The sequence below is a fragment of the Marinomonas sp. FW-1 genome (assembly GCF_005222245.1).
Taxonomy (GTDB): Bacteria; Pseudomonadota; Gammaproteobacteria; order Pseudomonadales; family Marinomonadaceae; genus Marinomonas; species Marinomonas alcarazii.
In genome coordinates this window covers 1,730,148-1,787,818 of record NZ_CP025987.1, presented here as the reverse complement: position 1 = coordinate 1,787,818, position 57,671 = coordinate 1,730,148, and the positions used below count along the sequence as shown (strand labels likewise).

Sequence of the window (57,671 nt, the reverse complement as noted above, 5' to 3'; positions counted from 1 at the left end):
ACGAATGCATAGTGCTAGCAAAATCTATGTACTGAAAATCCATCCCCAAACCTGCCCAGTAACGTTTCGCTTCTTGAGCTTCAGATTCATTAACTAGAGGATCTTCATAACCATTCAGCACCATGATTTTCGTTTTGGTGTTGGCCTTTTCTTCCGATTGAGCACGGAAAAAACTCATCAAGCCATGAAAACTCGCCGCGCCAGCACTGTCCGCCAGATGCAAACCGGCCTCCAACGCCAAACGACCACCTAAACAAAAACCAACATGCACAATGGTTTTGCCGTGAATAGCATCACAAGCGGATTCAGTTAGCTCCTTTTGCAAACCATGCAAAGGGTCCGCTTCAGCCAACAAGGCCCCCATTTTCGCCTTTTTCTCATCCATTTCGACTGGATTCTGCCCCATGCCGTACAAATCCAATGCGGTTGCAGAAAATCCCATTGACGCAATACGATCTGCCACACCTTTTTCAAAGTCCGTCAAACCAGAAAATGTAGGCCAAATAATCACCTGAATGTGACTTTTATCTGAACTCAGCCCATCGACTTGGTAATGCATACGCTTAACATTGTCTTTAAATATCGACTCAAATGTCTGGCTCATAAGCAACCCCTTTAAAAATCTATAAATGATGTTTATCCAGTGTAACCAGCCAAACCCAATGAAATCAATGCAATTACTCGATATCTCGCCAACATTGAATCGACAGAACAACAATCCTTTTACACTCACGAACTTGATGTGCAATTTATTGTCTTACTCTACAACGATAAGGCATGACATAATTTATGCTAACAACGCCCATAGCGACAGGAGAACAAGTCTTATGAGTAAACCATACAACAAGCTTACGCCTGTAGAAGCCAGTGTCATCCTTGATAAAGGCACAGAACGCCCATTTACTGGCGAATATACCGACACAATGACAAACGGATTATATGTCTGCCGCCAATGCGACGCGCCTCTATACACGTCAGAACATAAGTTCCTATCACACTGCGGCTGGCCGAGCTTTGACGATGAAATACCAAACGCCGTAAAACGCGTACCCGATGCCGACGGCCGTCGTATCGAAATCGTCTGCGCCAACTGCGACGGACACCTAGGCCATGTATTTGAAGGCGAAAGGCTCACCGAAAAGAACATTCGCCACTGCGTCAACTCCATCTCCATGAAGTTTGTCAGCAAAGACTAATTAACCAGTTTAAGCTCTAAAGCAATAAAACCGCCTCCTTGGCGGTTTTATTGCATATATCTTTACTACTCACCAAACCTTGGGCAGTTCATCCCATTTAGTCGTATACCTTGGTGACAGGTGCTCTCGTTTCATCGCCCACTGAGGCGACACACCTTGCGAGGCGAAAAAAACATTGCCGAGGCCGCTGTGGTTAATTTTATCTACCACATTCATGAGTGCTTTTGAGTTGCTTTTCGTGCTGTCCGCTCGGAATAAATCTTGCTGAAAAGCATCGTGCTCGTAAAAGTCGGTAAGCATTACGCCTGCTTTCATATAGCGAAAACCATCACGCCAGAGTCGCGAAAACAGCACGCCAGCGACTTCTAATAAATCTCGCGTGTCATCGGTTGGATTAGGAAGTTCAGCAGAAAGCGTTTTCGAATACTGAGGTTCGTTTGGAATAAACGGGCTGGTGCGAATAAACACACTGACTAAACGACAAAGGCGTTTTTCCCCACGCAATTTCTCGGCAGCACGCGTTGTGTACTTGGATATGGCTTCCCGAAGCTCTTGCTTATCCGTCACCTTATGACCAAAAGAGCGACTGCAAATAATCTGCTGCTTTGTCGGCCTAACCAGCTCTAAATCCAAGCACGACACGCCATTCAATTCTCGAATGGTTCGCTCCAACACCACAGAAAATTCGCTACGAATGGATTTCGGATCAGCATTAGCAAGATCCAACGCGGTATGAATTCCTCTCGCCTTTAGCTTCGCCGTGGTGCGACGACCAACACCCCAAACGTCACCCACATCCAACAACGCCAACAAACGCTTTTGTCTGTTGGCGTCCATCAGATCCACCACCGACCCCGTTGCTGGGTATTTCTTCGCAGCATGGTTTGCCAACTTCGCTAACGTCTTAGTTGGCGCGATACCAATACCAACAGTAATGCCCGTCCATTGATCGACCTTGGCTTTTACATGCTTGCCAAATGCCAGCAAATCCGTCACGTGATCAACACCTGTTAAATCCATGAAAGCTTCATCGATGGAATACACTTCCAGGCGTGGTGCCTCTTCCTCCAAGATCGTCATCACCCGATTCGACATATCCGCATACAAAGCATAGTTGGATGAAAAGCACACAATGCCGTGTTTTCTTATCTCATCCTGCACCTGAAACATCGGCACGCCCATCTTGATACCCAGCGCCTTTACCTCTTTGGAACGCGCGACAATACAGCCATCGTTATTCGACAACACCGCAACAGGCGCATGCTTTAAATCAGGGCGAAACAACTTTTCACAGCTGGCGTAAAAGTTGTTGCAATCAACCAAGGCAAAGACAGTTCGCATTTAATGACGCTCGTACTTACGAACCACGCCCGTGACCACACCAAAAATCTCTAATTCAGATTCCTCTGTGATATGAATGGCTTTATAGGCTTTATTCTTCGGGCGAAGTAACACATTGGGCTTAAGCTCCAACGTCTTCACCGTCATTTCCCCATGAATACAGGCAATCACAATATCCCCATGACGCGCCGTCAATGAACGATCCACCACCAAGACATCGCCAGAATGAATCCCCGCCTCTATCATCGAATCCCCCTGAGCACGAACAAAAAACGTCGCGTGCGGATGGCTCACGCACAACTCATTTAAATCCAACGATTTTTCAACAAAATCCTGAGCAGGCGAAGGAAACCCCGCCGACACAGAGTCCACATACAAAGGAATCCGCACGCTATTGGCCGCGATAAACGCCGCCGACTCAGACACACCAAGATAAGTCACACGCATAATAAAACACCAAAATACTGTATGGATATACAGTATAGTTTTAAGTAGCATCAATCGCCAAGTGAAATTTTGTAAGAGGCTGGCTTTCCGGCTTTTGCGACCAGAAATGAGGCGGGATCTAATACAGCTCTGTTTCGTCAACATGGAATTCATAACTGTTCAAAGGTATATTACTCGGCTTTACTCTTGAAAAATTGGGACGAGGAATGCGGAGCAAGATAGACGAGGTAGCTAAGTGGAGACCGTTTACCGATGCAAACGGCCAAGTATACGATCTTAGCCACCTAGACGCCCATGAAGCGACTTACTCCGATATCATAAACGGGAAAAAAGAAACCTACACTTTTATGGTTTCCTACTCGTTCCACTGCTTCGCAAAAGACTATCCTCATCAAACAGAAGCGGAAAAAGCAGATCTGATGTACCACACCCTAAAAGAAAGCAGGCCGTTTTGCTTTGTTCGATATGAATTATCAAAAAAGTATTTGAGACAAATTGTTGATGCATTTGGAGACAAGAAAACCCGCATAGGACACGCAGGTTATGGAAGCTACGCCTCTGTCACCATCAACACAGAGGAAAAAGGGCAAATCATCTATTTCGTGCCCTTTAAGATGTACCGAGAGAAAAAGTTAATGAGGATACATATTACCAGTGCTTACCCTGAAGACGTGATGCCCAAGCTGGATAAGGTGAATTTTTTCAACATTGCGAAGAATCTTAAATTAGGAAAGCCGCTTCCCAAACCCCATAAATAACAAAACCCGCCTAAAAGCGGGTTCCGTCGAGCATTGATTCAAACTTTGAGCCTATGCTCGATATTCAGAAAGCCTTTACCGGGTTGCCCTCGACCTTTTACGGTAGCCGGATGTGTGATGTGACTCACTCTGCTGCATCCATATGACATCTCTGTCAATATCTGTAGTTTATACATGTAAACTTGATTTATCAACCACCCTCTCCGAAGTGTCGGCCTGTGGCGTTTTTGATGCGTTCGATGGTTTGATCGAACCATGCGGAGTTGGTTTGGATTTTGGCGAGTTGTTGTTGATAGTTTCGGATGGTTTGGCTCATGGCCGTGATGTCGGTGGCGGGTACGACAGCGATGCTTTCTGCTATGAAAAAGGGCTTGTCTGCATAGTTCATAATCAATTTTTCATCTGCCCCCAAATTCAAAAAAACCACCCGAAGGTGTATTTTTAAAGCTATACAGGATTGTGAAGTCAGGACACTCTTACTAAGTGTGTAAAACTTGGTACTGAACGATCAAGCTTTATTAGCAAATCTTCAACTGTAAGCTCTGGGTCTTTATGTACACGTGCAAAATTATCTAACGCTTTCATGACACTACCTTTTTCTTTAGTGAACAAGAAACACATCAACTCGTCTCTTGTCATCGCTCTGATACCATACTCAGCCAATAATTTTGCCGGAAAGTCTTTAATGTTATCTGTCGCAATAATATTACAACCCGTTTTTACTGCAGCAGCAAGAACATGACGATCATCTGGATCAGGAAGGTCAAGCTAATTTATTAATGGCTCGTAACCTAAAACATAGCGATCGAAAAAGGATGCCTTAATCGAATTTACCTGCTTAATAATGACGTCTTTGCTTTCGGGATGCCTACGAATTAAAGCATTAGACCATTCTGCATCTATCTTATCAGTCCAAAAAAACTGAGTAGTACACCCATCTAACTGCATCAAATTAAGAAGCATCATCCTCAATGGTTGTGAATATAGGGTATTTGCATCCAGCAAAATTTTATCATCCATAACAACCCCTTACATAGAATCTGACTCTTGCTCAAAGTTGGCAATTAAACTAAGAGTCTCTTCTCTTGACCCCTTAGCACTAGAAAGCTTCTCCTTAAATAACAAGACATCTGCCATTTTTACACGATGATGAGTGCCTACCTTCATAGATGGAATTTGCCCAGCCAAAATATAACCTGTTACTTTTGGTCGTGACATTCCAAGAAACTTAGCCGCCACAGCAGGACTCACCATTTTCTCCAAGTCAACCTGCTGTTCAAAAAACTGATCATCGCCATCCTTAGCCAATTGACCTAATACTTGAACAAGCGCATCAAGCGTCAATTTGGGCAATTCAAATTCAGCTTTTTGACCATTTTTAAGTAACACATCAATTTTTAACTTATCAAGATCCGCTTGATGCTGCTTCAGGTATTGCTGCGCTTTGATAATTGCACTGGTATCCGGCTCAACATTTAAATTGGTTTTCATCATTCGAGTAACCTCTCACCCTTAACACTATCAAGGCAAACTAAAAGCTAGCCTCAGTAACCCCAAACATAAATGAAATATCTGAAAATATCCATGTTTTTTCAGTTATTTCACTTAAGTGCTTTTGATCTAGACTTTATACATTCGAAAAAACAACAAAGACGGGCATAGCGCTTTTAACGCATTCGATGGTTTGATCGACCCATGCGGAGTTGGTTTGGATTCTGGCGAGTTGTTGGTAGTTCAGATGGTTTGGATCATGGCTATGATGTCGGTGGCGGGTACGACAGCGATGCTTTCCGCTATAAAAAAGGGTTTAGCTGCGTCGTTTACAATCAATTTTTCATCTGCCCCCTAATTCTACGAAAAAACACATAAATTTAGTGGCTGACAAATCATGACAACTCACATATCATCACTTAAAAAGTAAATATGTATAAAACAGTCTTTTTACAAGAAGCCATATTTAAGAGGAAATATTAAAATGGAATTGAATTTAATGGAAAAACTAGAAGTCGAAAACTTTCTAGTAATTAAAACTGCCAAACTAGATATAAAAAAAATAAACATATTAATTGGCCCTCAAGCAAATGGAAAAAGCATCTTAGCAAAACTAACATACTTCTTTCAAAATCTTTCAAAGATTTTTTTAGAAGGTATATCTTCGAATAAATCAAAGACAGATCTAAATAAATCGATTGTCGCAAAATTTGAGACAAATTTCCCACGCTATTCATGGGAAGGAACTAATTTTAAAATTGACTATCAAATTAATGAATTAAATTTTCGTATAGAAGGAATAAAAGGAAGTCGAGGAAAAACAAATATAAAAATAACCTACTCAGATGCTCTTTCAAAGCTTTTTAGCTCAAAAAAGCAAATCCTTTCAAGAAAATTAGATGCATACAAAACAAGCGAAAACCCTAAAAAAGCAACTATAGATAAAAGATTTGTCTTCTTTGATGTAGTACTTGATCCATTAAGATCAGAAAACTTTTCATATTTTTTTGATGATCCAATTTTCATCCCTGCTAGCCGATCTTTTTTTGCAAATCTCCAAAAGAACATTTTTACATTTCTTGCATCAAATCTTGACATAGATCCTTTCCTTAAAGAATTTGGCGGTCTTTATGAAACATCAAAAAGATTTTATAACAACAAAAGACTATTTGAAGAGCACAAAAACACTAGACTTAATTTAATTAAATCTTTTGAAGAAATAATAAACGGAAAATATGAGTATGACGATGAACAAGATTGGATAAGATTAAAAAATAATAGAATAAATTTAGCAAATGCATCATCAGGACAACAAGAGTCACTTCCAATGCTCTTGGTACTATGCATGCAGCCTCTCCTATTGAGAAATAGAGAGAGTATGATTTTCATTGAAGAGCCAGAGGCGCATTTATTTCCTACATCCCAAGGAAAAATAGTTTCAATTTTGTCAATTTTATATAATGAAATTGGATCTAGATTTTTTATAACTTCTCATAGCCCCTATATTTTATCCGCTCTAAATAACTTCATACTTGCTGGTGATGCGGTGAAGTCAGGAACTTTAAAAAACGAAGAATTTACAGAAATCAATAAATCAGGTATACCTATAAGATTCGAAGACATTTCTGCTTATACTATTAAAAACGGAACTCTTGAATCAATATTAGATAATGAATATAGGTTGATAGGTAGTGAAATGCTTGATGAAATTTCGGATCATTTTGAGGATGTTACAAACACCATCCTTTCAAAAGGACATTAAAATGGAATTTAATAAATGCACATCATCTTCCAAAAACAAAATTACAAAAATACACGAAAATAAATCTGAGTTAATAATAAAAAACAACAACAACAAAACTATAAACAAAATAAAGGTTGATGGATGTTTAATAGGAGATAAATTCGAAAAATGCGATTACATTGTAACTACAATAGAGAATAATAAACCTCAAAAAGCTTTTTTCATAGAACTTAAAGGTTGCAAGATTGAAAAAGCCATAAACCAACTTGATTCAACATTAAACCTGACTAAGACCTATTTTGAAGACTATGTTAAAGAATGTTATATAATTTGCACCAGAGTCCCAAAATCAAGTTCCAAAATACAAAAAATGCGTATTATTTTTTCAAACAATCACAAATCTACATTATCAATAAAAACTACTCGACACACTATCGAGTGCTAATTTAATAAACTAAATTAAGCTTATAAAATAATATATTAACTGGCGACTCAGCAATCTGATAGCCAGTCCCCCCCCTCTTCCATATGGCCAACTTTTATCCACCAAGCTCTTATCGACTCTTCTGGCCACGTCCATATTCCTCATCATTCCTAGTGCAAATTCAGTATTGAGTCTTTCTATCACTTGGTCGCTGATTTGTTGGTCGTAACTTGGCTTGCCTGTAGGCATTAGGTGGATAGTTGGCACGAAGATCATGTTTTTATTGTTGTTGTGTAACTGTTGGGCTTGCTTTGCGATGCCAAATCTTTTGAGATCAGATGAAAAATGCTTTGGCCCCACAAAAGAAAGCTGCGCTTTCACGGCAGATTGCGCTTCGCTTATCGTGCCCTACGAGTGATGTTGTTTAGGTTCAGCAGTGAGGAGTAAGGTAGCTTCAAGTCGGTGTGGCAGCACCAAAAGGCGTAATAATGCATCAAAAGAGTTTTGTAGAAACGCTAAGGAATGAAGTAAGTATTGAAGTAAAAAAGGAAAATGTAGAACGTTGGGGAGATTAAGGTGGCATCTCTACCAGCCGCACCTCGGCACACAAGTCCACCGCTGTGGCTGCTTCCTTCCGGACCTGACCAGATTAACGGTTTATCGTTGCGAGGGGACCAGCAGAGACACCATAAAGGAGGCCTGTTGACCTTGGGGCGCAATTATACGCAGCCAATACGAAATATCAACCGCCTTTCTTATGTATTTTCAAATACTTAAATCTTTTTGCTTATCAAGCGCCCTTTCCTACACTTGCTCCTGTGCTTGCGCTTTTTAGTCTCAGCCTATAACGCGGGTTACATTTACGGTAAGATACGCGCCATTAAGAATCATAGGAGTAGCGAGTTGAAGCTATTTGTAAAAAACCTAACCCACGTGGATTTTTCCTACTTTGACGCCAAGCGTGGCTTGTTGGGTGAAAGCTGGCAAACCGACATTGTACTGACCGGCAAGTTAAACGATGAAAGCATGATTTGTGATTTCAGTATCGTGAAAAAACAAATCAAGAAATGGCTGGATGACAATATAGATCACATGCTGGCGATTCCTGCCGAGCACAACGGATCTACTCTTACGTCACTGGCTGGTGATCGTGTTTCTTTTCATTTTGATCACAGTAAAGAAGCCGCTGGCGACAAACGCGCATTTCAATGCGATGCGCCAGCTCAGGCCATTTGCGTTTTACCCATGACAGAAGTCACACCAGACGCCGTTGCCAAGTGGGTTGAAGCACAAATATTGAACCTACTTCCTGCTGAGTTAGAAGCGGTAAGCGTGCGTTTTTCACCAGAACACATTTCTGGCGCGCAATATCAATACAGCCATGGCTTGAAAAAACACGCTGGCAACTGCCAACGTATTGCTCACGGTCATCGCTCTACGGTTGAAATTTACGCCAATGGCGAACGTAATGCGGCAATGGAACACGATTGGGCAACACGTTGGGAAGACATCTATTTAGGCACCCAAGAAGACTTAATAAACCAAGTCACCGAAAACGACGTGAGCTATCACTGTTTCAGTTATACCAGCCAGCAAGGTTTGTTTGAGCTAAAAATAGACAGTAATCAGGTTTACATGTTGGATTGCGATACCACAGTTGAATCGCTTTCCGCACACATTGCTGATGTCTTGGCAGAAGAAAACCCAGGCACACACATCGAAGCCCACGGCTTTGAAGGTATTGGCAAGGGCGCGATTTCAGAAAAAGTAAAGGCAAGAGTATGAGCTTAAAAGAGTACGAGAACCTCGCTCAAGGCGAAAAGTTATCGCTAGACACGGTATTAGCCAATTTAAAAACAGACGAACATGGTTTGATCGCAGCCATTGCGCAGCAGCACGATACTGGCGAAGTATTAATGCTTGCCTACATGAATGATAAATCCATTCGTGAAACATTAGAAACGGGGCAAGTGTGTTACTGGTCTCGTTCACGCCAAACTTACTGGCGCAAAGGCGAAAGCTCGGGGCACCGCCAAACATTAGTGTCTATGTCATTTGATTGCGATGGCGATGCGATACTTATTCAAGTAGATCAAAAAGGCCCAGCCTGCCACACAAATCGTCGCGACTGCTTCTTCTTTACTGTCGAAGGGAATGAAGTGGTTATAAAGTCCGCTCCACAATAGACCAACCTCCATGGCAATTTATGCACTGAAGCGGTGCATAAATTGCAATTTTCTCTGTACCTTTACTCCCCTTTCACGCTATCTTAAGAGCAGGCCGCTTTTCTTGCACATTTCAGACAAGAAAAACGGGCTAAGACATGACACAGAACTAACCCTATCTGCACCACGATGCTCCACTTTCAAAAATAGTACTTAAAACTGAAAAATAAGTACCAATACATAGAAAGCTATAAGCAGACGTTATTTCTGTAAGTTAATGTAATTTTATTGGCACAACTATTGCTGACTAAATGTCATTCTCTTCCACTCTTAATATTGGATACGCTATGTTAAAACTGTCTGTACGCACCAAGATATTATCGCTTATTGCGTTGTTTTCACTGGTTATTGTAGGAATTAGTATCAGCTCGGCTTTAACCAGTAAATCTGTCTCTTCTGAATTACAAAGCCTTTCCTCTCAAAGCCTCCAACTCGTTAAAAACTTAGAAAAAAGCCGTCAGCTTTTATTGCAGCAATCGGTTGAGTTCGAACGAGGCTTTTTCCAGGTATCTATCGCCAAATCGATTGGCGGTTATGGCGTAGAACAAGTTACCGAATCCGCAAATAAATTTAAGACCTATACTGGCGAGTTGCTCACCAGTATTGAAAACGTAAAAAGCATCCTTGCCACTCTGCCTGTGCACGATGGGCTAGAGGGATTGTTTGAACAAATCAAAGCACTCGAAGAACAACAAGAAGTTTTCCTAGCCTCTAGTACAGAAACCTACAATTGGTGGGAAAAACTTAACACCCTAAAAGCCAATAAATTCCGTAAAGAAGCCGAAGAAAGTCTAATTACCGTTAATGCGCAAATGGAAGAAATCATTACCGCGATTAACAATTACAGCGATAACGTTGCGCAAGCCCAAAGCAGTAAACTTGATCAAACCATTTATACCAGTGGCGCACTTGCCGCTATCCTTATTGCTGTTGGTATTGTCGTCAGCATTATTATCGTTAACGGTATCTGTCGCCCTCTTATTCGCGCCGTTCGCCGGGCTGAAGACATTGCAGCAGGGAATCTAGCCAAATCACAAGTGACCAGAACTCGTAAGGATGAAATTGGTCTGTTAGAAACAGCAATGGATAAGCTTGTAATACAGCTTAGTAGTATTCTGCACGATGTAGCGGAATCCAGTTCTATGCTGACAAATGCCGCTAATGATCTGAATCGAATCACCGATGAATCTTCCGAAATGGTGGATCGCCAGCAAGAAGAAACCAACTTCATTTCTCAGGCAATACAAGAAATACAATCCACGGCGGTTCACGTATCCGAATCCACCACAGACGCAAGCCAAGCGGCTCACAATGCCGAGACCGCTGCCAATGAAGGCACAGCGATAGTCACGAAAACCATTGCCAGCATTCAGGAGCTGGCGAGCGAAATTGCCAGTTCTGCCGATACGATTAATGATCTACAGTCTAATACTCAAGAAATCAGCACCATTCTGAATACTATCCTAGGCATTGCCGAACAAACCAACCTACTTGCCTTGAACGCGGCAATTGAAGCTGCGCGAGCGGGCGAGCAAGGCCGAGGTTTTGCTGTGGTAGCCGATGAAGTACGCCATCTTGCCCAAAACACGCAAAACGCCACGCAAGAAATCGAGAAAATGATCGCGCTACTGCAAAGTGGCACCAGCTCTGCTGTGAAAGCCATGACCTCCAGCCATCAGCGCTCTACGGATGCGGTTAATCAAGTAAAACACGAGGAAGATTCCCTGCGTCATATCAACCAATCCGTGTCCAAGATTCGTGATATGAACGATCGGATTTCAGCAACCGCAGAAGAGCAAGCATCGGTAACCGCAGAAGTCAGCCGCAACGTCGAGAACATTACCGAAATTACGTCACGTACAACCAAGTCGATTCATTCGATAAGCAACTCTGCAGAACAGCTGGCCTCATTGGCAACACAGCTTTCCGCTAAGATCAGTTATTTCAAAGTATAGTGTTACAGGAGTATACTTTTTAGATTAAGATTTCAGGGGAAGTTAATCACTTCCCCTTTTCATTCCTAGGAGAAAACCATGTGTCGTTGGATGGCGTATCAAGGTGACGCGGTTTACCTTGAGTCATTACTTTTCAAACAAGAGCATTCTTTAATTCATCAAAGCTTAAGCGCCAGAAAATCGGAAGTGACAGTGAATGCAGACGGTTTTGGTCTTGGCTGGTACGATGAACGCGAGGAACCTGGCCTTTATCATGAAGTATTACCAGCTTGGAGTGACAGCAATTTAAAAAGCTTAGCACGACACATAAAAAGCGGGCTCTTCTTCGCGCACGTCCGCTCGTCCACTGGCACAGAAACCAACCGCTCAAACTGCCATCCGTTTAGTTACAAAAACTGGCTATTCATGCACAACGGACAAATTGGCGGCTACGAATCGTTGCGCTGGCAGTTAGATCGCTTGATTCCAGAACACCTTTATAATCATCGCCATGGGGCAACCGATTCAGAGGTTATCTTCTTGTTAATGATCGCCAATGGCTTAGAAACAAATCCAGAACATGCGATTGAGACAACCTTGGCGCAAATTCTCGACATGATGAAAGCAAAAAACATACAGGATCCGCTGCGCTTTACCGCGGTGTTTTCAGATGGGGTAGAAATCACTGCCATTCGTTTTTCCAGTGATGAACAAGCTCCGAGCTTGTACTACAAACAATTTGGCACACACATTGTTATTGGTTCAGAACCGCTCGACCACTCTGGCGACAGCTGGACGCAAGTTCCCGCTGGACACATTGCCAAAATACAAGATCAGGTTTACAAAATCCAACCCTTGTCAGGCTTATTAAAAATGACCGCTTAGCGGTCATTTTTAATAGCATAGTTCTCTTTCAGAATAGGCTCTCGCGGCTTGTCGCCCAGCTTAAGCTTGCTCTTTTTCACGATACGCGTACGTCGCATCAAAACGAGATTGAATCCAGTCGCCACTCAAAATCGAATCGTATTTCGCAGGTTTATCCGCAGTCGCACAGCTCGGTACGCACTCAACGTTGGTTTCGTAGTCTGGCTCCACAAAGAATGGAAACGAATAGCGATGCACATCTGGCAAAGAAGCGCGCACTCGGTGCGCTGTTGAAACGTATTCGTCATTGGTCCAGCGTTGCATCAGATCGCCAATATTCACCACCAAAGCGTTGTCGATCGGTGTGGCATCGACCCACTCGCCTTTGCGGTTTTTCACTTGCAAACCACCTACCTGATCTTGCAATAGTAAGGTGACACAACCGTAGTCTGTGTGTGCACCCGCACCATTGTCATGGTCATTGGCTGGGCGTGGCGGATAATGAATCATACGCAAAACGGTCACGTGATTTTTGAAACCTTGGGTGAAAAAATCGTCATCCAAAGACAAGGCCTGTGCCATCGCGGTCAACAACTTCTGCGCCACTTGGAACGCCTCTACATAGTATTCTTGCAGAACTTCTAGCGTCGTAGGATCGCTTGGGTTTTGATTTGGGCCATAGGCGGTCGGATATTTAACTGCCAAAGGATGATCTGTAGGAAAATCCAACGCCATATCAAAGGTTTCTTTCCAGTCCGAATGACCCACTTCATCAAGCTGCTCTTCACCAATATTGCCGTAACCACGGTGATTAATACTGTTTTTAATATCTATGGCGTTTTTGACTTCTTGTGGTTGGTTAAAAAAACGCTTGGCCTCGCGCATAAGTGCGGCCATCAGCTCTTTCGGAATACCTGTATTAGTCAAGTAGAAGAAGCCAATTTCGCGGCATGCCTTATCTAAGGCTTTAATTTCGCTCTGACGAACCGACTCGCTTTCATGAATCAGTTTCGACAGATCAATTAACGGTATAGACATTACATATTCCTTAAGCTCTGGAAGACAATTTTATCAGTTGTGTGTGCTTGGGATTAAAGCGTTTCAGACCCATTTCACCAAAATCTACGAAAATCATTTGCTTGGCGTCTTGCTCCTGACGGACAACAACACCTTGACCGAACTGATCATGGCGGACTTTGTCGCCAGGCTGCAAAAGTCCCTTACCTTCTACACGATGACGGAAAGTTAAAGAGGGAGAAGGATCAACCGCATTCAAATAGCGCTGAAACACAGAACCTTTTTCTGTATCAATTGGCGTGCCAACATTTTCAACATACCAAGCATCGCAAATATGGCTCACCGCATAAGGCTGCGCTTCGAACACAAAGCGCGACAGGGACAAGCTCTTCAATGCTGCCCGAGGAATATCGCCCTGCTTCATCCGCTTATGCTCGTCGGCACTTGGGGACTCAAGCAAAACTAATTTCTGTTTCGCCCGCGTAATAGCCACATAAAACAGGCGTCGCTCCGACGCCATATCACTGGCGGCTTGTTTGTCTATGGCGCTCAAATCTTCATCATAATACGGGAAACGCCCTTCCTGTAAGCCAGACAGTAACACCTGATCGAACTCCAAGCCTTTCGATTTATGGATCGTCATCAAATGCACGCCATGCACATCGTCCGTTTGCTTTTCATTCAAAGTAGCAAGTTGCTCTAGGATCGATTTAGCATCGCCGCCCACACCGCGCACATAGGCCATGAAAGCATCGCAAGTGGCTATCTTTTCTTGGGTCTGAATATCTTTACTGCTGGTGCTTTCGAAGTAGCGATAAATGCCCAACTTCTCCAAAGTATGCGCTAAGCCTTGCCCCGGATCGGTGCGATAAATGCCTAAGCTGCGCAACCAATCGGCACGCTCATAGAGTTTCTTGGCTCGCCAACCATCCGTCGCATCAGCCACAGACTCGATAATTTGCGGCAATAAATGTGGCGACTGTTTCGCTTGCTGGATCAAGGTTTTGCGTTGCGCTAACGAACCACCCAAGCTGGGCGTCGTAAGCAAATATTCAATGTCATCAGGATGAAAAAAGGTACTTGGGCTTTCCAAACCACCAGCAATAACGGCGAGATACGCCATCAACATACGAATCTGGCGGTTTTCCAATAACGGCGAATCACCGTGCAATTGATACGGCACGCCTTTGTGCATCAGGGCTAATTGCACGGGCACCATGTCGCTGTACAAGCGCACCAGCACCGCACTATCGCTCAATGCGCGGCCTTCATCAACCCAAGATTTCAGCTCTCCCAACAACGCCTTACCCGTTTTCGGAGCGCGAGCAAAAGACACTCGCGTGCGTTCGCCAGCGCCAATGACCAAGGCGTCAGGATCATTTTCACTGATCACACTCGATGCCATTAAACCGACGGCATGGCCAAAACGAAAGCTCGTACTTAATGGATACGTCGCCACATTGGCAAAGTCTTGGTCAAACTGGCTTGCCATAATCTCTGGGCTGGCGCCGCGCCATTCATAAATACATTGCTGCACGTCACCGACAATCATCCACTGACAAGGCGCAGGATAAAGCTGCTTTAGCAGCTCGTATTGGCAAGGATTAATATCTTGGAACTCGTCAATTAATAAGTAACGGAAATCTGGCACCAAGCCACGCACTCTAACGCGTTCCGCTTCGTCTAACTGACTGATTAATTCATAAGGATCACTGAGCAAATCCGCAAAAAAACGGATGTTGTTACGTTTGCGTAGCTTTTCCAATTCATCGTATAACGCAGGGAAAAATTTGCGTTCACTTGACCAACCCAAGGCTTCAAAAACGATCTGCGCAGGTTGATCAGACGCTTTCACTTGATCGACAAACAACAGCACGTCTTCAAGCCAGTCTTTCTCGTCTAGCATAGCGATTTTCTCGCCATTGCGAACCAGACGTTGTAACGCCTCGCGCAACATTTTTACCAAACTAAAATCATCAGTAATTAACTTGGCGCTCGTCAACCAACCTTGCTGTTCTAGGCGACGACAAAACTTCATACCAAACGCATGAAAGGTCATCACGCTGGGAGAGCGTAAATGCCCTGCTGCCATAAGGCGCTTACTCAAACGCTCGGAGAATTCCTCCTGTGCGCTTTTATTAAACATAAACACGCCGATGTGAGAAGGATCCACACCCTGCGCCAATAAATGCTCAATACGAGAAATTAAGGTAGTGGTTTTCCCTGCCCCCGCCACAGCGATGACTTTCGCAGGGGTGACGAGATCATGATTTACAACAAGCGTTTGCTCATCGGTTAATGAGGTGGTCACCTCAGTATTGGGCTGAACTTGTGTCAAAATAGTATTGCCTTGTTAATCTTCGAAACGCTAGTCTTCAAATAGGTGGCCAATTTCACGAAACGCAAGGTGTTCTCTTCCGGCGATCTTGGCAATAGATTCACCGCACACCACCAAACGTCGTTGTACTCGCGCAAAAAAGACACCATTGGTGCGTGCTATCAGAGGATAACGAGACGTGTCTACATCGTCGTCCATCAAGTTCACCACTTCGCCAATCACCTCGCCGGACTCCACTTCTTCACCAATGGCTTTGTGATAGCAAACAATGCCAGCACACGGTGCTTTGACTAAATCCATAGCATCCAGCGGATAATATTCCACGTCGCTGTCGTCGATCACTGGCGCCTTTCCTGCGATCACCTCTCGCAGCACCAAGTAATCAAACAAGGCTTGTGCGTCTTGCTCGGCAAACTCATTGGATATGTCATTTTCGCCGCGCAATTCTACCGTTAAAGAGCGACTTCCCCAAGGAATCAAATGAGCATAATGGGCTTTTAAATCCCGCCACACGCTAACATTGGTTTCATCAAACGAGGCAGCACCTGTTTCCAACTCGGACAAGCCCACTTTGGCACCCAATAACGCCAGCAACGGCTTAAAGTGACTTTCAAATTCTTGCGCCACATAAGCGTGCATACTGGCTTCACCAGAACAATGCAGATCGAGCACTTCGTCTGCGTCCATAGACAGAGCCAACAAGGTTTTCTTCATGCCTTGCAGTTCCGTAGTTTCCGGTAGCAAGGCTAATTCGTCATGGATCGCTTGGCGAACCAGATCTATATTGCTTTCAATGTCGCCGGTCACATCACCTTTGATGCGTTTTTCTACTTTCGCGCCTAACTGCGGCCAGTTACGATTAAAATTGCCGCCACCGTCTGAAAACGCAAAGCGACCAGGAATATAACCATGGAAGTTCTGCGCCAAACCAATCGGGTTCGCGACAGGCACAACGACTATTTCCCCTTGAATCAAGCCCGCATCATCGGCTTTTTTCAGTTTTCTCAGCAAGGTGTTAAGCACCAAAAAACCCGGCCATTCATCCGCATGCAATCCCGCCTGAAAATAGACTTTAGGGCGCGCACCGGCTTCACCAAAATGGTGAGCTTTTAAAACACGCTGAGTACCAGGCGTCGCGCTTGGCAGAACATGAGAGTAAATTTGGTAAGACATAACACCTCGAAAAAGCTGTAAAACATTCATCCAATTTGAACCAACAACATGGTACGCTAAATCCGATTCTTAATAAAAAACAATTCCTTAAATATAAAAGTGTAAGAAATTACGTATTAAGTGCGTCTAATACCGACAACCCACCCAGCCCCTCTCCTTCAAAGACATAAGAGGAGGCAAAATGTACTAACTCCTCCCAAGCTAAATAAGGGAAGAGGCTAAATTGTACGTAGCTCCTCCCCCAGGCAAGGGGGAGGCTGGGAGGGGGTAAATTGAAAACAAAAACATCAGGAGAAAGGAATGAAAAAATCGTTTGTCTCGGCATCCATCGCAGCCGCCCTCGCCTTATCAAGTTTTTCAGCCGTTGCCAATTCCACACCACAAAGCTGGCAAGACACACTCCAACAAGCCAAAGGCCAAACTGTATACTTCAACGCTTGGGGTGGTGCCGACAACATTAACGATTACATTCAATGGGCAGCGGATCGTATAAAAGAAGAATACGATGTCACGTTAAAACAGGTGAAGCTGACCGACACGTCCGATGCCGTAAACCGCGTCTTGGCGGAAAAAGCCGCTGGCAAAGACACCGATGGTTCCATCGACCTTATCTGGATCAATGGCGAAAATTTCCGCGCTATGAAAGACAACAACCTGTTATTTGGTCCATTTAGCCAATCGTTACCAAACTACATCAATTATGTAGACGAAAACGCACGCCAAAGTTTAACCCAAGACTTCGGCACGCCGGTCGAGGGGATGGAGTCTCCTTGGGGGATGGCGCAAGTCATCTTTATGCATGACACAGCAACCTTGAGTAACCCGCCCAAGTCCATTGTCGATTTACTCACCTACGCCAAAGCCAATCCGGGAAGAATCACCTACCCAGAACCACCGCAATTCCTTGGTTCAACCTTTTTGAAACAAGCCTTATATGAATTAACCCCTTATCGCAAAGCCCTATCTCAACCAGCAGACAGTGTGGATTTCGACAAGATCACCGCACCGTTGTGGGCATATCTTGATCAGCTTCATAAGGTTGCATGGCGTAATGGTCAAACCTTTCCATCAAGCTCACAAGAAATGATGCGCTTGCTCGATGACCAAGAAATCGATGTAGCATTAAGTTTCGATATTTCCGCGGCATCAGTTCAGATCGACAAAGGCAACTTGCCAGACACGGTACGCTCTTACGTTTTCACAAACGGCACCATTGGTAATACGCACTTTTTAGCGATCCCATATAACAGCGGTGCAAAAGCAGGCGCTCAGGTCGTGGCAAACTTTATGTTGTCACCAGAAGCGCAAATTAAAAAACAAACGCCAACTATTTGGGGCGATTTGAGCGTATTGTCTTACGCAAAACTACCAGCGTCGGAACAGGCTAAATTTGACGCCTTACCACGTGGTATCGCGACCTTGAGCATTGAAGAACTGGGTCAAACGTTACCAGAGCCACACAGTAGCTGGGTAGAAGCGCTGGAAACGGAGTGGCGTAAGCGTTACGCACAATAAGGTTTAAAGATACGGTGTCATTCCCGCGATGGAATGAATCCGTCATCTAAAATGACGTTCAAACGATCATATTAATCGTCGTTCCCGCGAAGGCGGGAATCAATCTCTTATGGTCGTTGAAAAAAGGTCGTTGAACATAACCTTGTGTAGACGAAAACATTGGGTTCCCGCCTTCGCGGGAATGACAAACTTTAGTGGCTAGGATTAGCCCCAAAATATATTAAGAAGCAAGATGCCGTCAAAAAACGCTAAATGGATCACTGGGATTATCACCTTATTGCTGATCTTTCCGATTTTCATTGGTTTGATCGGCACTTTGCTTCCTGCGTTTGCGTATTTCCCCCCCTTGGGGAGTACAATTTTTCTTTAGCGCCTTGGCGTAGTCTATTTTCCCAAGGTGAGTTTTACGCCAGTGTAAAACTCACTCTCATAACGGGCATTGCTGCACCGTTACTCGCCCTTTGGTTCGCTCTATCACTATTGGCTTGGGGTTATCAACGTCCGTTTTTCCGTAAAGTCGAAGCTTTGCTCTCGCCTATTCTCGCCATTCCTCATGCGGCGATTGCCATTGGCTTGTTGTTCTTATTGAGTCCGTCCGGTTGGTTGGTGCGATTATTTAGCCCTTGGCTAACGGGATTTGATCGCCCGCCCAATTGGATTACCGTACAAGATCCCTATGGCGTTTCACTGATTCTCGCCCTTGTTATCAAAGAAATGCCTTATCTCTTGTTTGTCATGCTCGCCACCATGAAAAGCATCAAAGCACGAGAAAGCTTACAAGTTGGCCAAGCCCTTGGTTACAGCCGTTTCACCTTATGGCGCAAGGTGTTAATTCCTCAACTGTATCCGATTATCCGTTTGCCTATTTTCATTGTGATTGCTTTTAGCTTGACGGTAGTAGATTTGGCTTTGGTAATTGGCCCCAACACACCGTCTACGTTGGCAGTGACCTTGCTACGCTGGTTCAATGATCCCGATTTATCCATGCGTTTAATGGCCAGCGCTGGCGCGATAGCACTGATGCTTGTCATTGTGGTTGTTTTGGCTGGTTGGGAAATGGCGCATTTGTCGTTCAGCAAACTAAGCCGAGCTGAACGCAGCAATGGTAAACGCTCTGGCCTAACAGACAACTTACTTCGAGTTGGGGTTGTTTTGGGCTTGCTATGTTTGCTGAATGCTTTTGTGGCTCTGGCTTTGCTACCAATTTGGTCGCTTACTCGACGCTGGCGCTTTCCTGATGCTTTGCCAAGTCAATGGACGTGGGACAACATCGAACGAGCGACACCGCTACTAATGGACCTTACCGTAAACACCCTGACCATTGCCTTGATTGCCACGCTCATGGCGTGCGTCATAAGCCTTGTCATGTTAGAAACAAAGCGCCACAGCAGTAAAGGTTCAAGCTTAAGCAAACCGCATGTGTTCGATTGGTTGATTTACGTGCCCATTCTTTTGCCACAGATTGGCTTTCTGTTTGGTTTGCACGTGCTGCTGATTTATCTGAACCTAAATGGCGACTTGTGCGCCATTATTGCTCTGCATTTGATGTACGTTTTGCCTTATGTTTACTTAACACTAAAAGGCCCCTACTTGGCCTACGAAGAAGAATACTTGCTGCAAGCCAATCGACTCAATCATCGTCCTTGGCGCAATTATGTCTTAGTGAAAATCGCCATGCTAAAACCCGCTATATTCACCGCCTTTGCGATTGGTTTTTCCGTCAGTATCGCCCAGTATTTACCGACACTGATCGCTGGTGAAGGCCGCTACAGCACATTAACCACAGAAGCCGTTGCACAAGCGTCATCAGGCGACAGAAAGCAAGTTGGCAGCATGGCAATGCTACAAGCTTTCTTTCCCATCATGGTGTTTTGGCTCGCGCAATTCATTCCACCACGTTGGACCAAATGGCGCTTGGCGTTAGACGCTTTATTTAGCAAAAAAAATAGAAGGAATAACAAGTGCTCAGTGTAAATGCGTTTTCTTTGTCATTGGACGGCAAGGCACTCATTAAAGATTTAAGCTTCGAGATCGCCAACGGACAAGTCTTGTCTATCATGGGGCCAAGCGGTATTGGCAAATCCAGCCTTCTGCATTTTTTAAGCGGCTCTTTATCGCCTAACTTAATTACCACTGGCGAAGCCTTTTTAAACGCTGAAGCTCTGCACACAAAAGCCACTCAAGACCGAAAAGTCGGCTTATTACAACAAATGCCCTTGTTGTTCCCTCACATGAGCATCATAGAAAACCTACTCTTTGCCATCCCTGCCGATATCAAAAAATCTGCACGAATCGACATGGCGCAACACGCCTTAGAAAAACTCGGCATACCCGACAAAGCCAATGCCCTACCGAAAGAACTCTCAGGTGGACAACAAGCTCGCGTCGCCCTGCTTCGCACCCTACTTTCCCAACCCGACTACCTACTGCTCGACGAACCCTTCAGTAAACTCGACCCCGCCCTGCGTCGCGACGTACGCGCTTTTATACTAAACGAAATACGCCACGCCAACATACCCGCGCTGCTCGTTACACATGACCCAGAGGACGCCAAAGCCATGGAAGGAGACTGTTTGGAATTGGGGGTAAAAAGCCCTTTTGAATAAAACAAAAACACAGATAAACTGTTAGCCAAGACTAAAATCAACAGGATGATTAACAATGACCAAAGTCGTCGAAACGGAACTTCCTAGCAACAGCCTTCTTACCGATCGTATCAATAAATCGGATTTCATAGACAGCTACGCTGTTCAATCCAATTTATCACCTCGCGAAGCAGCTGAAATTATTACTGACTTCCCCAGCTGGGCTCGTTTACTAGTACGTATACGAAATTCTGTTGTTTCTAAATTTGGCTTATCAAGCGATACATCAGAAGGCCCTAACAAAACAGGCTTCTTCCCTATTGAGTCTGAAAGCAATCAAGAATTGATCGCTGGTTTTAATGATAAACATTTAGACTTTAGAATCTCTGTCATGTCTAAAGATGGTCGAGTATTTTTATCGACTTGGGTTCATCCCCATAATCTGGGTGGAAAAATTTATCTTAAAACTATTCTTCCTTTTCATGTGTTAATTGTTCGGAATGCATTGGCTCGCGTTCAGTCGTTAAACCTGTCTCGCAATACTTAAAACCAAACGACTTAAATCAGTCACTCTTTAAAGGGAAATCACTATGCCAGAACTCAAAGCGGAAAGGTCCATCGCAGAAAAGTTCCTCAAGGAAATGTTGAAAGCCGATGACACAAGCAACTATGATTTGTTTGTTAAATATTACGAAGAGCAAGATCTGGTCGATTTCTCTCCTGAGCGTTTTAAGAAGGACATCAAGCAGATTCAAGCCAGAAATGGCAAGAACATAGGTTACGAATACTTTGGTGTTTTGAAGGGCTATCACGATGGTAAGCGTGACGCTTGCTATCGATTCGTTTGGAAAGGCATTTATGAAAAACGAGAAGCCCTAATTACCATTGGCATTCACTGCAAAGATGGTACTTGGCATGCCAATGAGTCGACTGTTCGCTAGAGCTAATCGAAATACAAAATGCAGAGAACGAATCCCCCCACCCCAAGGGACGAGGAATCGGTGCTTCATTGGATTAACACTGAGGTGCATACGTCATTCACGCGAAGGCGGGAATGGCAATCGTGGCTATGATTATTAGCGCCACAAGCAGCGAGGAACTCTAGATTACACCCGAAGAGATTAATCTAAAAACTCTTCCACCTTAGCCTCTTTATATTATCGCTTTTATCACTTACCACACCTTCAATTTAACTCAACACCACCCTTTTCTTTTATAACGTAGTAAAACAATAAAGAAATAACACCACAGCATTAATAGTTAGATATGTAATATTTAAAATGATAAAACATTACATATCTAAACTTTAGAGATGACATCTATTTGCTATTTATATTTTCTTCTCTAAACGCCTGTTTTTAGGGCGTTTGCGTGCATTTTTAGAGCACAAAAACACGCTTATTTTCTTGATAGAAATGTGAATTTATGACTTTTTTAATATTTTTTACACTTTCTTCTATCTATTTGTTTTGAGCATTTTTTTTGGTTGTTTTCCCTCAATTTTACTTCTTTCTCTACTGTTATTTGGCAGTTTTTCTATTTTATGACCTTGCAAGTGACAAGTTATTTAATTACTACTGTATGAAGTTTTTAAATTATCTAAGAGTAAAAGAGTTCTTTTCAGGGAGACGTTCATGCAGAAATTATGGCAAGACAATATCATCTTCGCTGAAAAATTGCGGAAGCAGTTACACGCTCATCCAGAACTTAGTTGGCAAGAAAAAAACACTGCGTCATTGGTTCGCAGCCAACTCGATGAATTAGACATTCCATGGCGAGCTTGTGCTGACACAGGAACCGTAGCTTGGCTCAACAAAGAAGCCAAAGGCGCGGCGATTGCCTTGCGAGGCGATATGGATGCCTTACCGATTAACGAGCAAACAGGCAAAGAATGGCAGTCGGTGAACCAAGGCTGCATGCACGCTTGTGGTCACGACGGGCACACAGCCACCTTGCTGGCAACGGCTCGTTGGTTGAAACAGTTTGAAAAAGAGTTACCTCAACCCGTGGTACTCATCTTTCAGCCAGCCGAAGAAGGCTTTCACGGTGCCCGTGAAATGATTAAAGACGGCGCATTGGATAATGTTGGTGAGATTTACGGCTGGCACAACTGGCCTGCTCTGCCTTACGGCACAATCGCTTGCCCTGACGATATTGTGATGTGTGGCAATGGCACGTTTAGCATGGAATTCAAAGGCCGTGGCGGTCACGCCAGCCAACCAGAGTTGTGCGCAGATCCATTGTTGGCAGCAAGCGCTGTGAACGTGGCATTGCAACAAATCGTCAGTCGACGTATTGCTCCGCAAGCCACAGCGGTGATCAGTGTCACGCAAATTCACGGCGGAACCGCGCCAACGGTGATTCCAGAAACAGCAACGCTGAGCGGTAGCATTCGTGTTCCCGATGAAGAGACTCGACAAAAGATCAATCAGCAGATCTCCGAAGTCGCCACCTACACAGCGGCAGCTTACGGAGTGAAAAGCACGATCGAACATGACATGCGCTATCAGGCAACCATTAATCATAAAGCCCAAGCGACGTACGCGAGAGAGCTTTGGCAGTCACTTTACGGTGAACAATCCCTTAATCATGGGCAAGCTTTGCCTATCATGGCATCGGAAGATTTTAGCTATTACCTACAAGCTATTCCCGGAGCGTTTGCTCTGATTGGCAGCGACGATGGCGACGGCCACAACGTGTCTTGCCATAGTCCACATTACGATTTCAATGACCGATTGATTGCTGATGTCTGCCGTTGGTTTTGCCAACTTGCGGGCCTAACCGATCAATCACTACCAACATAACAGTCAAAGAAAAAATCATTAAACCAGAAGAAAACCAAACCTAGTTCTAGGAGGCGTTATGACTATTTTCGAACAACGAGAATCCAATATTCGAGCCTATGCTCGCACATACCCAACGGTTTTTGTTACGGCAAAGAACTCGCGCCAAACAGACGAGAACGGTAAGGAATACATAGATTTCTTCGCAGGCGCAGGTGTACTTAACTTTGGTCACAACAACCCACACATGAAAGAAGCCATGATTGACTACATGCAAAAAGATGGCGTGTTGCACAGCTTGGATATGCAAACCCAAGCTAAAGCGCGATTTATGCAGAAGTTTACCGATGTGATTCTAAAACCGAGAAACATGCCTCATCGCCTTCAGTTTATGGGGCCGACAGGCACCAACGCTGTTGAAGCCGCGATGAAGCTGGCGCGTAACGCCACTGGCCGCCATAACATCGTCGCCTTTAGCCAAGGTTTTCATGGTATGACTCTGGGCGCGTTAGCGGCGACAGCAAACGAATATTTCCGTCAGGCTTCAGGTGTGCCTTTGCTGCATGTCAGTCACGAATTGTTTGATCAAGAGCACGATCAAGCTGCTTCACTTGCCGCATTAGATGCATTGGCCGATCAGTATCGCGATCCTTCTAGCGGTATCAAGCCACCAGCGGCCTTCATGGTAGAAACCATCCAAGCAGAAGGCGGCGTCAACGTTGCCAGCAAAGAATGGATGCAGAAGCTGGAAAAACTAGCCAAAGAATTTGGCTCCGTGCTAATCGTTGATGATATCCAAGTAGGCTGCGGTCGTACGGGATCTTACTTTAGCTTTGATGATATGGGCATCAACCCTGACATCATCACCCTAGCCAAAGGCATAGGCGGTGCAGGCACTCCAATGGCGATGAATTTAGTACATCCCGATTTGGATAAGCATTGGTCACCGGGTGAACACACAGGTACCTTCCGTGGACAGAACCTATCCTTCGTTGCGGGCGAGGTCGCTCTCACTTACTTTGAAGACGATAAACTGATGTCGGAAGTCGTAGAAAAAGTTAAAACCGTGCGCGACGCATTACAGCCATTGGTTAGCGAAAACAGCGCCAAAGAACTGCGCGGCAAAGGCCTTATTCTTGGCTTGGACATGGGCAGCGGTGAAGTCGCGGCAAAAGTCGTACAACGCTGCTTCCAACACGGCTTGATGCTGGGCGCTTGCGGCAGCGGCGGTCGAGTATTGAAGATCATTCCACCCTTGACCATTCCTGACGCAGATTTGATAGAAGGCTTGGATATTTTAAAAGACGCTGTACGTTTCGTGATGGAGGAAGCCGCATGATTGAACGTGATGATATGACCTTTACCTTTGCTGAATACCAACGTCGCTTGGGTGAACTGCGTGGTCGCATTGCCGAGCGCCGCTTGGACGCGATAGTGATCACCGATCCAGAAAACATTGCGTATTTAACGGATTACCAAACCACTGGTTACTCCTTCTTTCAGGCGTTAGTCATTCCGCTTGAACAAGAACCTTTTATGATTACTCGAGCACTGGAAGAGTCCAACGTGTTTGCTCGTACTTGGATAGAAAAAACTCGCCCTTATCCAGATACAGGCGATGCCATCCAAATGCTAGTAGATGCGTTGCGGGAATTTGGTTTGGCGGATAAGCGTATTGGTTATGAACGCAACAGCTACTTCTTTCCTGCTTACCAGCAAGACTGCATTCACACCACCTTGAAAAACGCCAAATTGATGGATTGCTTCGGTATCGTTGAAGAAGGCCGAATCTGCAAATCTCAAGAAGAAATCATGGTAATGCGCCGTGCTGCACTGGCGACAGAGGCTGGCATGAAAGCCGGTATTGAAATTTGTCGTCCTGGCATTACGGAAAACGAAATAGGTGCAGAAATTGCGGCAGCGATGTTTCGTGAGGGCGGTGAAACGCCAGCAGTCATGCCATACGTGACATCTGGCCCACGAACCATGATAGGCCACGCCACCTTCGAAGGCCGCACTATTCTACCCGGTGAACATGTCTTCCTAGAAGTGGGCGGTTGTTATCGCCGTTATCACACCGCCATGATGCGCACTGTGATTCTTGGTGAACTGTCCGATGCCATGTATCAATCCCAAGAAATTATGAAGCGTGCTCTCAATGAAATTCATCGCGTGGTACAACCGGGAATGACAGTATCAGACGTGGATAATATGGTGCGAAACATCATCATGGACAACCAAGTTGGCGCTAGCTTGATTACTCGCTCCGGTTACTCCATCGGCATCGCTTTTCCACCAAGTTGGGATGAAGGCTACATTATCAGTATGAAACAAGGCAATTCGGCGGTACTAAAGCCAGGCATGACCTTCCATATGATCCCGTGGATGTGGGGGATTGAAGGCGATAAGACCTGCGGTATTTCGGACACGATTGAAATCACCGAGGATGGCTGTCGCTCTTTCTTTAATTTGGATCGTGACTTTACGGTAAAATCCGACTCCGGCGTGGCAGTGCCTCAGGAAAAGAAAGCGATTGACCTGTCCAGCACCTTGCCAGCAAAAGAAGAAGTCAAAAAATCCAAATCGAACACCAAGCAAACAGAGAAAGCGGCCAGCTAATTAGGAGGTGATTATGTTAACAGCAGCCAAACTAGAAACCGCAACGCTTGAAAGCATTAACCCCACAACTGGGCAAGCTCTACCCTCTTGCTCCGCCTTGAGTCTTAATGAGGCAAATGCGGCTATCGATAAAGTGGCAAATGGTTTTGCCCATTGGAAATCCCAAAGCTTTCAAAAACGCGCAGCAATACTAAAAGCCGTTGCGCTGACACTTAGAGACAACAAACAAGAGCTGGCCGATCTAATGGCGCTAGAGATGGGCAAACCCGTTAAAGAAGGCATTGCCGAAGTCGAGAAAAGCGCTTGGTGCGCGGAATATTACGCGGATAACGGTGAAGCATTTCTGACACCGGAAACCTTAGAATCGGACGCGAGCCACAGTTATGTGCAATACCTTCCTCTTGGCACGGTTCTCGGCATCTTGCCTTGGAACGCCCCTGTTTGGTTGGCATTGCGCTTCCTCGCACCGGCTTTAATGGCGGGGAATACTTGCGTTCTGAAGGCTGACCCTAATGTGCCTGCCACGGCGAATAAATTGGTTGAATGCTTTTATCAAGCGGGCGTACCAGACAATGTAGTTGCTAACTTAGCGGTTACAAATCCGGTGGCGAGCAAAATGATCGATCACCCAAGAGTTAAAGCCGTCTCTTTCACAGGCTCTAGCAAGGCGGGACAATTTATTGCATCGCAAGCCGCTGCGGGATTAAAGCCCGCCGTATTAGAACTGGGGGGTTCCGATCCTTGCATTCTGATGGCCGATGCGGAGTTGGAAAAAGCACTCGATATTATAACTCTCTCGCGCATGATTAATGCGGGGCAATCTTGTATCGCCGTAAAACGCCTGTTTGTCGAAAAATCGATTTATAACGAAGTTTGCGAAGGCCTAAGAGAGCGCTTTAGCAACCTCAAGTGTGGCGATCCAAGAGACGAAAGTAATAATCTAGGGCCATTGGCGAGAGAAGATTTACGGGATCAACTGCACCGCCAAGTATCGGCAAGTATCGATGCCGGTGCGCGCTGTTTAACAGGCGGTGATTTACCTTCTCGCTCAGGTTTCTTCTATCCGCCGACATTATTGGTCGATGTAAAACCTGGCATGACCGTGTTTGAAGAAGAGACCTTTGGACCAGTACTTAGCGTGACGCCGATTGATACGATTGATCAAGCGCTGGATCTGGCAAACGATACCGAATATGGCTTAGGTGCCAGCATCTGGACCAATAATCAAGTGACTATAGATCGAGCGATTGAGACACTGGAATCAGGTCAAATTGCCGTCAATGGCATCGTAAAGAGTGACCCAAGATTGCCATCAGGCGGGATTGGTAAATCCGGTTATGGACGTGAACTTGGCCCGCAAGGCATACGGGAGTTTGTTAACGTACAGCAGATTTGGATTGCTTAGGCGGGATTTTGTCACGTTAACACATAAAAACACATTTCGAGTTAGCTCATACGAGACTAACTCGAAATGCAAAACCTTTATTCTTTTATGTATTTACGAAAAGCCGCCAAAGCGCCTTTTGCATCGACCTGTCGATCCGCTACGGAATCTAACCAAACTTGATCAATGCCTTTCGTCAATTTGCCCATCTCAATGACACGCGGATCATTTTTATCCAAAGTAACCACGTTTACGCCGTTTTCTTGCGCATAGGCAATTCCCTTGGTTGCATCTTCTTGCCAAGCTTTACCCGCCATACGCGAAAGCTTCTCTCCAGATACACTCATAATCGCTTTTTGATCCTGTTCACTGAGCTGATCAAAAGTATATGGATTCATCACAATACTAAACACAGTGGTATAAAGACCATTCGGGAACAGCGTTAAATCACTTGTGACTTCCGCTAAGCGATACGATTTTTGCTCCCCCGTTGGCAAAAAGGTCCCTTCTACAATGCCTTGTTGCAGCATTTCATATGACTTACTGGCTGGAGCGATAACAGGTGTCACATCTAAGCGTTTTGCAAGCTCATTGACCATGCCGCCACCAAGCCGGATTTTCTTACCCTTTAAATCCTCTAAACGGTTAACTGGAAAAGTGGTTTGCATCTGACCCGGTGCATGAACAAACATCCCCAGCAATGTTAAGCCATCGTATTCATTGGCAGGTTTAAAGTACTCTTGCTGAACACGCCAAAGGGCACTGGAAGCGGAAGCCGCATCAATCGTTTCGCCAGGGATCTCGGCAATACTGGTCAGTAAAAAGCGCCCTGAAAGATAGGCATTCACACTAAATCCCACGTCGTAAATACCATCTTCAACACCGGAAAAAATGGATTTGGGATGGCCGGTGTAGTTGATGATTTCTACATCTACTCGCCCTTCTGTTGCCTCTTCTACCCATTTCGCCCATGTCGGCCAAACCACCGCATTTTGTGGATTACTGTTTGGTGCCCAAGTCGCCACTCGGAGTGTTGTTGTGCTCTGAGCAAGAACAGCACTGCTCGCAACACAACCTAGCGCCAAACCCAAAAGTGTTGTTTTAATTTTTGACATTCGATTTTCCTCATTTTTTTATTGTTGTTTTACATTCCGAAATTCAAGACGTCTTTTGTCTATTCACCTCTTATTCTTCGTAATAGAACTCAGGAAAGATGGCATTATCATTTGGGTACTGGCCCGGTTGAACTCGGACTTCACTGACATTAACGCTTGGGTCTGTACCTGGTCTTGGGTCCCAAATGGCGTCATCGCCTAACCAGCGAGTCGAAAACGCCAACCTGTCTTGGCTGGCTGATTTGTTACCCGGTGCACCATGCAGCGTCCAAGCCGAAAAAATCAACGCATCACCCGGTTGAAGTTCATAACTGATGATGTCGAAGCTGTCGCGGTCGGCTTCTATATCAGGACAAGGAACGCCCTCACCTTTTCCTGTCCAACCGATATTGGCATTTTTGTCAGACGTTCCGAATGCCTCCGGCAGATAAAACACATTGTCATTATTCGAACCTCTGACAAATTCTAAGCCGCTGCCTTCAAGAGTCACTGGCGTTAATGCCAACCAAATAGACGCAATTTGCTTACCTCTAAAGGGCCAATAAGGCACATCTTGGTGCCAAGGTGTTGGGGTGTTTGATTGTGTGGTTTTGATAAGAAGATGATCAAAATAAAAGCGGCTGGATTTGCTTTGCATTGCCTGTGCAGCAAGACGCGCACAACCGGAATCTTTTGCATAGCGATACACAAGGTCATTCGAACGCCATAGATAACGGTCGGTAAACATACGACCGGTTTTCTGACCGGGGTTAGCGTCGTTCGCCAGCTGGCTTGGATTGTCTATTTGGTATTGACCAAAAGCCGCCAGCTTTTCAATCCAACTAGGATCTACAGCATTGCGTATGCATACCACACCGTCTTTTTGATATTGTGCAATTTCAGCACTAGAAAGGTTTCTATGGCTCATAATATTTTCCTTTGTTTTTATTGTTGACCAAAATATAACCTAAGCCATATCATCAAATAACCTGATAAATCTGATATGCATTATGGAAAATTTTGATTCCGGCTCCCTGAGCCTTAAAAACCTAAAAACAATAAAGCTGATATATGAGCTTGGCTCGATAACCGCAGCGGCCACGGCATTGCAGCAAAACCAACCCACTGTAAGCTATACGCTCGAACAGATGCGTTTGGCATTTGGGGATCCGCTTTTTGTTCGCTCCGGCAGAGGCGTTGCTCCCACCAGCCGCTGTCACCAAATTATGCCGAACATAGAAAATCTACTTAAAGGCATGACCGAACTGTTTCAGCCCACTGATTTTGTGCCGAGCGAGGCCGATTTAAGTATTACGATTTCCTGTAATCTCTACGAACTGCAAGTGCTTATGCCTACCTTAGTTGAGCGGTTAAGCACGCTCGCACCGAATATCCATTTGAACTTTATCCAGTCAAATATGAATGGTCATAAACAACTTCAGCAGGGATTGTGCGACATATTACTGTCTCCCGTTACCCACGATTATGAGACGCTCTACAAACGCCCTTTATACAAAGACCGTTATGTTTGCTTAATGTCCCAGCAACACGATTTGGCTGATAAAGACATGACACTAAGTGAATACATCGCGGCGAAGCACATAGAAATAAGTTATGAAGGCGGTTGGAAACCGCTTTATCTGAGCATGTCGGAACTACAAGGCGTGAATCTCACCATAGCACTGCGCCTTCCGAGTGTTTCCAATTTTATTTCAAGAATGGCTGGCAAGGAGCTAATTGTCACCCTACCTGAACGGCTTGCCCGTATTATTGGAGGTCCGATGATTATCAAAAATTGCCCATTTGAAAGTAGTTTTGAACTCAGTCTTTACTGGAACAAACTCACTCATCACTCCCAAGCGCATCAGTGGCTTAGAAGCCAAATTATTGATATCTGCTCGGAGTGATCACATGAAGCATTCGGTTACTGGAAGAAGGCAAATAGCCCCTTATTGACTGTGAAAAAAAGCAATAGGGGGCGATAGAAGAGTCACACGAACAAGTCGTGTTTGAAGATTAAAGCGTAGCAACAAATACTTTAGAGAAACTGGTTTTTTCTTGAATATCTATATTTAGACGCAGTCTTCGAGAAATATCACTGGCTGAGAAAATGCCTCGAATCTTGTGATTTTCATGATCAATTACAAGACAGTGACGCTCACCGTTATCTTTAAGAGCGTTAATCACATCAGAAATGCTAGCCTTAGAAATATCCTTCCAATCCAATGCTTTTAAATGTTTTTTCGCTGTCATGAGTTCAGCGACGACAATTTCATTACGCTCCAAACCTTCCGATACTTTCTGAACAATCTTTCGTTCGATCAAATCATCAGAGCTAACAACACCAATAAAATGTTTTTTCTCATCAACCACAAGCTTCAATCTTACGTGCTCTTTTTGCATGAGCTCTTTCACTCTCAACACAGATGCTGTGGACTCAATAACCAAAGGTTTGATGTTTTTAAAATCCGTAAAGAAAGCTAATGCAGGCGAGTCGATGGTAAGGTCGTAATTTTCTTCAGGCCAAGCCAATTCGTCGATGTTGGTCGTTGGATAGAAATCAAGTTTTTTCATGTAAAGCCGCTCCGAAGTTTTGTCTTGTAATTAATCTAATATAAAAACGGTGTCTGCTATAACCATATCTCAATCATTATGCATAAACTAATAGATAGGTGCTAAAAATATTAATTACAAGCCTTGGGAGCGCGTCTACGGGCGATTTTGTGCTATTTCTGTCGGTTGCTGCCGCCAAATCCCTTTGAGCTAGGCCTTTTTGTCCTTAGCTATAGTCGTTCTTTCATCATATTTGCTAGGATCAAATCATGGTGAATTGGCTAAATGATAGAGAACGTAGGAAAACGATGACGCAACCCGAGCTTTCAACAAACAACCTCATGAACGATGTAATGACTCAATGTGAGAAATTTTATTATCAAATGGGACCATTTAGTGCGTTAACTGAGTTCGAAAAAGCCAGCGTTGAACGAGACATTCGAGTAAAAATCAGTCATCTAAGCGAGCTGTCTAAGGGATACAGCCACGTTGCAATGATGTATTTACAAGTCGCTCTGGGCAACCAAAAAGAAGTCAGCAAGGCGTTTTTCGAAACACTGAATTATTTAGATAATTCAACCATTTACTCTAACTACGCCTCTCACCTTAACTGTCTGGGCTTTCCAAAAATGGCGGTTCAAGTGCTCGAAGATTACCTAGCATCCACACCAGCCGCCATGAGCGTGATTGTTTTATTAAGCAACCTGTATAAAGGCATGGGAGCGTTTTCGAAAGACGCGAAACTGATGGAAACGTATTTAAAATCTCACCGCCCTCAAGAAACCGCATTACAGGAATATCTTGTCAGCCATGGCATTAGCCCAGAAGAAACCGAACAATATTTCACACTTGTCAGCAATTATTTTCTTGCTCAACGCATCGAGCATTACAAGATTTCACGCCGTATCGTAAAAGACCATGACGATAAAGATTGGCTTTGCACGGAATTCCAGATTGAAGACGAGTTAAGCTCAGATCAAATTCACTCTATTAACCTAGGGCTTTCCTCTTTACTGGCAGGCAGCAACCTATCAAAAAAAGCTTCTGAGCATTTCATTACCCAAATTTACTAAGGGAAATCTCTATAACCCGACCATGTCATCCAAGTACGCATTCAACCAACCTAAGGAATGAAAACATTCGAGCTAGCGCTCTCATAAGTGTAAAGTAGCCAACAATACAAACCGTCAAATCGTTATACAGAACAACGAGGTAAGAATGAACCCAGTACAGAAACAGTACAAGATGAAAGGCATGCTGATTACCGAATACGAGTTGGACGTACCTTTAGATTGGGCTGGCTTTAGCAAAAGCCCTGAAAACAACCAAACGATTACGCTGTTTGCTCGCGAAGTGGTTGATATAAACCGCTCCGATGAAGAGTTGCCTTTATTGCTATTTTTACAAGGCGGCCCTGGCGGCAAATCCCCTCGTCCAATGCCTGGTTCCCCATCTTGGATGGCGGAAGCGCTGAAAACCCATCGAATTATACTGATAGATCAACGTGGCACAGGCCGCAGCAGCCGAATTGATACCAACCTGATTCGTAAATTGTCTGCCGAGGAAGGCCGAGACTACCTGCTTAAATTCCGTGCCGACAGCATTGTTGCGGACTGCGAACACTTACGTAAGACGATATATGGCGGTCGTTTATTTGAGACACTAGGACAAAGCTATGGCGGCTTTATCACTTTAACTTATTTATCCCAAGCGCCAGAAGGTTTGGCGGCGTGTTATGTGACAGGCGGTTTAGCGGGACTAGAAGAGTCGGCACAAGAGGTTTATCAGCTTACCTATCAGCGCGTGATTGAGAAAAACCAAGACTATTATGCCCGCTACCCAGAAGACGCAAAAACCATGGCAAGAATTGCCGAGTGCTTAAGCAACGACAAAGTGCTATTACCCGATGGCGATCCCCTTACTCTAGAACGATTCCAAAGCATTGGCATTCTACTGGGCATGGGGCCGGGCATCGATCAAGTCCATTGGTTAATTGATGAAGCCTTTGCTGGCAGTGATAAAAGCCGCCTAAGCGATGTCTTTTTAGAACAAGTGATGAACATCACCAGCTACCATGAAGGCCCGCTTTTTGCTGTCATTCATGAAAGCATTTATGGTCAACCGAACAAAAGCACCAGTTGGGCAGCCCAACAGCTGCGAGATCAGTTTAGTGAATTTGATGCGTCACACTCGCCTTTGATGCTAACAGGCGAAATGATTTACCCTTGGATGTTCGAGCAAATCGCATCGTTGCGCCCTTTTTCTGACGCGGCGAATGCTCTAGCGGATTATCAAGATTATGCGCCACTTTATGATCTTGCCAAACTCGCTAACAACAAAGTGCCCGTTGTCGCTGCGGTTTATCACAACGACATGTATGTTCCTCGAGAGCTGTCACTGAAAACAGCGAAGCAAGTCGCTAATACTCAGGTGTGGATTACCAATAGCTACGAACACGATGGCGTGCGTCAATCTTCAGAAGTGTTCTGCAAATTGCGTGAACTGCTATTGGATCAAGGCGGCCCTTTACAAAATACAATGCAGCCATAATACAAATTTATGCAATTGCTTCGCATTTTACCGAAGCATTAAAGGCTATGCTTGAACGGATTTTTAACATTGCTTTTATCATTTATGAGAGGTTTCTATGAGTCACGTATTAGATTTATCTGTTAACAATATCCAAGGTAACAGCACTGACCTGTCTGCGTTTCAAGGCAAAACCGTTTTGGTTGTTAACGTTGCGTCTAAATGTGGTTTAACGCCACAGTACGAAGGTCTTGAAGCTTTGTACAAAAAATACCATGGTCAAGGTTTAGAAATTTTAGGCTTCCCTGCAAACGACTTTGCTGGGCAAGAGCCAGGTACTGATGAAGAAATTCAGCAGTTCTGCAGTCTAACCTATGACGTGACCTTCCCAATGTTCAGTAAAATCACCGTTACTGGCGAAAACAAACACCCTTTGTACAAAGGTTTGATCGAAGCGGCACCCGTTACGCCAAATCGCGACGCTATGGTTAACATGTTGGCAGGCCATAAAATTGAAGCAACAAAAGCCCCTGAAGTGGTTTGGAACTTTGAAAAATTCCTTATCACCAAAGAAGGCAAAGTGATTCGCTTCTCTCCTGATGTAGCACCTGAAAGTGAAGAGCTTGTCTCTGCTATCGAAGCAGATCTGTAAGCGTTCCAGCCCTATTTGAGACACAAAGAGTCACGTTAAACGCGTGACTCTTTTTTAGGCTATAAAAATCTGATTGACCTAAGTTATTTCACGCTGGAATCATAGCAAGCTTGATGGACACCATTGAAAACAAAACCATTAGCCTAGCAACCTGCTCTTCATAAAACGTTTTGGCGTAATCCCCGCTATTAACTGACATTCACGTGTCATGTGAGCTTGATCAGAAAAACCGTATTCGATTGCAAGCTCAGCAAGTTTGCCATGATTTTTTTCTATTTTTAAAGCCAACAAAACCGCTCTGACCCTTCTCAACCGCTGGAAGTATTTTGGGGACATACTCAAACGATCTTGAAACTGACGCTCTATTTGACGCTGACTAAGAGAAAGCGTATTTGACAAATCCACTCGAGAAGATTGCTGTAGCAACTCTACGGCTTTTACTACTGGGTCATAAGTATCGGTCATGCTAGAAACCCTTTGGTAAAAAGCCTTATCCAATAAATCTATGCGCTCTTGAATATTCAAACCGCCTTTTAATCGAACAAATAAAGACTGAATAAATTCAGACGTTTGCAGTGTGCTTGTCGTGTCTTCTTGTTTTGCCAACTTTGTCTGAAACAAACACCCCATTCCAGGCTGAAAACGGACACCAACTAAATTGGCACCAGCAGGTAAATGAATCATATGCGCCTGCCGATTGGTTGATTGAAACATTACTGGGTCATTCCAAACCTCTTGATCAACCAATATTGGCTCTCCAAGATTAAACAATATTCCACTACCAGCATCAGCAACCAAGCGACGAGTCACGCCTTGTTGATTCATTGGGATTTGTGCCGACCAAATTGCCTGCACCCAAAGAGAAAGCGGACCTTGCGGAAAGCGAATATCAAACAACAAGGACGACATCATATTAATCCTCTAACGTACTGGTGTTATTCAACGAAAACTACCAACCTCAGGCTTAAAGACTTTTACCATTCTGTTCCAACTAGAAATAGCATTTATCGCAATGGTTAAATAAGTTAGTCCAGATTCACCGAAATTGGCTAACATTTCTTCATAATAAGCGTCATCAATGGAATATCCGGAAACAAGATGTTCTGCAAAAGCTAAGGCAAGACGTTCTTGCTCAGAAAATAGCGGAGAATCTTGCCACGCATTCAAAGCGATCATTCGCTCATGCGTTTCACCCATTTCAAATGCTTGCGAGCTATGCATATCCAAGCAAAAAGCACATTGGTTTATTTGTGAGACACGAAGCTTCAGTAGCTCCAAGATAGTTTTACCTAGGCTGGGTATTTCTGCAAATTGATTACCTAAGATTTCTTCTTGCTTTAGTAAAAGCTCGAACACTTGTGGTGCTGCGGCAAAATAATTGATGCGTTTTAACATTGTGAGTTCTCCAAAGAATAAACTTGAAGATCAATCCTAACGATAGCTGATCAGCATTAATTGAAGAAATTCGACATTTGGAAAGGAAATATAAAACACACCAAATTCGTGTAGGGACTCAATTCGGTGTGTTTTGTTTCGCTATTGCGGTGAACTATTTACTGAACAAACTGCTCCGCCCAAAAAGCGACTGGGGCAGCGATTAGAATCGTCAAGGCCACACGCTGATACCAAACAATCAACATTTGTTTAATGCTTAGTGGAATCTCGGTGGACAAGATACAAGGAATCGACGCTGAGAAGAAAAGTATCGATGAAATAGACACCACACCAACCACGAATTTCACAACGAATACACTTTTCGCAGCGATTAGCGCTGGCAAGAACATTTCAGCTAAACCTGTTGCAGACGCCGTCGCCACCATCATTGGATCTGGCAATTGGGCGATCCATGCGAATGGGTAAAACAGGTAACCAATCCATTCAAATACTGGCGTGTACTTCGCCAATAACAAGCCACACAAACCAACCGACATGATAGAAGGCAAAATACTCATTGCCATTAACATGCCTTCTTTGATGTTTTGTAGGATATTACGGCCAATGGGCGCGGCGTTTTTAGCCACATCCAACCCTTCCAATGTGGCTTGTTTGAAGCGCGAATGCTCGAATTTTTCGACTTCACGACTTTCTGCTGTGTCATCCATTTTACTGAGCGGAAAAATGCGAACCGTGATTGCCGTCACCACAAAGGTGATCAACAAAGTAGCCCAGAAAAAGACGTTCCAAACATCCATCAAGCCCAAGGTTTTCGCGACGATCACCATGAAAGTCGCAGACACAGTGGAAAAGCCAGTAGCAATAATCGCCGCTTCTTTCGCGGAATATTGACCAGACTTATAAACTCGGTTGGTAATCAACAAACCAATAGAGTAACTGCCTACAAACGAGGCAACCGCATCAATTGCCGATTTCCCCGGCGTTTTAAACAGAGGCTTCATAATCGGTTGCAACAACACACCTGCAAACTCAAGCAAACCGTAACCAATCAGAAACGCCAGAAACACCGCCCCAATCGGCACGATCAAACCAACCGGCACCACCAATTTACTAAACAAGAAAGGCAGCATGTCTTTTTCGAACAAGAAAGCGGGCCCAACGGAGAAAAACGCCATTACCGCTGTAACCACACCCAAGACTTTAAAAATCGACAATACGGTTTGCGTTTTACTGGCTTTCCAATTCCCAGAAATAAACGGATAAGCACCACCAGCCAATACGACTAAGATAGCGTAAACCTCAGCCATTTGACCGTAGTCATTACGCAGCCAAGACACAATGTGATCCAAAGGAATGGTTTCTTTTCCGCCAATACTTATCGGAATAAAAAAGACAAAAATACCAACGCAGCTATAAGCAATGAGCTTAAGAAGAGACAGTGGAGACACGGCTCCTGATTTGGGATCTGTAGTATTCATATATGGACTTCCTACTAGAAGGTTATTAATCAAAGGAAGAAAAGCAACAAACATACCAACATGTATATACATTTAAATATGGCGTAAATTGGCGCTTAATTCTTAAGATTAATGTGAATTTATTTTTATTTTGAAAACACTAACCATAGGAATATCGCACAAAATAAGCGCAACATAAAGAGTTGTGCGCTATTTTGATTCAAACGACATTTGTAGATTTTAGGACACAGCAAGTTGTTAATCGAATAGAAAGACAACAACTTGTCTATACATAATAGAGACTAGTGTTGGTATGTATCTATTAGCTTTTCATAGTGTTCAAGCAACACCTGAACTTGATACTGACTAACATCCGCGGCTTTTACATCATCCGTGACAATACGCTGAATCAAGTCGACTGCTCGCTCGGCTTCGTTCTGAATGTCTTTTAAATCACTTTGATAAAGGTACAGCTTTTCGTTCAGGTGATTGCCAAATAGCTCTGGATAAACTTGCCTATCTGGAAGCACGGGCACACAACCTAAGGCAACCGCCTCTAATACGGCAAGACCTTGAAATTCATGCAAAGCCGTAGACAGCACAATATCTGACGAAGCAAGAAAGCCTAAATATTCCGCTCGGCTTGGCGCAAAGCCAAACTGCCTGATGCGATGTGCAAACTTAGCTTGAATCTGATCAAATTCTTTTGGAATAGAACGAAACTGCTCACCTAAAATGGCAATTTCGTAGTCTAGCTGACGACGCTCCAGTTCTTCTAAAATTGCCAACAATCGATCTGGCCCTTTGTCGAATTCCCATCGCGCTGACCATACCAATTTCATTGGCTCTGATGCTTTTTTCTCGCCCTCTTCTACTGCTAACTGTTTGCTCGCTGCCGCTGTCATATCTAAAGGCACCGCCAGCACTTGGGCGTTGGTTTCTGTGTCATTTAACCAATCTGGCGAAACATAATCAGGCAGTTTTTTTAGTAAGGCACGAGCACCGCCAAAGAAAGAATCTTTATTGAATTGACTATTAAACACACACAGATCCGCGGCCAAGGCACTGTACAAGGTGACCATTTGCATTTCGATCAGACCTTGTTGTTTGTCGCTAGCAGGATAGGCAAATTGGTTCTCATGAAAATACAGCAGCCAAGGAATGTTCTGCAAGTTTGGGCAAAAGGCTTTTAAACCAACACAGTCTGTCATCGAGGTCGCAATGACCAAATCGTACTCTTGCTCTATCTGAGGTTTAAATTGTGGATCAAACGCAAAACTCATGGCATTGCCGCGAATACGCCATGCAAAATGTCGAGCAGGCAAAGACAAATAGTGCCATTCATGCTGAGCCAAGCCATTCATTAAGGTATTTGCCCAGGCTTTGTGGCTGCTGGCTTCGTAGGCGCTGATCAATAAAATTCGCACGGTTTCTGTCTACTCATTGGTTAAATTTGGCTTTTGTGTCTGTTTGAGCCCTTTGCGGCTGGCTCATCCGTGTTGGGTCGAATATCATGTAGGAAAATGACAAACCGCTTTAAGGATTACCATGATCATTCAACGTCACGATCAAGATATTAACACGCCAACCGGCACCATGCGCTGCACTGTGTATCGCCCTCAAGCGGCTGGCCGCTTTCCTTGTATCTTTTTCTACTCTGAAATTTTCCAGCAAACCGCGCCAATTGCTCGCTCGGCCGCGATCATGGCAGGCCATGGGTTTGTGGTTATTGTCCCTGAAGTGTTTCATGAACTTAACCCTATCGGCACCGTGCTGGGATATGACGATGAAGGCAAAGACAAAGGCAACGCGGACAAATTCACTAAAACTCTAGAAGCGCACGACAGCGATACCGTTGCCATGCTGGAATACTTCGAACAGCAAGACTATTGCACAGGTCAATTTGGCAGTATGGGCGTTTGTTTAGGTGGCCATTTGGCGTATCGTGCGGCATTAAATCCTCGTATCCAAGCGGCTTTTTGCTTATACGCAACAGACATTCATTCCAATACCATTCCTTGTGCTGAAGGCAATGACTCTTTCACTCGCACAAAAGAAATCCAAGGCGAAATCACCATGGTGTGGGGCAAACAAGACCCGCATGTTTCTACAGAAGGACGCCAGAAGATTTACCAGCAATTGATCGATACCGACCGTCTATTCACTTGGCATGAATTCAATGGTCAGCATGCTTTTATGCGCGACGAAGGCGACCGTTATGACCCTGCCCTCGCCTTAGAGTGTTACAACAAAGCCGTTGCGCTGTTCCAACGCACTTTGCATAAAGCCTAACCACATCACTATGCGCACACAGTGGTTGGAGGTGAGCTTATTGCTCGCCTCGCCACACTGGTGTCAAAGCGCATTCGCCTAGTTCACCAGAAATCCACATCTCACCGTCTTGAATCGTGACGTTCAGTTGCATAGAACGAGTGCAAATTTTCGCTAAGGCTTCAACCTGAGCTTCAGGGAAGCGCAATACTCGCATGTTATCAAAACGGCTGTTCTTGCCTTTGTTTTGTTCCCACCAAATATCAGACTTGTCGTTGTAATTCACAACAACCACGTTTTGAGCGCGACCACAGGCTTTACGCAAACGTTTCTCGTCTGGTTGCCCTAGCTCGACCCACAGCAAAATCTCATCTGAGTAGTTTTTCTGCCATAAATCTGGCTCATCTTCGGTGCTAATCCCTTTAGTGAAGCTTAATTGCTCACCGCCTTCTTTTTCATCCGCCAACAAGGCGAATGCTGCCAAACGCACCATCATGCGCTCTTCTGTTTCTGAAGGGTGTAACGCCAAAGTTAGCTCGTAACTTTGGTAATGATTTCTATCCATGTCAGAAACTTGAACGGATGCTTTATAAACTGTTGCTTTCGTCGCCATGAGGTCACTTACTACATTTATTAACTATAAAAAGAAGACAGGAAAATCGCGTCGGATTGTACAGCAAAAAAGCGTCACAATACCGCAGCCGAGTGATTGTTTTTTTCGTCAAATAAAAAAAAGGCTATTTCAATATAAGTGATTGACATAAGTCACAAAAAAAGGCTCAATTAAAAAGCTCATTAGAGCACAAATTACACAATGCATTACGCAATCAATAAACCTCAAAGTTAAGGAGAAGCAAAATGACAACTTTCACGCTGATTCATTCTACTTCCTCCATGGCTGCTCGCTGTAATAATCGAGTACGTAAAACTTTGTCCACGCGTTCAATGCCTGTGTAATACACCATTGACCGCGGAATTTACGCGGTCACACCTCTATAAGAAACCACCCCGTAAGTTCCGCCAAAACACACTATTAAACGTATATTTTGGAGAAAACTTATGAGTATCATCGCCCTATTCAACGCCGCTAAAGAATACTTCGAAGCTCGTCGTACTAATCAGCTATTTCGTCAGCTTGATGACCATTACCTAAAAGACATTGGTTTCTACCGCGACAATGGACAAATTCGTCCTTTGGCAGGCAACCAAGATCTAGAAAGTCAAAGCAACGAGAAAGTCCAAATACCACCGGAAGAACAACCGAGCGACGGGTGACCAGATCGTCACCTCAGAGGGCTCTGAGGTGACGGTAAACCACTAGGCCGGATGGCCAAACACGCCTTTCATTGCCAAGTAATGAAAGGCGTTTTTTTACTCTAAGCAACCAATAGCTAAAATCAAACTTAGCTGTAGACACAAAAAAAGGACACTGTATAAATACAGCATCCTTTAGTATTAACATCATTAAGATATTGATCTTCTAGCCGTCTATTTTATATCCCCAATAGAATCCAGAGAAATCAAAACCTGACTAGCAAAGTAGGTTACTTCGCGGCTTTTTTGGCTTCTGCGATCCAACCGTCAAATTTTGCTTGGTTAGCACTGATCCATTTATCCGCATGGATCTCCATCTCACGTTGAGAATCCTCACCATCGGCAATCAGCATATTTTGGGCACTTACCGCATTAATTGGTAATTTCATGATATCGAATAATTTTTTCGCTGCTGGGTTTGCCTCTGCGAAGGCTTTATTCGCAACGATTCGCTCGCTATTGATATCAAAACCGTAGTTTTTGCCATTTGGCAATGCGGTGTCTGTGTTGTTTGGGTTTGAAGAATAAGGCACTTCTAACCAGACAACATCGCGGCCTGGAACCAGCTTGCCAGATACCCAATACGGCGTCCAAGTGTAATAAAAGATCGACTCACCTTCATTGAAGCGTGCGATCGTATCGGAAATAATCGCTGCATATTGACCTTGGTTATGAGTAATCTTATCACGCAAGTCGAAAGCATCTAGCTGGTGCTCAATAACGCCTTCACAACCCCAACCAGCCTGACAACCAGTCAAGTCAGCTTTGCCATCGCCATTGGTATCAAATAAAGCCGCAATTTCAGGCTTTTTGAAATCAGCGATATTGGTGATCTTGTATTTATCGGCGGTTTTCTTATCAATTAGGTAACCTTGAGCAGCCCCTTCTATGTAGTTGCCGCCGCGATAAAACTTGTCATCACCACCCGCATTTTTGTACATAGCGTTGTGCAGTGGATACCAGTTTACTGCTAGGAACTGCGCATCACCATTCGCAACAGATGTGTAGCCTGCACTGTAATCTACTTCTTTAATTGGCTGTACGTCGTAACCCAATTTTTCTAACGCTTTGTTAACAACGATCGTCTGAAAAGTTTCTTCTGCGATTGGGCTTTGTACTGCTGTGACTGTGACGCCCTCGCCTGGCAAGTGACCGTCGGCTAAAACAGCACCGCTAAACAGTGCGGCAAATGAAGTGAGTGTAACTACCTTTTTCATTGGAACATCTCCTTTGAATGAGTTTAGTGTAACCGTTTTGATTTTCATTTTTTAAAAGCGAGCAATAAGCCAATTGGACCGGTTTCATACCAATGACGTGTGCCACGCTGACGAGCGTCTTGTCCAAGAGATTGAGTCATGCGATCCAAAATAACAGCAAGAATAACAATGCCTATACCACCGATCGTCGCAAGACCAATATCTAAACGGCCAATACCTCGTAATACCATCAAACCTAAACCACCGACCGAAATCATCGATGCAATCACCACCATAGACAAACCAAGCATCAAGGTTTGGTTAACGCCCGCCATGATAGTTGGCATAGCAAGTGGCAACTGAACTTTGAACAACATTTGTTTGTTATCTGCACCAAACGAGTTTGCTGCTTCTATTAAATCGCTGGGTACTTGTCGAATACCAAGGTTCGTTAAACGAATAACAGGGGCGACAGCAAAGATAATGGTCACAATAACCCCAGGCACATTACCAATCCCGAACAACATAACGATTGGAACCAGATACACGAAGGCAGGTGTTGTCTGCATAATATCCAGAATCGGTCGAATCACTTTGGCTGCGCGATCACTCCGCGCCATGGCAATGCCCGTCGGAATCCCCAGCACGATACAAAACAGCACCGAAGTAACCACCAGCGCTAGCGTTGTCATTGATTCTTGCCAAGCACCGATAGCACCAAGTGTAATCAAGCCAACGACTGAACCTATTGCCAAACGTCGTCCAGACAATTGCCAAGCAATCAAACCAAACAACACAATAACCAACAGCGGCGGCGCTGCATTAAACGTGCTATCGATGGCGGTCAAGGTCGCATCAACAGGGGCTTTAACAGCGGTAAAGAAAGGTCGAAAGTTTGTCACGACCCAATCCACACCCGTTTCGATCCAACTATCAAGTGGAATCCAAACTTCTTGGAAAGGATGAAGTAAACTAAAATCCGTCTGCTCTACCGGTGTGCCGCTGGCAGACATAGACATCGCATCTGAATTTTGAGTTGAGGCAGCCCCACCCCATGGATTACTGGCTGTCGATTCCGCTGCTCCCGTGTCGTCTGACCCGGTTGCCCAAGGATTTGATTCAGTACTCATACAGAAGCCTCCTTATCCAATGTTTCTAGTAAACGCGCTTTACTGATAACACCTACATACTTCTGCTGATCATCCACAACCGGCACAGCACAAGGAGAGTGAGCCACAATCGAAATAATCTCGCCGATAGACGTATCTGCAGCAATCGGTTGAATATCATCAATGATGGCTTCAGCAAGAGTTTGCTTATTCTTAATCACATCGTGCAGTGAGTTAGCAGACACCACACCTAAAAAGCGGTTACTTTTATCAATCACATAACCATAATCACGGTCATGTTCATTTAATAGTTGTAAGCCACTGCGTAAACCCTCACTGGAGTCTTTCTTAATGAGCGTCAATCTAGACTTAGAAACAATGTCTTTGGCGTGGAAAACGTTACTAACATCAACGCCTTTGAAAAACGAACGAACATAATCATTAGCTGGGTTATGCAGAATATCGTCTGGCGTACCGACCTGCACAACTTCACCACCTTGCATGATGGCAATTCGATCACCAATACGCATGGCTTCATCAAGGTCATGTGAAATGAACACCACGGTGCGCTGATGTTCGGATTGCAAACGCACCAATTCATCCTGCATCTCAGTTCGAATAAGTGGATCAAGCGCTGAAAACGCCTCGTCCATAAGCAGAATGTCAGGGTTATTGGTTAATGCCCTAGCAAGACCAACACGCTGCTGCATACCACCAGACAGTTCATCTGGGTAACTGTTAGCGTGAGATTCCAAACCAACTTGAGCTAACGCATTGCGGGCTTTTTCATGACGCTCTTGCACATCGACACCAGACAGCTCTAGACCAAAAGCCGTATTATCGAGCACGTTCATATGAGGCATTAATGCAAAGGACTGGAAGACCATACTAATTTTACTGCGGCGAATGTCGCGTAATTCTTTGTCATCCACTTTAGTAATATCATGGCCATCAATTAATACTTGGCCTTGGGTAGGTTCAATAAGACGATTTAATAAGCGAACAAGAGTAGATTTACCAGAACCCGAAAGTCCCATTACAACGAATATTTCACCCTCATTAATAGCCAAACTGGCATTCTTTACACCAACTGTTTGACCCGTCTTTTTAAAAATTTCGTCCTTGTTTATGCCTTTATCAAGCATCTTCAATGCTTTCTTGGGATGCTCTCCAAAAATTTTGTATAGGTTTTTAACTTCGAGTTTTGTGACCATAATGGCTCTCTGTTGTTAAACACAATCGTAAATCGTTGTTGAAGAACGACTTAACGTTTATTTAGCATAAAGACAAAAATTATTACTTACAAGTCTAAATGTTTACATTTTGTTTAACATGTCAAAAATACAGCTCGATCTATGCTCTCCCTAACACACCAACAAACCACCTATTAAAATTGCACTTTTTCTACTCAATAAACCCTAAAATTGCTATATTAATGAACTATTTAGCGATATTTGAATAAATAAAAGCATCGAGCCAATCTTGCAGATAGATGACCCAGCAAACCAAAAAAATTAGAGTCGTAAGTAATTTTCTTAATGTGACGACACTGAGCAACACGACAAAATGGTTTCATCTAAATGCCAAAAGAACATCTCTCACCCTACACATTACTAAACAGTGGCTTGTAGAAATCAACAGACTTCCCTATAACGACACAAAACACCACCCAAATCCTATTACCAAACACCTGTTCCTGACACCCAATAAAACTTGCTATAGAGAAGTCAATAAAAGCGATTTTTGCAGATTCTTTACTTATTTAAACCACACAACTTTAGAACAATTTCGTTATGGTTAATTTCTACAAACATGTAGAAAAAGCTATTTCCACATAAATACATTCTAGTTTTAATAGGAGAAGTTTATGAGTTTTGAAAATAAAGTCGTCCTCATAACAGGTGCCGCAGGTGGCATTGGCATTGCAGCAGCAAAAAAGTTCGCTGCCTCTGGAGCGCACCTCGCATTAGTTGACTTATCAAAAGAAGCCTTAGAAAAAGTCTCTGCAGAAATCGATGGCAAGGTACTCCTGATAGGCGCAGATGTGTCTAACGAAGAAGACGTCGAGAATTACGTACAAAAAACATTGGATGAATTTGGCAAGATTGATGTATTTGTAAACAACGCAGGCATTAATGGTGATTTCGCGAACATTGTTGATCAGACCGTCGAAAACTACAAAAAAGTAATGGACGTAAACTTGATTGGAGCCTTCCTTGGCCTCAAACATGTAATGAAAACCATGATAGAGCAAAAAAGTGGCGTCATTGTGAATACTGCATCAAACGGTGGCTTATTAGGCGCACCAGGCATGAGTGCCTATGTCGCATCAAAGCACGCGTTAATCGGTTTAAGCAAAACCGCTGCACTTGAAGCTGCGCCTTATAATATTCGAGTTAATGCCGTGGCGCCTTCTGGCGTAGATACGGCGATGATGCGCTCCATTGAAACAAACTCAGCGAAAGGCCATGAAAAAGAAGCGAGAGAAGCCTTCGAAGCAGCCGTACCATTAAAGCGCTACGCAACAGCTGATGAAATAGCCAACTTAATGTATTTCCTAGCCTCTGATGAAGCGTCCTTTATCACGGGCTCTTACTATCGTATCGATGGCGGCGGCGGTGCGACTTCTGTTTAACCCTGTTGCTTAACCAGCTAGCAACAACACAAGAAAACCCACCGAATGACGCATTCAATTGTTATAAAAACATTGAATAACCAACTTTCGGTGGATTTTTACGGATTTAACTCCCACACACTCCCCTTTCACAAGCACCATAATGAGCGTAGTAACGGAAGGGGGTTTTGCTGGTGAAAGGATTTAAAGCCGATGAAAAGCATTTACTCGCTTTCATCGGCTTCAAACAATTTTGTGGCTATTTCATTTAGCCAAATGGCTAAACTCGGTTATCTAAACAAGCACATTATCGACATCATAAGTGCCGCCAAATAATTCGAATATCTTATCGTTTAAATCCTCTTTACTTAAAAGAAAGACAACCGACTTAGCCACATCGGCTCGCGGAATGGCCATTTCCTCTCGACTGCTTGGACGCTTAATCGTGATTTTGCCTTCGCCTGCATCGTTCGTTAGCGGCCCGGGACGAACAATAATATAAGGCACACCTGATGCCATCAAATATTGATCTGCCAAGTGTTTGGCGACCAAGTAGGGCTTGATATCAGACTCTATGGCATCTGGGTCGTCCGCACCAATAGAACTGACCATAATGAACTTTTTAATATTGGCTTTTTGAGCATAATCGACCGATTTTTTAGCTGCCCAGAGATCGATCAGCAAAGTTTTATCTGGCCCAGTTGAAGCACCAGACCCTGCGACGAAAATCACGTTATCGATGCCATCAAATGCGCGGCTAAAATCTTTCTCAAGGTCTGCTTCGAAAATCTCCAGCTCACTGTCTTTAAGATCATCCAGCTTGCTTTTATCTCGCACCAAAGCACGAGCATCTTCTTGTGTCTCTATAAGCGTTTTCGTAATCAACTTACCTATTTGACCACTCGCGCCAATTATTAGTGTCTTACTCATAATGTGCCTCCTTTGAATTTCCAAGGAAAATGAACTCGCTTTTAAACAGCCATAACCTTATAAGATGTTACTAATAACTATAGTGGCGTAAGCCTAGGAAAAAACCCCAAACAACCAGCTTGCATATTTACTGGACATTCGCAGTAACCAGCCTAAGACAACAGCCAAAAACAACGGCATCACACAAAACCCATAGAACTCATACACTTACTCACAAATCGTTGCAAATCCAAACGCATTACTGACAGCAAACGCCCCTACAATCCAGCCTTTGTTAGTCCTCAGGAAATGTGTCATGCGTCGCTGCCTTTTTGTATTTGTACTCTTCTTGTCAACTTTTGCCTCAGCGGGTTATTACGATGGAACAGAAGGCTTAACTGGCGATGCATTGAAAGCCAAACTGCATTCCATAATAGACGGTCAGAAGCCGCTTAAATACACACAAAGCGGCAATACCGATTGGTACGATGGTGTGAACATCGATGTATGGGAAGCCTTAGTTTACACAGACTCAGCGTGCCCAAATGACGCGCCAAAATGTGGCTTAGTACAGATGCTCTACCTTGATGATGTAAGACGGATTGACCAAGCAAATAGAGGCAAATCCAATAACGATTCTTGGGACCGTGAGCACGTATGGCCCAAATCTCGCGGTTTCAAAAAACAAAGCCAAGACGGTTATACAGACTTGCACCACTTGCGCCCTGCCGACCGTAATATAAACGGCGCGCACAGCAACTACGGTTACGGCAAAGGCGGCGACCCTTTCTACGACACTTTAAGTGATGGCAGCAAAGTCTTCAGTGGCACCTATGTAGACAAAGCCAACGAATCCTTCGAACCAACCGACCGTGCCAAAGGCCAAATCGCCCGCATGGTCTTCTACATGGCCGCCCGCTACGAAATTGGCGACAACACATCACCTGAAAACATGCCAGACCTACGCATCGTAAAAGGCAACCAGAAGCAAAGCGGAGAGCCGACTATAGGCGACCTATGTACGCTTGTTGCGTGGAACGATGAATTCCCTGTCAGCGACTTTGAGAAACGCCGCAACGACCGAGTACAGGAGCTACAAGGTAATCGAAATCCTTTTATCGATCACCCTGAGTTTGTGACTGCGATATGGGCGAGTAAGTGTTAAGAGCTTCCGTTAGCATGACATGAATACCTGATTCCAGCTTAAATAACATTGGAAATCAACGTCTCTCTTTTATTTCGCTAAAGGAACAACCGTGTTGACATCACCATCAATAGCCTGCTCTATCAAAGGCACAATTTGATTGATAGCAATAGGAAGACTCAATAAGGAGCTATAAGACAAAGCGCCATTTACTAAAGAATCAGGCGGCAACATAATTTCTCGCCCTTCCTTAAAAGCCCGCATATAAGGACGCAAGGCTAATGATTCTATTTGTTTTTTATTATCCCCAGTAACATACCAAAAAAGTACATCCGCATCGATTACCCCTAATTCTTCTTCAGATAAGGTCATATAAAACTCCCCTTTTCTGGTCAAATCCGCCACATCAGGCGAAAGAGTCAAACCCATTTTAGAAATAAAATTGACCGTCATATCATCACCAGAATACACACCTACGCTACCGTTCCAATAGGTTGCCATCGCGAACGTTTTGCCAGCCCAATCAGGGTGCGCTTTTTTAACAGCCGACATTTGTGCTTCTATCGTTGTAATCAGCCTTTGTGCTTGAGTATTTTTATCTAAAACCTGAGCCAACAAACGAGCACGCTTATCCCAAGGCATTGTATAATCGCCTTCACCTACTGGAGTGGCAATCACGGGCGCTATTTTACTCAATTGCTGATAATCCTGACGACTAATACCAGAACGTACTGCCATAATCACATCAGGATTGGTTGCCGCAATTTGCTCATAGTTTATTTCCCCATTAATGACTTCTGGTGCAGAAGTTAATAAAGTCCGAGCCCAAGGCCAAATACCATCTTTATAATCACCAAACCAATATCTCGAAGTTAAAGGCTGATAACCCAAAGCTAATACGTTATCAGCTCCAGCCCAATCTAAGGTGACAACTCGCTTAGGTTTATTTGGAACAACAGAGGCTCCATACTTGTGTTGGACGGTCAAAGGATAATTGGTTTCTTTCGCATTAACAGTCAGTGATAATGTTCCCATCAAAAGGACTGAACAACATGTTAAAATCAGTTTATTCATGATCATTTCTCATCCATTAGACAATGGTTAAAAATTAGTATTAAGCTTTCACTCTAGCGCGTAAGAGCAACATAACGAAAAAAGGCACGCCAATTATCGAAGTCACTAAACCCGCTGAAATTTGAGTGGGAGCAAACGCATTTCGCCCCAACATATCAGCCAACGTAACTATGAAGGCCCCGACAGCTGCACTGATTAACAAATGCATACCAACACCACTGTGTGCCACCCGACGAGCAACATGTGGCGCAATAAGCCCGACAAAACCAAGTGGGCCAACCGATGCTGTTGCCAACGCGGCAAAACCGACAGCAAGTATCATCAATAGAGTACGTAAAACGCTTGTCGAAACACCAAGCCCAATCGCTGTAGACTCTCCCATTTGCAGGGTTGAAAAAGAGCGACTGAGGATCAAAGTGATAGGAAGCAAGACGACAACAGCCAACAGTAAGATGCGTACATGCTCCCAACTTGCCAGGTTCAAACTTCCGCTTAACCAAGTTAATGCAGACATTGCACGATCAATCTGTCCATAGGTCATCAGCACCGAGGTGATGGAACTGATAAAAGCAGCAAGCCCAATCCCGATTAAAATAAATCGGATAGTGCCTCCATTCTTCTCACCCCAACTCAAAAACTGAATGACCCCAGCTACCAATATCGCGCCAAGCAATGCAACCCAAGGACGCCAAACAGATGCTTCTTGGGGATACAGAATACTAATCGCAACAACAGCCAGCCCAGCCCCTTGAGAAATGCCAATTAATGCTGGATCAGCCAAACCATTACGTGTCACACCTTGCAGTAAAGCACCCGAGAGCGCCAACATAGACCCAACTAAAGCCGCTACAAGGATACGAGGAATACGAAACTCCCACACAATAACTGTCATTTGGCTAGATGAGAATGGCGAAACTAGCATTTCCCATACATCAGACAACGCCATATCGTATGCCCCTTGAGTGAGACTAAGAGCCATAAGAATCACGTTGGATACAACCAACATAAAAAAGACAAATAAGGCACTTTTTGAGACCTGTAATGACAAGCGCTCATTAAATAGCCGAATAACTAAATCATTAGTTTTAGGTAGGTTTCCATTCGACATTTCAGCGCGCCCTCGCTCTTACTAGATAAACAAATAATGGCGCCCCAAAAAGCGCAGTCACTATGCCGGTAGAGACCTCCTCTGGCCTTAAAGCAAGACGAGCAATAATGTCCACCAATAGTAAATAGCAAGCTCCAACCAAAGCGGAATAAGGAATGACCCACCGATAATCCACACCAACAAACAATCGAACCACATGTGGAATGACTAAACCGACAAAACCAATTGGACCGGCTAGCGCAACAGAACAAGCCGTTAAAACGACAACACAAATCAATACCTGCACTTTAAGCCACCCCGTCTTTAAACCAAGACCAAGCGCTACCTCATCACCCATCGCCAAGACCGTTACCTTACTAGATAGATAAAGCGCAAACAGAAAAGCAACCATCATCAACGGCATAGCCACTTTAAGTTCGTTAGTTTTTTGGCCAGATAAGGAACCAGACAACCACACGCGCAACTGCTCAAAAGTTTCCTGATTTAAAATAAGAACGACAGATACTAATGACGCTAAAAAGGCGGTAACAGCAGAACCAGCAAGAATGAGATTCAACGAATTAAGTCCACCGGGGGCCAGTTGAGCAATCAACCAAACCACCACTGCGGCGATCAATGCCCCTACTGCGGCCACCCATGGCAACCAAAAAACATCGGAAAAATGGAAGGTATTTACCGCCATTACAACAGCAAAAGACGCCCCAGCCATCAACCCGAGCAAACTTGGTTCTGCTAAAGGGTTACGACTGACCCCTTGCAACATAGCCCCAGCTACGCCTAAACCGCCGCCCACTAAAGCCGCAGTCAGTGCTCTCGGCATTCTCAGATCCCATACTATGACATGGGTCATCGTGACAGCTTGCCCATCAAACAGAGCTTGAAATACAGCATCCAGTGGCAAAGACTTGGCGCCAACCGAAACATGCCAAGTAAACATAAAGATAAGTACAGCCAATACCGTTGCCAAAGTCAGTAAATGACGAAGCACTGCATTGATTGAATAATGATTCTGGACATGAGCAGAGTGAATCCGTCGTATCATACAACCGCCAATTTCGCAGACCGAGACACAGCTAGATCAGGCAAGGTAGGGACACAAATCAAACGATCAGAATGGGGATCACGAATAACCTGTGCATCCAAGCCAAATACTTGATAAAGATTATCGGGACTAAAAATCTCCTCCGGCGTACCCTGATGTAACACGGCGCCATCACGCATCATCACCAAATAATCGGCATAGGCGGCCGCCAAATTTAACTCATGCAACACCACCACTAACGTTCGCTGCTTTTCGTGGGCTAAACGAGCCAACAAATTCATCACATCCACTTGAATTTTCAGATCCAAAAACGTGGTTGGCTCATCCAGCAAAATCAAATCCGTTTCTTGCGCCAATACCATAGCAATCCAACAACGCTGCCTTTGCCCTCCCGACAATTCGCCAATGGAACGGTGGGCGAAATCATTCACCTGAGCAACACTCATAGCCTCTTCTACAGCACGCTCGTCTTCTCTTGACCACTGTTGAAGAATTCTTTGATGCGGAAAGCGTCCTTGAGCAACTACCTCGCGAACCGTCATTCCCTCTGGCGCGACAGGATCTTGTGGCAACAACGCCAACTTTTTCGCCACATCTCGTGTACGGCTTTGATGAATATCCTGACCATCCAAACACACCACGCCCCCGCTAGGGGTTAAAATGCGTGCCAAACTCTTTAACAAAGTTGATTTGCCACACCCATTTGGCCCGACCAAAATTGTTAGCTGACCGTTTGGCACGGCAAAATCAACCTGATTTAGAACGCGTCTATCGCCATAACCGACCTCAAGTTGTGTCGCTACCAACCTAGATGGCAGCGACACTCTTGTCGAACTATTCATGAATCCATCCCAACAAAAATTTCGATCATAATAATAGAAATGAAAATCATTAACAACAAAGTGCTATAACAACCCCTTTGTTGAGACGTCATGAATCAGTAACGCCAAGTAACAGACGCCATTACATTACGGCCTGGGCCATAGTAAGACTGACCGTTTTGCACACTTTCACGGTACTTCTCGTTAGTAATATTGTTTAGGTTCAATGCCAACGTTAGATGATCGGTTGGCTCATAGCTGGCAAACACATCAACTAACATGTACTCCCCTTGCACTTTTGTGTTGTTGTAGTAGATGTCATTTTGCCAATTCAGCCCGCCACCAACACGCAAGCCATCGATGCCTGACAATTGATAGGCAGCCGCCAATTTAAACTGTTTTGTTGGAATATGAGTGCGCGTGTCTTTACCATCTTTATCCTTGATACTTAGATCGGTATAACCTGCACTCATATTAAGCCCTTCTGATACTTCGCCAGACAGCTCAACCTCATACCCCTCACTTTCTATATCAATACCACGATAAATATTGGTATTTGTTCCAGAGTCATAAGATGCGTACTCACCAAGATTGTTAAGCTCTGACTCAAACCTTGCCAATGTTAATATCGCACCACTATCATTCAACTCTTGTTTGATACCCACTTCTCGACTGACACCTTTAGCAGCACCTAATGGTTTAAAGTCTGAGTCGACCCACACCTGAGGGTTAAATACTTTGCTATAGCTGGCATACAACATAGTTCCTACCGCAGCCTCATAGGTTGCACCAATATAAGGAACCGTCTCGGTTTCAGACGTTTCTTGACGCACACTATAATTGACACCTTTCTGATCCAACTTAATGGCTCTCGCGCCCAATAAAAAAGCTAAGTCATCTGATGCTTTTAAACGTGTTGAAACATAATAAGAACGCTGTTTTTTATCAATGTCGGTTGAATCTGTTGATGGGTTGTAGGTGTCAAATTCAGGACGAGCTATACCCTTCATCCAATCGCCACCAACTGCCGTATTACGCAGTGAAGAGGCATAAACAGAATGACCTTTTAAAGAAACATCCGAGACGTTAACACCAGCCACAATTTCATGCTCCTGCCCCCAACCTTCAAACGTACCATTCACATACAAATCAACAATGTCTTCTTTCACCTTACTTTCGTAATAAGACGCTGTTCCATTTAAACCCTGCTGAGTCTCTGGGTCAGGAGAGCCAGCTAAATATAATAACTCCCACTCAGTATCTTCCACGTTGTGGCTGTAATGGATATTGGCTTGCCAATTGTCTGTCACATCATGTTGCAACTCAAAAAAAGTACGAGTCTTGCGAACATCCATATAAGCCCAATCTGGCGCAGTGCTGGTTGAACGATCATAATTGGTTACTGAACCATTGCTGTAAAACAAAGGAAGTGCACCATACAGAACACCATCATTATTACTGTCATTAATGCTCAAACCCACACTGGCACGGGTTCGATCCGTGAAGTCCGCTTCTAGAATTCCATAAATACCAGACAAATCCTTTTCGTAACGATCCAGGTAAGAATCCCCTTGCTGCTTAGTTACCACCAAGCGTCCTTTCACTTTGTCGCCTGACAATGGACCCGATACATCCGCCTCTAAACGTCGTTGATTCCAACTTCCCGCAGCGGCCGATACCGATGCCTGAGGCTCGTCCGTTGGTCGTTTCAACACATAGTTAACCGTTGCTGAAGGGTTAGCCAAACCAGTAATTAAACCGTTTGCCCCTTTCACCACCTCAATTTTTTCATACATAGCGGTATTGTCAGCACCGCGATTCAAACCAAAGGCAAAAGGAACACCAACGCCATCTTGCTGAAAGTTAACAATATCAAAGCCACGTGCCGTGTAATACACACGATCTGTTTCCGTCTTTTCTACCGTAACTCCCGGTGTGTATTTCAGAACTGAATTTACTTCTTTTAGGTCAAAGTCATTCATCTGATCTTCAGACACCACAGACACGGTTTGTGGTGTTTCAAAAACCGTTAAATCCAGCTTGGTCGCCGATTTGGTTTCCTCCGGCTCGCCATAAACGGGCAACATTGGTAGCACAGTTTCTTCACTGCGATTAGACGTTGTTGTCTGAGTTTCTTGGGGATTGCCTTCTGCTCTTGCTGTCATGCTAACAGCCGCTGCGACAACCGTTAAAGCGAAAATGCGCTGATGTTGACGTTTCACAAACTGACTCCTTTTAAGTTTCTGACTCTAAAAAAACGAAATTACAAACTAAGGGGCGTGTTTTAACATTAAATATAAATGAGAATCAACATCATTACTATTTTTTGTAAAGGTGCTGTACAAGTCATAAAAATGTGTTCTAGCATATTTCTTAATTGATAATGATTATCGTTAACTTAATTTTCAACTATTCTCAAGGGAGAGTCCACATCATGAAAATGCACACAGACAATGATCAGCAAACGATTCAATACGATTACATTGGTATTGGTTTGGGCCCATTTAACCTCGGCTTTGCCTGTATGGCTGCTCCGCTGGACGATCTAAAGGGACGAATTTTTGAACAGGCCAATGCATTCTGTTGGCATCCGGGCATGCTGATTGAGGGAGCAACACTGCAAAATCCTTTCCTTGGTGATTTAGTCTCTATGGCAGACCCAACCAGCCCTTTCACCTATCTCAATTTCTGCAAACAAAAAGGCCGACTCTACCAACTTTACATCCGAGAAAACTTTTACCTAGGGCGTGCTGATTTCAACGAATATTGTCAGTGGGTGATTCAACAACTAGACAATATCGATTTTGGTCACAAGGTGATGGATATTCGCTACGAGGAAGAGGAAGGTCTCTACCGTGTTTCAGGTGTGCGGACAAATACACACGGACAACAAGAAACCTTCTGTGTCCTTACCAAAAAATTGCTTATTGGCGTAGGCAGCCATCCTCAATTCCCCAGCAGCATTGCAGATAAAGCACAAATATTGGCGCACCAACCGAACACTTCGCTTATTCATTCAGGGCAATACCTGAAACACAAAAAGCCGTTGCAAGAATGCAAAGAAATCACCGTTATTGGCAGTGGTCAAAGCGGTGCCGAAATTTTCTATGATCTACTTACGTCCAGCAAAGACCATGATTATAAACTCAATTGGGTAACGCGACCTGCCCGCTACTTCCAAATGGAAACCGCTAAGTTCGCTCTAGAAATTCTGACACCAGATTACGCCGAATACTTCTTTGGTCTAAATGAAGACGTCAAAACGGATATTCTGAAAGACCACCAACACCTGTACAAAGGCATTAACCAAAAACTCATCAACGACATATACGATGCGCTGGATGAAAACCACCGCTACCAACATTGCCAAGCACAACTGCTGCCCTGCATGGAAATTGTGGACATCCATTTTGATACGCAATCGCAACAATACCACCTGCACTTCAAACACACACAAACACACGTCGAATATCTTCATAAAACCGATGCTGTCATTTTCGCAACCGGCTACAAACCTGTGTTGCCAGACTTTATTGGAGGTATTCGTGACCGCCTACAATGGCACGAAGATGGCAGCTATTTACCAAACCGGAACTGGTCCGTTGATAAAAACAAAGGGGAAGTATTTATTCAGAACGCAGGGCTTAAAGGGCATGGCATTACCAACCCAGACCTAGGCATGGCTTGCTATCGAAACAGCCGAATCATTTTTGCAATGACAGGCATTGATCATTACCCAGCAGAAGCTTCTACCAGTTTCCAACAATACCAACCCCACTCGAACAGTGGTTTTGAAGAAATAAGTGAAGCGACGCAAGAACAGACTCAAGCAGCCACGCATTCACCCTCTTACATTAAGCGCGAAGCCTACGCATGAGCCTACGAACGACCATTTTAATTATGTCAGGACTTGGCGTCATGAGTGACGCCATTTTGATAGCCTTCTATCCTCAATTTTTTAAGCTGAGATATGGCATAGACAGCCCAGTACACGCAGGTAGCTATATCGCAGCCATATCCATAGCCGTGATGTGTGCTCTGCCACTCTGGGCAAAAGTCGCCAGAAAGGTCGAAACCATGCCGTTATTACTCGTCACCCAAGGCATTGCTGGAGTCTTGGGCATTGCCAGTGCCTTTGCACCCAATGTGCAATCATTCTGGGTGCTCAGTATGTTCATGTATTTGACCAAAGCCAGCTACTTGCTCATGTTTCCCTATTTAATGCGCTTAGAAAAACAGGAGCATCACTCTCACCTGGTCGGGCTGCTGTCGGTCATCATACACATCACGGCAATTTTTGCTGCGACCTTAGGTGGTTTGAGTTTACAGAGCTTCGGCCCACAACAATGTGTGCTGTTAATGGCGGCTGGTGACTTCCTTCAAATGGCCTTGTGCTACTACTTGATCAAAGCCAAGAAAGTCGTTCCCACTGTGACTCATACCTATGGAGAAAGTCATCAAGCGCCAAATGGCTCTGCCACACTACCGCGCAAGAAACGTTCGCACATATTAGGTACCAATCTAGCAAAGCTCAGCTTGGTAATGGTGCTGTTTGATTTCAGCGCTTATGTAATTCGCCCTTTCTTTTCTACTTATTGGGAAGACACAACGGGCATTTTGCAGCGTGGAATTACAGGGGCGGTCTTCGCCATTCCAGCGTTAGCGGCTTTGATGGGGCTCTATGCCAATCGACTCGCTAGCCAAGGAAAATTACCCAAACTTAACCACCCTTTCATAAACCTAACCCTTGGCGCCATTGGCTTAACACTACAGGCCATACCGCATATAGAGACCATCCTAATAGGACGCTTTCTGTTTGGCTGGGGAATGTTTCAAATCATCGTTAATTTGGAGGTAAAACTTTTTCAGATCAGCACACCCGATAACTACGCCCGCGATTTCAGCGTCGCCAATTTTTTCCAAAACCTTGGCGTGCTGCTGTCTTCATTTAGCGCTGGCTACATTGTCAGCCTTGTAGGAGCGCAACAAACCTTCTTTGTCGCGGCGCTAGGTTTCCTATGCACCGCTGTGATCAACCAATACTGGTTCGGTTCTCGAAAACACCCAGCAACGGGAGATTCTACTCATGCCGTTTAATCATCATGAACACACCCTCACAGCCCATGAGCTTTCGTTTGTTCCGCTGGATCTCGATAAACATATCGACATCATTCAGCCTTGGTTTCAAATGGATTACGCCCATTTTTGGGGAATGCAGAACATGACCGTCGACGAGACTCGACAGTTTTACGCAGAGCATATCGCCAAACAAGAACTGCAAGTCTTCATCGGCTACCACCAACAGCAACCAAGTGTTGTCCTAGAAGTATATGATCCAAATACGACCGAGCTAAAGGATCTATACCCAGTACAAGCAGGCGATGTTGGCATGCACTTTTTTACAGCGCCCTGCCAAACACCCATCAAAGGCTTTACCTTGGCATGGATGCGTAAAACTCTGCAATTCCTTTTTGAAGAACGTAAATCCACACGCATTGTCGTCGAGCCAGACATACACAACGACAAAATCCACCAACTTAATTTGGCTGTG

At 44.3% G+C, this 57,671-nt stretch carries 55 protein-coding genes and 1 other RNA gene (2 of these 56 cut by a window edge); 28 read left to right on the top strand and 28 right to left on the bottom strand.

From position 1 onward, the window contains the following. A protein-coding gene (locus C1X04_RS08330) for a dienelactone hydrolase family protein (protein ID WP_110572186.1) crosses the window boundary here: on the bottom strand, positions 1-604 show its 5' portion. Its footprint begins 107 nt before the window's first position; the window shows 604 of its 711 coding nt (coding positions 1-604); its start codon is at positions 602-604; its stop codon lies beyond the left edge, outside the window. Between the two features lie 223 nt (positions 605-827). On the opposite strand from C1X04_RS08330, the gene C1X04_RS08325 reads away from it, so the two are divergent. Continuing rightward, on the top strand, positions 828-1,196 hold the full coding sequence (locus C1X04_RS08325; protein ID WP_110572184.1) for a methionine-R-sulfoxide reductase: 369 nt from the start codon (positions 828-830) through the stop codon (positions 1,194-1,196). A 69-nt stretch (positions 1,197-1,265) separates the two neighbouring features. On the opposite strand, the gene umuC is transcribed toward C1X04_RS08325, so the two are convergent. Continuing rightward, positions 1,266-2,537: a translesion error-prone DNA polymerase V subunit UmuC gene (gene umuC / locus C1X04_RS08320; protein ID WP_137169651.1), complete on the bottom strand. Its 1,272-nt coding sequence runs from the start codon at positions 2,535-2,537 to the stop codon at positions 1,266-1,268. After that, positions 2,538-2,984, bottom strand: coding sequence for a translesion error-prone DNA polymerase V autoproteolytic subunit (gene umuD / locus C1X04_RS08315; protein ID WP_137169650.1), 447 nt, complete (start codon positions 2,982-2,984; stop codon positions 2,538-2,540). It abuts the gene before it with no gap. Positions 2,985-3,190: 206 nt separating this feature from the next. Between umuD and C1X04_RS08310 the strand changes: the two genes are divergently transcribed. Continuing rightward, positions 3,191-3,742, top strand: coding sequence for a stationary phase growth adaptation protein (locus tag C1X04_RS08310; RefSeq protein ID WP_137169649.1), 552 nt, complete (start codon positions 3,191-3,193; stop codon positions 3,740-3,742). 190 nt (positions 3,743-3,932) lie between these two features. Here the strand turns inward: C1X04_RS08310 and C1X04_RS08305 are convergent, their stop codons facing one another. From C1X04_RS08305 to C1X04_RS08295, 3 genes are all read right to left on the bottom strand, one after another. Then, positions 3,933-4,130: a hypothetical protein gene (locus tag C1X04_RS08305; protein ID WP_254682364.1), complete on the bottom strand. Its 198-nt coding sequence runs from the start codon at positions 4,128-4,130 to the stop codon at positions 3,933-3,935. 380 nt (positions 4,131-4,510) lie between these two features. Further along, positions 4,511-4,762, bottom strand: coding sequence for a hypothetical protein (locus C1X04_RS08300; RefSeq protein WP_137169648.1), 252 nt, complete (start codon positions 4,760-4,762; stop codon positions 4,511-4,513). Positions 4,763-4,771: 9 nt separating this feature from the next. Then, on the bottom strand, positions 4,772-5,236 hold the full coding sequence (locus tag C1X04_RS08295; protein ID WP_137169647.1) for a helix-turn-helix domain-containing protein: 465 nt from the start codon (positions 5,234-5,236) through the stop codon (positions 4,772-4,774). A gap of 481 nt (positions 5,237-5,717) precedes the next feature. Between C1X04_RS08295 and C1X04_RS08285 the strand changes: the two genes are divergently transcribed. Then, positions 5,718-6,995 carry an AAA family ATPase gene (locus C1X04_RS08285; RefSeq protein ID WP_137169646.1) on the top strand — a complete coding sequence of 426 codons (1,278 nt, stop codon included), beginning with the start codon at positions 5,718-5,720 and terminating at the stop codon, positions 6,993-6,995. A 1-nt stretch (position 6,996) separates the two neighbouring features. After that, a complete protein-coding gene (locus C1X04_RS08280; protein WP_137169645.1) occupies positions 6,997-7,422 on the top strand; it encodes a hypothetical protein in 426 nt (141 codons plus the stop codon). A 9-nt stretch (positions 7,423-7,431) separates the two neighbouring features. Here the strand turns inward: C1X04_RS08280 and C1X04_RS08275 are convergent, their stop codons facing one another. Continuing rightward, positions 7,432-7,782, bottom strand: a complete 351-nt coding sequence (locus tag C1X04_RS08275) for a hypothetical protein (RefSeq protein ID WP_137169644.1) — start codon at positions 7,780-7,782, stop codon at positions 7,432-7,434. A gap of 202 nt (positions 7,783-7,984) precedes the next feature. Next, positions 7,985-8,081, bottom strand: an RNA gene (gene ffs / locus C1X04_RS08270) — signal recognition particle sRNA small type. Positions 8,082-8,304: 223 nt separating this feature from the next. Between ffs and C1X04_RS08265 the strand changes: the two genes are divergently transcribed. The 4 genes from C1X04_RS08265 (at position 8,305) to C1X04_RS08250 (ending at position 12,445) form a co-directional block, all read left to right on the top strand. Further along, positions 8,305-9,186 (top strand): 6-carboxytetrahydropterin synthase, encoded by an 882-nt coding sequence (locus C1X04_RS08265; protein WP_137169643.1) that lies wholly within the window; start codon positions 8,305-8,307, stop codon positions 9,184-9,186. Beyond that, the gene (gene hisI, locus C1X04_RS08260) at positions 9,183-9,587 is read left to right on the top strand and encodes a phosphoribosyl-AMP cyclohydrolase (protein WP_137169642.1); all 405 of its coding nucleotides are present in this window, start codon (positions 9,183-9,185) and stop codon (positions 9,585-9,587) included. The genes C1X04_RS08265 and hisI overlap by 4 nt, the downstream gene beginning before the upstream one ends. A gap of 326 nt (positions 9,588-9,913) precedes the next feature. Further along, complete coding sequence (locus C1X04_RS08255) at positions 9,914-11,581, top strand: methyl-accepting chemotaxis protein (protein WP_137169641.1); 1,668 nt, start codon at positions 9,914-9,916, stop codon at positions 11,579-11,581. A 78-nt stretch (positions 11,582-11,659) separates the two neighbouring features. Next, complete coding sequence (locus C1X04_RS08250; protein ID WP_110572161.1) at positions 11,660-12,445, top strand: class II glutamine amidotransferase; 786 nt, start codon at positions 11,660-11,662, stop codon at positions 12,443-12,445. 60 nt (positions 12,446-12,505) lie between these two features. Here C1X04_RS08250 and C1X04_RS08245 read toward each other — a convergent pair whose 3' ends face one another. The 3 genes from C1X04_RS08245 to C1X04_RS08235 are packed head-to-tail and all read right to left on the bottom strand — an operon-like array spanning position 12,506 to position 16,952. After that, positions 12,506-13,462 carry an isopenicillin N synthase family oxygenase gene (locus C1X04_RS08245; protein ID WP_137169640.1) on the bottom strand — a complete coding sequence of 319 codons (957 nt, stop codon included), beginning with the start codon at positions 13,460-13,462 and terminating at the stop codon, positions 12,506-12,508. Positions 13,463-13,472: 10 nt separating this feature from the next. Continuing rightward, positions 13,473-15,779, bottom strand: a complete 2,307-nt coding sequence (locus C1X04_RS08240; RefSeq protein WP_254682363.1) for an ATP-dependent helicase — start codon at positions 15,777-15,779, stop codon at positions 13,473-13,475. Positions 15,780-15,809: 30 nt separating this feature from the next. Then, on the bottom strand, positions 15,810-16,952 hold the full coding sequence (locus C1X04_RS08235; RefSeq protein WP_110572823.1) for a succinylglutamate desuccinylase/aspartoacylase family protein: 1,143 nt from the start codon (positions 16,950-16,952) through the stop codon (positions 15,810-15,812). Between the two features lie 300 nt (positions 16,953-17,252). On the opposite strand from C1X04_RS08235, the gene C1X04_RS08230 reads away from it, so the two are divergent. The 9 genes from C1X04_RS08230 to C1X04_RS08190 all read left to right on the top strand — a co-directional run bounded on the left by C1X04_RS08230 (position 17,253) and on the right by C1X04_RS08190 (position 27,859). Next, positions 17,253-18,467: an ABC transporter substrate-binding protein gene (locus tag C1X04_RS08230; RefSeq protein WP_137169639.1), complete on the top strand. Its 1,215-nt coding sequence runs from the start codon at positions 17,253-17,255 to the stop codon at positions 18,465-18,467. Between the two features lie 252 nt (positions 18,468-18,719). Then, positions 18,720-20,441, top strand: coding sequence for an ABC transporter permease (locus tag C1X04_RS08225; RefSeq protein WP_254682362.1), 1,722 nt, complete (start codon positions 18,720-18,722; stop codon positions 20,439-20,441). Continuing rightward, on the top strand, positions 20,429-21,073 hold the full coding sequence (locus C1X04_RS08220) for an ATP-binding cassette domain-containing protein (RefSeq protein WP_137169638.1): 645 nt from the start codon (positions 20,429-20,431) through the stop codon (positions 21,071-21,073). The genes C1X04_RS08225 and C1X04_RS08220 overlap by 13 nt, the downstream gene beginning before the upstream one ends. A gap of 55 nt (positions 21,074-21,128) precedes the next feature. Beyond that, positions 21,129-21,599: a DUF2867 domain-containing protein gene (locus C1X04_RS08215; RefSeq protein ID WP_137169637.1), complete on the top strand. Its 471-nt coding sequence runs from the start codon at positions 21,129-21,131 to the stop codon at positions 21,597-21,599. A gap of 43 nt (positions 21,600-21,642) precedes the next feature. Next, positions 21,643-21,993 carry a hypothetical protein gene (locus C1X04_RS08210; protein WP_137169636.1) on the top strand — a complete coding sequence of 117 codons (351 nt, stop codon included), beginning with the start codon at positions 21,643-21,645 and terminating at the stop codon, positions 21,991-21,993. A gap of 693 nt (positions 21,994-22,686) precedes the next feature. Beyond that, entirely contained in the window at positions 22,687-23,856 is a 1,170-nt protein-coding gene (doeB2, locus tag C1X04_RS08205) for a N(2)-acetyl-L-2,4-diaminobutanoate deacetylase DoeB2 (protein WP_137169635.1), read from the top strand. Between the two features lie 58 nt (positions 23,857-23,914). Beyond that, positions 23,915-25,174, top strand: a complete 1,260-nt coding sequence (locus tag C1X04_RS08200) for an aspartate aminotransferase family protein (RefSeq protein WP_110572141.1) — start codon at positions 23,915-23,917, stop codon at positions 25,172-25,174. Next, on the top strand, positions 25,171-26,454 hold the full coding sequence (gene doeA, locus C1X04_RS08195; protein ID WP_137169634.1) for an ectoine hydrolase: 1,284 nt from the start codon (positions 25,171-25,173) through the stop codon (positions 26,452-26,454). Before C1X04_RS08200 ends, doeA begins: the two co-directional genes overlap by 4 nt. Before the next feature lie 13 nt (positions 26,455-26,467). Continuing rightward, positions 26,468-27,859 (top strand): NAD-dependent succinate-semialdehyde dehydrogenase, encoded by a 1,392-nt coding sequence (locus C1X04_RS08190; protein WP_137169633.1) that lies wholly within the window; start codon positions 26,468-26,470, stop codon positions 27,857-27,859. A gap of 77 nt (positions 27,860-27,936) precedes the next feature. Here the strand turns inward: C1X04_RS08190 and C1X04_RS08185 are convergent, their stop codons facing one another. Both C1X04_RS08185 and C1X04_RS08180 read right to left on the bottom strand, forming a co-directional pair. Further along, positions 27,937-28,953 (bottom strand): TRAP transporter substrate-binding protein, encoded by a 1,017-nt coding sequence (locus C1X04_RS08185; protein ID WP_137169632.1) that lies wholly within the window; start codon positions 28,951-28,953, stop codon positions 27,937-27,939. A gap of 70 nt (positions 28,954-29,023) precedes the next feature. Further along, a complete protein-coding gene (locus C1X04_RS08180) occupies positions 29,024-29,860 on the bottom strand; it encodes a phytanoyl-CoA dioxygenase family protein (protein WP_137169631.1) in 837 nt (278 codons plus the stop codon). Between the two features lie 82 nt (positions 29,861-29,942). Here C1X04_RS08180 and C1X04_RS08175 point away from each other — a divergent pair, with 82 nt between their 5' ends. Next, on the top strand, positions 29,943-30,839 hold the full coding sequence (locus tag C1X04_RS08175; protein ID WP_110572131.1) for a LysR family transcriptional regulator: 897 nt from the start codon (positions 29,943-29,945) through the stop codon (positions 30,837-30,839). Between the two features lie 109 nt (positions 30,840-30,948). On the opposite strand, the gene C1X04_RS08170 is transcribed toward C1X04_RS08175, so the two are convergent. Further along, positions 30,949-31,506 (bottom strand): CBS domain-containing protein, encoded by a 558-nt coding sequence (locus tag C1X04_RS08170; protein WP_137169630.1) that lies wholly within the window; start codon positions 31,504-31,506, stop codon positions 30,949-30,951. A 248-nt stretch (positions 31,507-31,754) separates the two neighbouring features. Here C1X04_RS08170 and C1X04_RS08165 point away from each other — a divergent pair, with 248 nt between their 5' ends. The 3 genes from C1X04_RS08165 (at position 31,755) to C1X04_RS08155 (ending at position 34,666) form a co-directional block, all read left to right on the top strand. Beyond that, positions 31,755-32,558 (top strand): hypothetical protein, encoded by an 804-nt coding sequence (locus C1X04_RS08165; RefSeq protein ID WP_137169629.1) that lies wholly within the window; start codon positions 31,755-31,757, stop codon positions 32,556-32,558. Positions 32,559-32,703: 145 nt separating this feature from the next. After that, positions 32,704-34,035 carry an alpha/beta fold hydrolase gene (locus C1X04_RS08160; RefSeq protein WP_137169628.1) on the top strand — a complete coding sequence of 444 codons (1,332 nt, stop codon included), beginning with the start codon at positions 32,704-32,706 and terminating at the stop codon, positions 34,033-34,035. A 97-nt stretch (positions 34,036-34,132) separates the two neighbouring features. Beyond that, complete coding sequence (locus C1X04_RS08155; RefSeq protein ID WP_110572123.1) at positions 34,133-34,666, top strand: glutathione peroxidase; 534 nt, start codon at positions 34,133-34,135, stop codon at positions 34,664-34,666. Positions 34,667-34,804: 138 nt separating this feature from the next. Here C1X04_RS08155 and C1X04_RS08150 read toward each other — a convergent pair whose 3' ends face one another. The 4 genes from C1X04_RS08150 to C1X04_RS08135 form a co-directional block, all read right to left on the bottom strand. Then, positions 34,805-35,578: a helix-turn-helix domain-containing protein gene (locus C1X04_RS08150; protein ID WP_137169627.1), complete on the bottom strand. Its 774-nt coding sequence runs from the start codon at positions 35,576-35,578 to the stop codon at positions 34,805-34,807. A gap of 27 nt (positions 35,579-35,605) precedes the next feature. After that, positions 35,606-36,061, bottom strand: coding sequence for a carboxymuconolactone decarboxylase family protein (locus tag C1X04_RS08145; protein WP_137169626.1), 456 nt, complete (start codon positions 36,059-36,061; stop codon positions 35,606-35,608). A gap of 158 nt (positions 36,062-36,219) precedes the next feature. Further along, complete coding sequence (locus tag C1X04_RS08140) at positions 36,220-37,539, bottom strand: YjiH family protein (protein ID WP_254682361.1); 1,320 nt, start codon at positions 37,537-37,539, stop codon at positions 36,220-36,222. Between the two features lie 281 nt (positions 37,540-37,820). Next, the gene (locus C1X04_RS08135) at positions 37,821-38,945 is read right to left on the bottom strand and encodes a DUF3524 domain-containing protein (protein WP_137169624.1); all 1,125 of its coding nucleotides are present in this window, start codon (positions 38,943-38,945) and stop codon (positions 37,821-37,823) included. Positions 38,946-39,066: 121 nt separating this feature from the next. Between C1X04_RS08135 and C1X04_RS08130 the strand changes: the two genes are divergently transcribed. Continuing rightward, the gene (locus C1X04_RS08130; RefSeq protein ID WP_110572112.1) at positions 39,067-39,810 is read left to right on the top strand and encodes a dienelactone hydrolase family protein; all 744 of its coding nucleotides are present in this window, start codon (positions 39,067-39,069) and stop codon (positions 39,808-39,810) included. A 37-nt stretch (positions 39,811-39,847) separates the two neighbouring features. Here the strand turns inward: C1X04_RS08130 and C1X04_RS08125 are convergent, their stop codons facing one another. Further along, positions 39,848-40,402 (bottom strand): YaeQ family protein, encoded by a 555-nt coding sequence (locus C1X04_RS08125; RefSeq protein ID WP_110572110.1) that lies wholly within the window; start codon positions 40,400-40,402, stop codon positions 39,848-39,850. Between the two features lie 446 nt (positions 40,403-40,848). On the opposite strand from C1X04_RS08125, the gene C1X04_RS08120 reads away from it, so the two are divergent. Further along, positions 40,849-41,064 (top strand): hypothetical protein, encoded by a 216-nt coding sequence (locus C1X04_RS08120; RefSeq protein WP_137169623.1) that lies wholly within the window; start codon positions 40,849-40,851, stop codon positions 41,062-41,064. A gap of 269 nt (positions 41,065-41,333) precedes the next feature. On the opposite strand, the gene proX is transcribed toward C1X04_RS08120, so the two are convergent. Genes proX through proV form a run of 3 tightly spaced genes read right to left on the bottom strand, consistent with a single transcriptional unit; the run spans position 41,334 to position 44,622 of the window. Further along, the gene (gene proX / locus C1X04_RS08115) at positions 41,334-42,320 is read right to left on the bottom strand and encodes a glycine betaine/L-proline ABC transporter substrate-binding protein ProX (RefSeq protein WP_110572106.1); all 987 of its coding nucleotides are present in this window, start codon (positions 42,318-42,320) and stop codon (positions 41,334-41,336) included. Between the two features lie 44 nt (positions 42,321-42,364). Beyond that, positions 42,365-43,429 (bottom strand): glycine betaine/L-proline ABC transporter permease ProW, encoded by a 1,065-nt coding sequence (gene proW / locus C1X04_RS08110; RefSeq protein WP_110572104.1) that lies wholly within the window; start codon positions 43,427-43,429, stop codon positions 42,365-42,367. Then, on the bottom strand, positions 43,426-44,622 hold the full coding sequence (gene proV / locus C1X04_RS08105; RefSeq protein WP_137169622.1) for a glycine betaine/L-proline ABC transporter ATP-binding protein ProV: 1,197 nt from the start codon (positions 44,620-44,622) through the stop codon (positions 43,426-43,428). Before proV ends, proW begins: the two co-directional genes overlap by 4 nt. 653 nt (positions 44,623-45,275) lie before the next feature. On the opposite strand from proV, the gene C1X04_RS08100 reads away from it, so the two are divergent. After that, on the top strand, positions 45,276-46,043 hold the full coding sequence (locus C1X04_RS08100; RefSeq protein ID WP_137169621.1) for an SDR family NAD(P)-dependent oxidoreductase: 768 nt from the start codon (positions 45,276-45,278) through the stop codon (positions 46,041-46,043). A 273-nt stretch (positions 46,044-46,316) separates the two neighbouring features. On the opposite strand, the gene C1X04_RS08095 is transcribed toward C1X04_RS08100, so the two are convergent. Beyond that, the gene (locus C1X04_RS08095) at positions 46,317-46,952 is read right to left on the bottom strand and encodes an SDR family oxidoreductase (RefSeq protein WP_137169620.1); all 636 of its coding nucleotides are present in this window, start codon (positions 46,950-46,952) and stop codon (positions 46,317-46,319) included. Between the two features lie 295 nt (positions 46,953-47,247). Here C1X04_RS08095 and C1X04_RS08090 point away from each other — a divergent pair, with 295 nt between their 5' ends. Further along, entirely contained in the window at positions 47,248-48,096 is an 849-nt protein-coding gene (locus C1X04_RS08090; protein WP_137169619.1) for an endonuclease I family protein, read from the top strand. Positions 48,097-48,165: 69 nt separating this feature from the next. Here C1X04_RS08090 and C1X04_RS08085 read toward each other — a convergent pair whose 3' ends face one another. The 5 genes from C1X04_RS08085 to C1X04_RS08065 form a co-directional block, all read right to left on the bottom strand. Further along, positions 48,166-49,149, bottom strand: a complete 984-nt coding sequence (locus tag C1X04_RS08085) for an iron-siderophore ABC transporter substrate-binding protein (RefSeq protein ID WP_175404913.1) — start codon at positions 49,147-49,149, stop codon at positions 48,166-48,168. A 40-nt stretch (positions 49,150-49,189) separates the two neighbouring features. After that, complete coding sequence (locus C1X04_RS08080; RefSeq protein ID WP_137169617.1) at positions 49,190-50,257, bottom strand: iron ABC transporter permease; 1,068 nt, start codon at positions 50,255-50,257, stop codon at positions 49,190-49,192. 1 nt (position 50,258) lies between these two features. Further along, positions 50,259-51,299, bottom strand: coding sequence for an iron ABC transporter permease (locus tag C1X04_RS08075; RefSeq protein WP_110572090.1), 1,041 nt, complete (start codon positions 51,297-51,299; stop codon positions 50,259-50,261). Next, complete coding sequence (locus C1X04_RS08070; RefSeq protein ID WP_110572088.1) at positions 51,296-52,141, bottom strand: ABC transporter ATP-binding protein; 846 nt, start codon at positions 52,139-52,141, stop codon at positions 51,296-51,298. Before C1X04_RS08070 ends, C1X04_RS08075 begins: the two co-directional genes overlap by 4 nt. Positions 52,142-52,236: 95 nt before the next feature. Beyond that, entirely contained in the window at positions 52,237-54,342 is a 2,106-nt protein-coding gene (locus C1X04_RS08065) for a TonB-dependent siderophore receptor (RefSeq protein ID WP_137169616.1), read from the bottom strand. Between the two features lie 212 nt (positions 54,343-54,554). Between C1X04_RS08065 and C1X04_RS08060 the strand changes: the two genes are divergently transcribed. The 3 genes in view from C1X04_RS08060 to C1X04_RS08050 are tightly spaced (each overlapping or abutting the next) and all read left to right on the top strand, a layout consistent with a single transcriptional unit that may run on beyond the window. Continuing rightward, a complete protein-coding gene (locus tag C1X04_RS08060; protein WP_175404912.1) occupies positions 54,555-55,997 on the top strand; it encodes a lysine N(6)-hydroxylase/L-ornithine N(5)-oxygenase family protein in 1,443 nt (480 codons plus the stop codon). After that, entirely contained in the window at positions 55,994-57,217 is a 1,224-nt protein-coding gene (locus C1X04_RS08055) for an MFS transporter (protein ID WP_137169614.1), read from the top strand. Before C1X04_RS08060 ends, C1X04_RS08055 begins: the two co-directional genes overlap by 4 nt. Then, on the top strand, positions 57,207-57,671 hold the 5' end (the start) of the coding sequence (locus C1X04_RS08050) for a GNAT family N-acetyltransferase (RefSeq protein WP_137169613.1). 2,043 nt of this gene lie beyond the right edge of the window; the window shows 465 of its 2,508 coding nt (coding positions 1-465); it begins with the start codon at positions 57,207-57,209; its stop codon lies beyond the right edge, outside the window. The genes C1X04_RS08055 and C1X04_RS08050 overlap by 11 nt, the downstream gene beginning before the upstream one ends.

Bases quoted from the DNA above. Each gene is read 5' to 3' on its own strand.
- proX (WP_110572106.1), bottom strand. From the start codon at position 42,320: ATGAAAAAGGTAGTTACACTCACTTCATTTGCCGCACTGTTTAGCGGT.
- C1X04_RS08085 (WP_175404913.1), bottom strand. From the start codon at position 49,149: ATGAATAAACTGATTTTAACATGTTGTTCAGTCCTTTTGATGGGAACA.
- C1X04_RS08200 (WP_110572141.1), top strand. From the start codon at position 23,915: ATGACTATTTTCGAACAACGAGAATCCAATATTCGAGCCTATGCTCGC.
- C1X04_RS08070 (WP_110572088.1), bottom strand. From the start codon at position 52,141: ATGAATAGTTCGACAAGAGTGTCGCTGCCATCTAGGTTGGTAGCGACA.
- C1X04_RS08175 (WP_110572131.1), top strand. From the start codon at position 29,943: ATGGAAAATTTTGATTCCGGCTCCCTGAGCCTTAAAAACCTAAAAACA.
- C1X04_RS08190 (WP_137169633.1), top strand. From the start codon at position 26,468: ATGTTAACAGCAGCCAAACTAGAAACCGCAACGCTTGAAAGCATTAAC.
- C1X04_RS08120 (WP_137169623.1), top strand. From the start codon at position 40,849: ATGAGTATCATCGCCCTATTCAACGCCGCTAAAGAATACTTCGAAGCT.
- doeB2 (WP_137169635.1), top strand. From the start codon at position 22,687: ATGCAGAAATTATGGCAAGACAATATCATCTTCGCTGAAAAATTGCGG.
- C1X04_RS08075 (WP_110572090.1), bottom strand. From the start codon at position 51,299: ATGATACGACGGATTCACTCTGCTCATGTCCAGAATCATTATTCAATC.
- C1X04_RS08245 (WP_137169640.1), bottom strand. From the start codon at position 13,462: ATGTCTATACCGTTAATTGATCTGTCGAAACTGATTCATGAAAGCGAG.
- C1X04_RS08145 (WP_137169626.1), bottom strand. From the start codon at position 36,061: ATGTTAAAACGCATCAATTATTTTGCCGCAGCACCACAAGTGTTCGAG.
- C1X04_RS08090 (WP_137169619.1), top strand. From the start codon at position 47,248: ATGCGTCGCTGCCTTTTTGTATTTGTACTCTTCTTGTCAACTTTTGCC.
- C1X04_RS08150 (WP_137169627.1), bottom strand. From the start codon at position 35,578: ATGATGTCGTCCTTGTTGTTTGATATTCGCTTTCCGCAAGGTCCGCTT.
- umuC (WP_137169651.1), bottom strand. From the start codon at position 2,537: ATGCGAACTGTCTTTGCCTTGGTTGATTGCAACAACTTTTACGCCAGC.
- C1X04_RS08165 (WP_137169629.1), top strand. From the start codon at position 31,755: ATGGTGAATTGGCTAAATGATAGAGAACGTAGGAAAACGATGACGCAA.
- C1X04_RS08305 (WP_254682364.1), bottom strand. From the start codon at position 4,130: ATGAACTATGCAGACAAGCCCTTTTTCATAGCAGAAAGCATCGCTGTC.
- C1X04_RS08300 (WP_137169648.1), bottom strand. From the start codon at position 4,762: ATGGATGATAAAATTTTGCTGGATGCAAATACCCTATATTCACAACCA.
- C1X04_RS08230 (WP_137169639.1), top strand. From the start codon at position 17,253: ATGAAAAAATCGTTTGTCTCGGCATCCATCGCAGCCGCCCTCGCCTTA.
- proV (WP_137169622.1), bottom strand. From the start codon at position 44,622: ATGGTCACAAAACTCGAAGTTAAAAACCTATACAAAATTTTTGGAGAG.
- C1X04_RS08235 (WP_110572823.1), bottom strand. From the start codon at position 16,952: ATGTCTTACCAAATTTACTCTCATGTTCTGCCAAGCGCGACGCCTGGT.
- hisI (WP_137169642.1), top strand. From the start codon at position 9,183: ATGAGCTTAAAAGAGTACGAGAACCTCGCTCAAGGCGAAAAGTTATCG.
- C1X04_RS08140 (WP_254682361.1), bottom strand. From the start codon at position 37,539: ATGAATACTACAGATCCCAAATCAGGAGCCGTGTCTCCACTGTCTCTT.
- C1X04_RS08170 (WP_137169630.1), bottom strand. From the start codon at position 31,506: ATGAAAAAACTTGATTTCTATCCAACGACCAACATCGACGAATTGGCT.
- C1X04_RS08215 (WP_137169637.1), top strand. From the start codon at position 21,129: ATGACCAAAGTCGTCGAAACGGAACTTCCTAGCAACAGCCTTCTTACC.
- C1X04_RS08130 (WP_110572112.1), top strand. From the start codon at position 39,067: ATGATCATTCAACGTCACGATCAAGATATTAACACGCCAACCGGCACC.
- C1X04_RS08325 (WP_110572184.1), top strand. From the start codon at position 828: ATGAGTAAACCATACAACAAGCTTACGCCTGTAGAAGCCAGTGTCATC.
- C1X04_RS08080 (WP_137169617.1), bottom strand. From the start codon at position 50,257: ATGTCGAATGGAAACCTACCTAAAACTAATGATTTAGTTATTCGGCTA.
- C1X04_RS08255 (WP_137169641.1), top strand. From the start codon at position 9,914: ATGTTAAAACTGTCTGTACGCACCAAGATATTATCGCTTATTGCGTTG.
- C1X04_RS08280 (WP_137169645.1), top strand. From the start codon at position 6,997: ATGGAATTTAATAAATGCACATCATCTTCCAAAAACAAAATTACAAAA.
- C1X04_RS08125 (WP_110572110.1), bottom strand. From the start codon at position 40,402: ATGGCGACGAAAGCAACAGTTTATAAAGCATCCGTTCAAGTTTCTGAC.
- C1X04_RS08250 (WP_110572161.1), top strand. From the start codon at position 11,660: ATGTGTCGTTGGATGGCGTATCAAGGTGACGCGGTTTACCTTGAGTCA.
- C1X04_RS08100 (WP_137169621.1), top strand. From the start codon at position 45,276: ATGAGTTTTGAAAATAAAGTCGTCCTCATAACAGGTGCCGCAGGTGGC.
- C1X04_RS08210 (WP_137169636.1), top strand. From the start codon at position 21,643: ATGCCAGAACTCAAAGCGGAAAGGTCCATCGCAGAAAAGTTCCTCAAG.
- C1X04_RS08285 (WP_137169646.1), top strand. From the start codon at position 5,718: ATGGAATTGAATTTAATGGAAAAACTAGAAGTCGAAAACTTTCTAGTA.
- C1X04_RS08185 (WP_137169632.1), bottom strand. From the start codon at position 28,953: ATGTCAAAAATTAAAACAACACTTTTGGGTTTGGCGCTAGGTTGTGTT.
- C1X04_RS08095 (WP_137169620.1), bottom strand. From the start codon at position 46,952: ATGAGTAAGACACTAATAATTGGCGCGAGTGGTCAAATAGGTAAGTTG.
- C1X04_RS08180 (WP_137169631.1), bottom strand. From the start codon at position 29,860: ATGAGCCATAGAAACCTTTCTAGTGCTGAAATTGCACAATATCAAAAA.
- proW (WP_110572104.1), bottom strand. From the start codon at position 43,429: ATGAGTACTGAATCAAATCCTTGGGCAACCGGGTCAGACGACACGGGA.
- C1X04_RS08225 (WP_254682362.1), top strand. From the start codon at position 18,720: ATGGATCACTGGGATTATCACCTTATTGCTGATCTTTCCGATTTTCAT.
- C1X04_RS08155 (WP_110572123.1), top strand. From the start codon at position 34,133: ATGAGTCACGTATTAGATTTATCTGTTAACAATATCCAAGGTAACAGC.
- C1X04_RS08055 (WP_137169614.1), top strand. From the start codon at position 55,994: ATGAGCCTACGAACGACCATTTTAATTATGTCAGGACTTGGCGTCATG.
- C1X04_RS08160 (WP_137169628.1), top strand. From the start codon at position 32,704: ATGAACCCAGTACAGAAACAGTACAAGATGAAAGGCATGCTGATTACC.
- C1X04_RS08310 (WP_137169649.1), top strand. From the start codon at position 3,191: ATGCGGAGCAAGATAGACGAGGTAGCTAAGTGGAGACCGTTTACCGAT.
- umuD (WP_137169650.1), bottom strand. From the start codon at position 2,984: ATGCGTGTGACTTATCTTGGTGTGTCTGAGTCGGCGGCGTTTATCGCG.
- C1X04_RS08295 (WP_137169647.1), bottom strand. From the start codon at position 5,236: ATGATGAAAACCAATTTAAATGTTGAGCCGGATACCAGTGCAATTATC.
- C1X04_RS08060 (WP_175404912.1), top strand. From the start codon at position 54,555: ATGAAAATGCACACAGACAATGATCAGCAAACGATTCAATACGATTAC.
- doeA (WP_137169634.1), top strand. From the start codon at position 25,171: ATGATTGAACGTGATGATATGACCTTTACCTTTGCTGAATACCAACGT.